The 57671-nt window shown below is 71.2% G+C and carries 47 protein-coding genes, 1 tRNA gene and 2 pseudogenes (1 of these 50 running past the window's edge); 29 read left to right on the plus strand and 21 right to left on the minus strand.

Annotated features, from left to right (window positions below; all coding sequences use genetic code 11):
* Window positions 1-726, plus strand: a 726-nt coding sequence (locus AB0H52_RS21175) for an AAA family ATPase (RefSeq protein ID WP_357949433.1), incomplete at its 5' end; no start/stop codon positions are given.
* A gap of 78 nt (window positions 727-804) precedes the next feature.
* Here AB0H52_RS21175 and AB0H52_RS21180 read toward each other — a convergent pair.
* From AB0H52_RS21180 to AB0H52_RS21200, 5 genes are all read right to left on the minus strand, one after another.
* On the minus strand, window positions 805-1749 hold the full coding sequence (locus tag AB0H52_RS21180) for a hypothetical protein (protein WP_151492952.1): 945 nt from the start codon (window positions 1747-1749) through the stop codon (window positions 805-807).
* 199 nt (window positions 1750-1948) lie between these two features.
* Window positions 1949-3013 (minus strand): polyprenyl synthetase family protein, encoded by a 1065-nt coding sequence (locus AB0H52_RS21185; RefSeq protein ID WP_151492953.1) that lies wholly within the window; start codon window positions 3011-3013, stop codon window positions 1949-1951.
* Between the two features lie 13 nt (window positions 3014-3026).
* Window positions 3027-3908, minus strand: a complete 882-nt coding sequence (locus tag AB0H52_RS21190; RefSeq protein WP_151492954.1) for a class I SAM-dependent methyltransferase — start codon at window positions 3906-3908, stop codon at window positions 3027-3029.
* 38 nt (window positions 3909-3946) lie between these two features.
* On the minus strand, window positions 3947-4984 hold the full coding sequence (locus AB0H52_RS21195) for an alcohol dehydrogenase catalytic domain-containing protein (RefSeq protein ID WP_151492955.1): 1038 nt from the start codon (window positions 4982-4984) through the stop codon (window positions 3947-3949).
* A complete protein-coding gene (locus AB0H52_RS21200; RefSeq protein WP_357949437.1) occupies window positions 4984-6198 on the minus strand; it encodes an acetylornithine transaminase in 1215 nt (404 codons plus the stop codon). Before AB0H52_RS21200 ends, AB0H52_RS21195 begins: the two co-directional genes overlap by 1 nt.
* Window positions 6199-6205: 7 nt before the next feature.
* Between AB0H52_RS21200 and AB0H52_RS21205 the strand changes: the two genes are divergently transcribed.
* Genes AB0H52_RS21205 through AB0H52_RS21250 form a run of 10 tightly spaced genes read left to right on the plus strand, consistent with a single transcriptional unit; the run spans window position 6206 to window position 17471 of the window.
* Window positions 6206-7417, plus strand: coding sequence for a prenyltransferase (locus AB0H52_RS21205; protein WP_357949440.1), 1212 nt, complete (start codon window positions 6206-6208; stop codon window positions 7415-7417).
* Window positions 7407-8354: a hypothetical protein gene (locus AB0H52_RS21210; protein ID WP_151492061.1), complete on the plus strand. Its 948-nt coding sequence runs from the start codon at window positions 7407-7409 to the stop codon at window positions 8352-8354. The genes AB0H52_RS21205 and AB0H52_RS21210 overlap by 11 nt, the downstream gene beginning before the upstream one ends.
* Window positions 8355-8410: 56 nt before the next feature.
* Complete coding sequence (locus tag AB0H52_RS21215; RefSeq protein ID WP_225854718.1) at window positions 8411-9766, plus strand: cytochrome P450; 1356 nt, start codon at window positions 8411-8413, stop codon at window positions 9764-9766.
* Window positions 9763-9969: a ferredoxin gene (locus AB0H52_RS21220; protein ID WP_151492059.1), complete on the plus strand. Its 207-nt coding sequence runs from the start codon at window positions 9763-9765 to the stop codon at window positions 9967-9969. The genes AB0H52_RS21215 and AB0H52_RS21220 overlap by 4 nt, the downstream gene beginning before the upstream one ends.
* A 19-nt stretch (window positions 9970-9988) precedes the next feature.
* A complete protein-coding gene (locus AB0H52_RS21225) occupies window positions 9989-11779 on the plus strand; it encodes a 1-deoxy-D-xylulose-5-phosphate synthase (protein WP_151492058.1) in 1791 nt (596 codons plus the stop codon).
* A 15-nt stretch (window positions 11780-11794) separates the two neighbouring features.
* On the plus strand, window positions 11795-12766 hold the full coding sequence (locus tag AB0H52_RS21230) for a 4-hydroxy-3-methylbut-2-enyl diphosphate reductase (protein ID WP_357949445.1): 972 nt from the start codon (window positions 11795-11797) through the stop codon (window positions 12764-12766).
* A gap of 1 nt (window position 12767) precedes the next feature.
* Window positions 12768-13901, plus strand: a complete 1134-nt coding sequence (gene ispG / locus AB0H52_RS21235; RefSeq protein ID WP_151492056.1) for a flavodoxin-dependent (E)-4-hydroxy-3-methylbut-2-enyl-diphosphate synthase — start codon at window positions 12768-12770, stop codon at window positions 13899-13901.
* Window positions 13902-13919: 18 nt separating this feature from the next.
* A complete protein-coding gene (locus AB0H52_RS21240) occupies window positions 13920-15029 on the plus strand; it encodes an AMP-binding protein (RefSeq protein ID WP_151492055.1) in 1110 nt (369 codons plus the stop codon).
* 1 nt (window position 15030) lies between these two features.
* Window positions 15031-16452 carry a phenylacetate--CoA ligase family protein gene (locus tag AB0H52_RS21245; RefSeq protein WP_151492054.1) on the plus strand — a complete coding sequence of 474 codons (1422 nt, stop codon included), beginning with the start codon at window positions 15031-15033 and terminating at the stop codon, window positions 16450-16452.
* Window positions 16449-17471: a TauD/TfdA family dioxygenase gene (locus AB0H52_RS21250; RefSeq protein WP_151492053.1), complete on the plus strand. Its 1023-nt coding sequence runs from the start codon at window positions 16449-16451 to the stop codon at window positions 17469-17471. The genes AB0H52_RS21245 and AB0H52_RS21250 overlap by 4 nt, the downstream gene beginning before the upstream one ends.
* On the opposite strand, the gene AB0H52_RS21255 is transcribed toward AB0H52_RS21250, so the two are convergent.
* Entirely contained in the window at window positions 17441-18130 is a 690-nt protein-coding gene (locus tag AB0H52_RS21255; protein WP_357949452.1) for a response regulator transcription factor, read from the minus strand. The two genes, AB0H52_RS21250 and AB0H52_RS21255, sit on opposite strands and share 31 nt — an antisense overlap.
* Window positions 18131-18533: 403 nt before the next feature.
* Here AB0H52_RS21255 and AB0H52_RS21260 point away from each other — a divergent pair, with 403 nt between their 5' ends.
* Window positions 18534-19475, plus strand: coding sequence for a ScbA/BarX family gamma-butyrolactone biosynthesis protein (locus AB0H52_RS21260; protein ID WP_151493101.1), 942 nt, complete (start codon window positions 18534-18536; stop codon window positions 19473-19475).
* On the opposite strand, the gene AB0H52_RS21265 is transcribed toward AB0H52_RS21260, so the two are convergent.
* On the minus strand, window positions 19456-20109 hold the full coding sequence (locus AB0H52_RS21265; protein WP_192580515.1) for a ScbR family autoregulator-binding transcription factor: 654 nt from the start codon (window positions 20107-20109) through the stop codon (window positions 19456-19458). The two genes, AB0H52_RS21260 and AB0H52_RS21265, sit on opposite strands and share 20 nt — an antisense overlap.
* Before the next feature lie 47 nt (window positions 20110-20156).
* On the opposite strand from AB0H52_RS21265, the gene AB0H52_RS21270 reads away from it, so the two are divergent.
* The 3 genes and pseudogenes from AB0H52_RS21270 to AB0H52_RS21280 all read left to right on the plus strand — a co-directional run bounded on the left by AB0H52_RS21270 (window position 20157) and on the right by AB0H52_RS21280 (window position 21697).
* Window positions 20157-21104, plus strand: a complete 948-nt coding sequence (locus AB0H52_RS21270; protein WP_151493099.1) for an NAD-dependent epimerase/dehydratase family protein — start codon at window positions 20157-20159, stop codon at window positions 21102-21104.
* Window positions 21105-21194: 90 nt separating this feature from the next.
* A pseudogene (locus AB0H52_RS21275) lies at window positions 21195-21416 on the plus strand (transposase); the annotation flags it as partial.
* Window positions 21338-21697 carry a hypothetical protein gene (locus tag AB0H52_RS21280; protein WP_357949457.1) on the plus strand — a complete coding sequence of 120 codons (360 nt, stop codon included), beginning with the start codon at window positions 21338-21340 and terminating at the stop codon, window positions 21695-21697. The pseudogene AB0H52_RS21275 and the gene AB0H52_RS21280, both read left to right, overlap by 79 nt.
* An 82-nt stretch (window positions 21698-21779) precedes the next feature.
* On the opposite strand, the gene AB0H52_RS21285 is transcribed toward AB0H52_RS21280, so the two are convergent.
* Window positions 21780-22532, minus strand: coding sequence for a hypothetical protein (locus AB0H52_RS21285; RefSeq protein WP_357949460.1), 753 nt, complete (start codon window positions 22530-22532; stop codon window positions 21780-21782).
* Between the two features lie 159 nt (window positions 22533-22691).
* Here AB0H52_RS21285 and AB0H52_RS21290 point away from each other — a divergent pair, with 159 nt between their 5' ends.
* Together AB0H52_RS21290 and AB0H52_RS21295 are read left to right on the plus strand one after the other, a co-directional pair.
* On the plus strand, window positions 22692-23252 hold the full coding sequence (locus AB0H52_RS21290) for an NADAR family protein (protein ID WP_357949463.1): 561 nt from the start codon (window positions 22692-22694) through the stop codon (window positions 23250-23252).
* Window positions 23249-24781 (plus strand): recombinase family protein, encoded by a 1533-nt coding sequence (locus AB0H52_RS21295; RefSeq protein ID WP_357949466.1) that lies wholly within the window; start codon window positions 23249-23251, stop codon window positions 24779-24781. Before AB0H52_RS21290 ends, AB0H52_RS21295 begins: the two co-directional genes overlap by 4 nt.
* Window positions 24782-24807: 26 nt before the next feature.
* On the opposite strand, the gene AB0H52_RS21300 is transcribed toward AB0H52_RS21295, so the two are convergent.
* A tRNA-Leu gene (locus AB0H52_RS21300) sits at window positions 24808-24891 on the minus strand.
* 234 nt (window positions 24892-25125) lie between these two features.
* Here AB0H52_RS21300 and AB0H52_RS21305 point away from each other — a divergent pair.
* From AB0H52_RS21305 to AB0H52_RS21325, 5 genes and pseudogenes are all read left to right on the plus strand, one after another.
* Window positions 25126-25572 (plus strand): annotated as a pseudogene (locus AB0H52_RS21305) (tetratricopeptide repeat protein); the annotation flags it as partial.
* Window positions 25573-27348: 1776 nt separating this feature from the next.
* On the plus strand, window positions 27349-29952 hold the full coding sequence (locus AB0H52_RS21310; protein WP_357949503.1) for a fibronectin type III domain-containing protein: 2604 nt from the start codon (window positions 27349-27351) through the stop codon (window positions 29950-29952).
* Window positions 29953-29979: 27 nt separating this feature from the next.
* Window positions 29980-30975: a MoxR family ATPase gene (locus tag AB0H52_RS21315; RefSeq protein ID WP_278122025.1), complete on the plus strand. Its 996-nt coding sequence runs from the start codon at window positions 29980-29982 to the stop codon at window positions 30973-30975.
* 14 nt (window positions 30976-30989) lie between these two features.
* Window positions 30990-32150 carry a DUF58 domain-containing protein gene (locus AB0H52_RS21320; RefSeq protein WP_357949469.1) on the plus strand — a complete coding sequence of 387 codons (1161 nt, stop codon included), beginning with the start codon at window positions 30990-30992 and terminating at the stop codon, window positions 32148-32150.
* Entirely contained in the window at window positions 32126-34540 is a 2415-nt protein-coding gene (locus AB0H52_RS21325; protein WP_357949472.1) for a transglutaminaseTgpA domain-containing protein, read from the plus strand. Before AB0H52_RS21320 ends, AB0H52_RS21325 begins: the two co-directional genes overlap by 25 nt.
* Before the next feature lie 50 nt (window positions 34541-34590).
* Here the strand turns inward: AB0H52_RS21325 and AB0H52_RS21330 are convergent, their stop codons facing one another.
* The gene (locus AB0H52_RS21330; protein ID WP_357949475.1) at window positions 34591-35328 is read right to left on the minus strand and encodes a hypothetical protein; all 738 of its coding nucleotides are present in this window, start codon (window positions 35326-35328) and stop codon (window positions 34591-34593) included.
* 151 nt (window positions 35329-35479) lie between these two features.
* On the opposite strand from AB0H52_RS21330, the gene AB0H52_RS21335 reads away from it, so the two are divergent.
* Window positions 35480-36220: a class I SAM-dependent methyltransferase gene (locus tag AB0H52_RS21335; protein ID WP_192580510.1), complete on the plus strand. Its 741-nt coding sequence runs from the start codon at window positions 35480-35482 to the stop codon at window positions 36218-36220.
* A 267-nt stretch (window positions 36221-36487) separates the two neighbouring features.
* The gene (locus AB0H52_RS21340) at window positions 36488-36931 is read left to right on the plus strand and encodes a hypothetical protein (protein ID WP_225854843.1); all 444 of its coding nucleotides are present in this window, start codon (window positions 36488-36490) and stop codon (window positions 36929-36931) included.
* A gap of 13 nt (window positions 36932-36944) precedes the next feature.
* On the opposite strand, the gene AB0H52_RS21345 is transcribed toward AB0H52_RS21340, so the two are convergent.
* Together AB0H52_RS21345 and AB0H52_RS21350 are read right to left on the minus strand one after the other, a co-directional pair.
* A complete protein-coding gene (locus tag AB0H52_RS21345) occupies window positions 36945-37736 on the minus strand; it encodes an SDR family oxidoreductase (protein WP_278122020.1) in 792 nt (263 codons plus the stop codon).
* Window positions 37733-38716: an LLM class F420-dependent oxidoreductase gene (locus AB0H52_RS21350; protein ID WP_151493055.1), complete on the minus strand. Its 984-nt coding sequence runs from the start codon at window positions 38714-38716 to the stop codon at window positions 37733-37735. The genes AB0H52_RS21345 and AB0H52_RS21350 overlap by 4 nt, the downstream gene beginning before the upstream one ends.
* Before the next feature lie 155 nt (window positions 38717-38871).
* Here AB0H52_RS21350 and AB0H52_RS21355 point away from each other — a divergent pair, with 155 nt between their 5' ends.
* Window positions 38872-40092 carry a low temperature requirement protein A gene (locus tag AB0H52_RS21355; RefSeq protein ID WP_278122019.1) on the plus strand — a complete coding sequence of 407 codons (1221 nt, stop codon included), beginning with the start codon at window positions 38872-38874 and terminating at the stop codon, window positions 40090-40092.
* Between the two features lie 39 nt (window positions 40093-40131).
* Window positions 40132-40995, plus strand: a complete 864-nt coding sequence (locus AB0H52_RS21360; RefSeq protein WP_357949480.1) for a DUF1028 domain-containing protein — start codon at window positions 40132-40134, stop codon at window positions 40993-40995.
* Between the two features lie 23 nt (window positions 40996-41018).
* Here AB0H52_RS21360 and AB0H52_RS21365 read toward each other — a convergent pair whose 3' ends face one another.
* Window positions 41019-41777, minus strand: coding sequence for a maleylpyruvate isomerase N-terminal domain-containing protein (locus AB0H52_RS21365; protein WP_357949483.1), 759 nt, complete (start codon window positions 41775-41777; stop codon window positions 41019-41021).
* Between the two features lie 8 nt (window positions 41778-41785).
* Complete coding sequence (locus AB0H52_RS21370; RefSeq protein WP_192580384.1) at window positions 41786-42673, minus strand: phosphatase PAP2 family protein; 888 nt, start codon at window positions 42671-42673, stop codon at window positions 41786-41788.
* Between the two features lie 181 nt (window positions 42674-42854).
* Between AB0H52_RS21370 and AB0H52_RS21375 the strand changes: the two genes are divergently transcribed.
* The gene (locus AB0H52_RS21375) at window positions 42855-43478 is read left to right on the plus strand and encodes a DUF3159 domain-containing protein (protein ID WP_151491555.1); all 624 of its coding nucleotides are present in this window, start codon (window positions 42855-42857) and stop codon (window positions 43476-43478) included.
* A 409-nt stretch (window positions 43479-43887) separates the two neighbouring features.
* Here AB0H52_RS21375 and AB0H52_RS21380 read toward each other — a convergent pair whose 3' ends face one another.
* Window positions 43888-46794, minus strand: a complete 2907-nt coding sequence (locus AB0H52_RS21380; protein ID WP_357949486.1) for a glycoside hydrolase family 48 protein — start codon at window positions 46792-46794, stop codon at window positions 43888-43890.
* Between the two features lie 841 nt (window positions 46795-47635).
* On the opposite strand from AB0H52_RS21380, the gene AB0H52_RS21385 reads away from it, so the two are divergent.
* Window positions 47636-48979 carry a GH1 family beta-glucosidase gene (locus AB0H52_RS21385; RefSeq protein WP_151491546.1) on the plus strand — a complete coding sequence of 448 codons (1344 nt, stop codon included), beginning with the start codon at window positions 47636-47638 and terminating at the stop codon, window positions 48977-48979.
* An 85-nt stretch (window positions 48980-49064) separates the two neighbouring features.
* Here the strand turns inward: AB0H52_RS21385 and AB0H52_RS21390 are convergent, their stop codons facing one another.
* From AB0H52_RS21390 to AB0H52_RS21400, 3 genes are all read right to left on the minus strand, one after another.
* Entirely contained in the window at window positions 49065-49478 is a 414-nt protein-coding gene (locus AB0H52_RS21390; RefSeq protein WP_203178590.1) for a roadblock/LC7 domain-containing protein, read from the minus strand.
* Window positions 49479-49483: 5 nt separating this feature from the next.
* Window positions 49484-51904 (minus strand): ATP-binding protein, encoded by a 2421-nt coding sequence (locus AB0H52_RS21395; protein WP_151491547.1) that lies wholly within the window; start codon window positions 51902-51904, stop codon window positions 49484-49486.
* Window positions 51905-52120: 216 nt separating this feature from the next.
* Window positions 52121-53533 (minus strand): FGGY family carbohydrate kinase, encoded by a 1413-nt coding sequence (locus tag AB0H52_RS21400; protein WP_357949489.1) that lies wholly within the window; start codon window positions 53531-53533, stop codon window positions 52121-52123.
* Window positions 53534-53740: 207 nt separating this feature from the next.
* On the opposite strand from AB0H52_RS21400, the gene AB0H52_RS21405 reads away from it, so the two are divergent.
* Window positions 53741-55663 (plus strand): anthranilate synthase family protein, encoded by a 1923-nt coding sequence (locus tag AB0H52_RS21405; RefSeq protein WP_151491549.1) that lies wholly within the window; start codon window positions 53741-53743, stop codon window positions 55661-55663.
* A gap of 87 nt (window positions 55664-55750) precedes the next feature.
* On the opposite strand, the gene wrbA is transcribed toward AB0H52_RS21405, so the two are convergent.
* The 3 genes from wrbA to AB0H52_RS21420 form a co-directional block, all read right to left on the minus strand.
* Complete coding sequence (gene wrbA / locus AB0H52_RS21410; RefSeq protein ID WP_151491550.1) at window positions 55751-56368, minus strand: NAD(P)H:quinone oxidoreductase; 618 nt, start codon at window positions 56366-56368, stop codon at window positions 55751-55753.
* A 267-nt stretch (window positions 56369-56635) separates the two neighbouring features.
* Window positions 56636-57004: a DUF3037 domain-containing protein gene (locus AB0H52_RS21415; protein ID WP_151491551.1), complete on the minus strand. Its 369-nt coding sequence runs from the start codon at window positions 57002-57004 to the stop codon at window positions 56636-56638.
* Window positions 57001-57671, minus strand: the 3' portion of a protein-coding gene (locus AB0H52_RS21420) for a HipA family kinase (protein ID WP_151491552.1). The gene runs 88 nt beyond the window's last position; 671 of the gene's 759 nt are visible here — the last part of the coding sequence; the start codon falls outside the window, past its right edge; the stop codon is at window positions 57001-57003. Before AB0H52_RS21420 ends, AB0H52_RS21415 begins: the two co-directional genes overlap by 4 nt.

The following is a 57671-nucleotide window of genomic DNA, read 5'->3' on the forward strand; positions in this document are numbered from 1 at the left end:
GGCGGGCAGCTGACCGAGAAGGTGCGGCGTCGGCCGTTCTCGGTGGTCCTCTTCGACGAGATCGAGAAGGCCCACCCGGACGTCTTCAACACGCTCCTGCAGATTCTCGAGGACGGTCGTCTCACCGACGGCCAGGGTCGGATCGTGGACTTCAAGAACACGGTCATCATCCTGACCACCAACCTGGGCACCCGCGACGTCGCCAAGGCGGTGTCGCTGGGCTTCCAGCAGTCGGAGGACTCCGAGTCCAACTACGACCGGATGAAGCAGAAGGTCAACGACGAGCTCAAGCAGCACTTCCGGCCCGAGTTCCTCAACCGGATCGACGACACCATCGTCTTCCACCAGCTGCGCCAGACCGAGATCCTCTCGATCGTGGACATCATGATCCAGCGGATCGAAGGCCAGCTGCGCAACAAGGACATGGGCCTGGAGCTCACCGACAACGCCAAGAAGTACCTGTCCAAGAAGGGCTTCGACCCGGTGCTGGGCGCGCGTCCGCTTCGTCGCACGATCCAGCGCGACATCGAGGACAACCTCTCCGAGCGGATCCTGTTCAACGAGCTGACCCCCGGTCAGATCGTCGTGGTGGACTGCGAGGGCGACCCGAACGACATCGACAACTCGCATCTCACCTTCCACGGTGCGGAGCGGAGCGTCACCGTCCCAGATGAGGTACCGGACCAGGTAACGGCCGACCTCGTTGCCGACACCGGTAACAACTGAACGATCTGACCGACGACGGCGGGGTGAGCCCTGCAGGGCTCGCCCCGCCGCCATCGATGGGTTGCCGTCCGACCTGGGTCAGCGCGGTCGGGACTCCTGGTCGGCGAGCACAGCCAGCTTATCGGCACGTACGGACTCGGCCATCTTCGTCTCGTCGAGCCAGATTAGGTAGGCGACGGGAGGACCGGAACTCCCCCACACGGCGCCGATGATGGTGGCCGTAGACCCTCCATGTGGATCCCGGAGCAGGCGGACCCGCGTCCCCGGGGCGTGACCGTCTTCGGCGATGATCAGCAGCGCGTCGAGGATCTGGCGGACACCGGTGAGCGGCAGGCCCTCCACATACGGCTCCCCCGCGTATCCCTCCCTGGGTGTCATCATGGTGCGGAACAGCGCGGCGAGTCGGATCGACTCCTGCCGGATCTGCCAGTCCGCGCTGCGTTCGGCGGCGGCCAGCGCCTCTTCGATCATCGACCACAGCTCTGCCGGCTCGCGATCGAGCAGCCGCCGCGCCTCCCGGTCCAGTTCGGCGCACGCCATGTCGAGGGCGGTCTCCTCCCCCATCTCGGCGATCCAGACGAGGTCACCGATGGCCGGCAGCAGCCCCGGTGACTCGGCCGCGACGACGACGTACAGCATGGCCAGGAGTTCCTGGCGCCCTTCACCGTGGTAGAGCGGACCGACACCGGTGCCGTCTCGTCCCCGCGTCGGCGGGAAGCGGTCGACGAGGTGCTCAGCACGGCCGTCCGGCAGGGTCGCGGCTCGCCGGTTGTCCCGCACCCGCTCGTCGAACGAACGGTGTTCGCGACGTTTGATCATCAGCTCGCGATGCGAGTCGGAGCCGACCGGGTAGATGGTCCGTCCGTAGCTGGACAGTGTCTCGCCCGGTTGCAGCCCGACTGCCTCGAGTTGCCGGGCCGCCACCGAGTACGGGACACCGGCACGGGCCGCCTGAGCCCGAATTGCCCGCTTCCGGGCACGACCTGATCGCGGAGTCCGACGGGGGTTCTGCTCATCAGTCATGACGCCTCCGGTGCAGCCCCACGCCCTCCACCGAACAGGCGGCGTGGCCGGCACGCCGAAGCTCATCACGTCTGCGCGGAGTCGGAGACTCTTGGCCCTCTGTGTGGTCAGGCGTGGGCTGTCACACCGGGCGCGGGCAGGCGCACTGCCCGCGCCCATGATATCGCGATCCGACCATGGATCAGAGGTACGTGGCCGACTATCCGCCCGCAATCGCCGACACACCTTGTCGTCGCAGGATCATCCGGAACAGCGCGTCCATCCGCTGTCGTCCTGCTTCCGGTGCGTCCGACTCGGCGAGCTTGTCAATTGCCAGCGTCAGGTGCCGCGCGGACAACTCCTCCGCCTGCCGGCGGCCACCGGCACGCTCAATGAGGTCCGCCTGGGCCTGCAGGTGTTCGGCCGTGGGCTGCCTGACCTGCTCGCCCACGAGCCTGGCCAGGTCGGTGGCCGCCGCGTTGCCCGCACGCAGCGCGAGGATGACCGGAATGGTCTTCTTGGACCTGACGAGATCACTGCGGGCGGGCTTTCCGGTCGCGGCCGGGTCGCCCCAGATGTCCTCGACGTCATTGGCCATCTGCCACGAGAGCCCGAGGTGACGGCCGGCCTGGCGCAGTGCGTCCACTGTCGCCGGCCGCGCCCCGCCGAGCACCGCACCGATCGCCGCCGCGGCCTCCAGCAGCGCCGTGGTCTTGGCGCACGCCCGCAGATAGTGATCAGCATCCACGTCGGCAGCCGACACGTGCTCCAACGAAAGATCGGAGGCCTGCCCATCGATCATCTGGTGCAGCCCCGCCAGCAGGAGATCGGCGGACTCCCTGCCCCGGGAGCTGCTGGTCGATCGCAGGATCTCGAAGGCGGTGGCGATGAGCGCGTCGCCGGCGAGGGTGGCCATACCTGCCCCGAAGACGACCCAGGCCGCTGGCCGTCCTCGCCGGAGCGCGTCGGCATCCATGATGTCGTCATGCAGCAGCGAGAAGTTGTGGATCATCTCCACCGCGATCGCACCCGGGATCCCGGTGTTCGGCTCGGCGCCGACCGCACTCGTCGACAGCAGGGTCAGGGTGGCCCGCAACAGCTTCCCGGACCCGTCACTGATCGGTGTGCCATCCGCAGTGGACCACCCGAAGTGGTAGCTCGCCAACTGGCCAAGATCCGGATGCAACCCGTCGACGGCCTCCCGTAACCCGGCGTCGACCAGATCTCGGGCACCGTCGAGGCGAGGATCCGTACCGATCCGGTGATTCTGCTGAGTCAGGCTCATGCCCACTCCCGTGTCAGCTGTCGCTGGGTCCGAGGACCCGCTCGGCCGCGATGACCAGGTAGTTGAGCGAGTTGTTCCGGTAGCCGGAGAGGAAGGGAACCTCCACACCGGTCTTCAACGCGCTGTACTCGCGCAGCTCCCAGTAGGGAATCGCCTCGGTGGTGAGGTCCAGGACACGGGACGGCACCAGACCGTTGTCGGCCAACGCCTTCAGATAGGTGCTGCGCTTGTGGATGTGGCACACGTAGTGCTCGTCGATGGCGGCGACGTCGTCCGAGTGCTCGGCCACGGCGTCGTTCTGGCACCAGGTCACCAGCACGTAGCGGCCGCCGGGGCGCAGCAGCCGGGAGAACTCCGCGAACGTCTCGTTGAGGTCCACGTACATCGTGGTCTCGTTGCTGACGATGGCGTCGAACGTACCGTTCGCGAAGGGCGTCTTCGCCATGTTGGCGTAGTGGAAGCTGACCTTGTCGGCGCACCTGCGCTGCTCGGCCAACCGCTCGGCGAACTCGATGTGGTGGGTGCAGAAGTTCACCCCGGCGACCTGGCAGCCGTACCGCTCGTGCACCATGAAGCTGGTCCCCCCACGGCCGGACCCAGCGTCCATCACCCGCGCATCGGGTGCCAGCCCGTCGAGGGCGTCCAGGACCAGACCGACCTGCTCGTTCTCCATCCGGTGCATCTCTCGCAGGATGAGCCGCTCACGGGCCTCTGGCGGGGCCTGCAACAGGTTGCGGTTGAAGTCACCGACCGCGTAGTGGTGGTGGTACAGGCCGTCCATCGCCCCCAGGAGGAGGTTGATGGGGTCGCTCTGCTTCTCCTCCCAGTGATCGTTCAGGTCCTGCTCGTAGTGATTGCGTACGACCTCGTTCTTCGCACCGACGTCGATGGACATGTCAGTCTCCTCGTTCCTGAACGGTTCGTCCGCGTGGTTCAGATGCGGATGAGGGTCTTGAGCGCGCGGCGATCGTCCATCGCCGCGTAACCGTCGGGCACATCGACGAGCCCGACGGTGAGATCGAAGATCGGGGCCGGGTCCAGTGCGCCGGACAGGACGTCGGGCAGCAGCTGCGGGATGTAGGTACGGGCCGGGGTGATCCCCCCGGCCAACGCGAGGTTGCGGTCGAACATCGCCCGCAGGTCCACGCTCTCCTGGCTGCCGTGCGGCACGCCGACGAAGCCGATACGACCACCCGGGGCGGTGACCGCCATCGCGGCGGCCATGGCATCGGCGGTACCAACCGCCTCGATGACGCTCGTGAACCCGTGGCCGTCGGTCAGCTCCCGGGCATGCTCGCTGACAGACGCAGCCTCGGCGAGGATCACGAAGTCCGCCCCGAATCGACGGGCCACCCGGGCCCGCGCACGGTGGTGACCGAAGACGGTGATCCTGGCCGCCCCCAGCCGGCGGGCGGCCAGCACCGCGCACAGGCCGACCGCACCGTCACCGACGACGGCCACGTCCGAGCCGACGTGCACGCCGGCGCTCACCGCCCCGTGGTGTCCGGTGCACATGACGTCCGACAGGGACAGGACCGCGGGCATCTGGTCCTCGTCCATCGCCCGAGGCAGCGCGACCAGCGTCGCGTCCGCGTACGGCACGGTGACCGCCTCGCCCTGACCCCCGTCCGCCCCGGGATCGCCCCAGAACCCCTTACGGGGGCAGGACGTCGGCAGACCCTCCCGGCAGTGGGCGCACGTTCCGTCGGACCAGACGAACGGGGCGAGGACCCGGTCGCCGCGGCGCAGGGTCCGCACCTCGGCCCCGACGTCCTCGACCACCCCGGCGAACTCGTGGCCGATGCGCTGGCCCGGCAGTCGCGGAACCTGCCCGCGGTACGCCCAGAGGTCGCTTCCGCAGACGCAGGCATGGGTGACCCGGACCAGGGCGTCGGTGGTGGAACGTATCGCCGCGTCGGGTACCTGCTCGACCCGGATGTCCCTCGGCCCGTGGATCGTCACCGCGCGCATCAGCCCACCTCGGCGGGGGCGGCGGCGCTGAGAATGCCCGGGAGCGCGGACACGAACGATCGGGCCTCGTCAGCGGTGAGGATCAGCGGTGGGGACAACCGCACAGCGTCCGGCTGCACGGCGTTGACGAGGAAACCGGCCTTCAGCGCCGCGCCCTCCGCCCGCACGGCGTGTGGCCCGTCGAGCAGGATCGCCAGCCAGAGGCCACGACCACGGACACCACGCAGCAGCGGATGGTCGATGCCGGTGATGCCGTCCCGCATCACGGCGCCGACGCTCTTGGCGTTGGACAGGAGATCGTCCTGCTCGATGACATCGAGCACGGCCAGCGCTGCGGCGCAGGCCACCGGGTTGGCGCCGAACGTGGAGCCATGGTCGCCCTTGGCGAAGACCGAGCCGAACCTGCCGAGCCCCACACAGGCGGCGATGGGCAGCCCACCGCCGAGACCCTTGGCGAGGGTGACCACGTCGGGACGGACGCCGACGGCGAGGTGGTGGAACCACTCCCCGGTCCGGCCGATCCCGCTCTGCACCTCGTCGAAGACCAGCACGGCCCCCGTCTCGTCGCAGCGGGTACGGGCGGCCCGCAGGTAGTCGACGGTGCCCTCGACGACACCCGCCTCACCCTGGATCGGTTCGAGGAAGAGTGCCGCGCAGTCGGGGGTGACGGCCTCGGTGAGCGCCTCGCTGTCGCCGTACGGCACGAACCGGACGTCGATGCCGAACGGGGCGAACGCCTCGCGGATCGCCGGCTTGCCGGCCAGGGCGAGCGAGCCCATCGACCGACCGTGGAAGCTCTGCCACGCGGACACCACGTAGGAGCGCCCCTTGCCCGCGTGTCGGCGGACCAGCTTCAGGGCCGCCTCGTTGGCCTCGGTGCCCGAGTTCGCGAAGAAGACCCGCCCGGTTCCGCCGAGTAGGTGCAGCAGACGCTCCGCGAGCAGCACCTCTGGCTCGTGCAGGTAGAGGTTGGAGATGTGGGCAAGCCGCCCGACCTGCCGGCTCACCGCCTCGACCAGCGCGGGGTGGGCGTGCCCGAGCGCCGAGACGGCGATGCCGGCGATGAGGTCCAGGTAGTCGCGGCCGTCCACGTCCCACACCCGGCTCCCACTTCCGTGTGAGATCGCCACGGGTGGGGTTCCATAGTTCGGCATCAAGGCGTCATCGAATCGACGCCGGAGTTCCGCCCCCATGGGTAATGCGTCAGAAGCCATCAGAGAAATGTCCTCTTCCCGATCAGACGACGCCCGTACGAGAAACCGCGCGAAAATTGTTGCCGTCAATGGGCATCTGCGGCAACTCGACCAGGCCGCCGACCCGGCACTGGCCGAGCTGGTCCGCGGCGGCCCACTCCGTACGCCCGCCGCGACCGCGCCGGAGATGCTCGTCCGGCTCCGGGGCGCGACGGCTTCGGGACACCCGGTGCCGCCGAAGCTCTGGCACAGCTGGGAGATCATCGGGTCGGACCTGCCGGAGGACCCGGCCGTGGTTCCGGTGTCCGGCAGTGTCGGCTGTTCACCCGCGGCCACCGCGGCCTGGTTGCGTACGCGCCCCGAGCCATCCCACCCGTCCCTGCGCTATCTCAACGCGGTGCAGTCCCGCTCGGGCGGACTCTTTCCCGTCGGCGCGCCGATGCCGCACTTCGAACGCTCATGGATCATCAACCTGTTTCACGTGCACGGCGTGGCATGCCAGATCCCCGAGTCCGTGCTGAGTTCGCTGGAGTCGGCGCTGGGGGACGACGGCATCGCAGCCGGGGACGGTCTCCCGGTGGACGCGGACGACACGGCGTCGGTGCTGTGGGCGTTGGACGTGCACGGCCGGGTCCACGACCTGGACCCTCTGCTGGGCTACTACGACGGCACCCGGTTCTTCACCTACCCGGAGGAACGCACTCCGTCGCCGACCGCGAACGCGCATGCCCTGGAGGCGCTGGGGCAGCGCATCTCACGTAGGGCCGGGGACGCGGGCCGGTACGAAGCTCCGGCGCGGGCCGCTCGGGACTGGTTGATCGGCGCGCAGTCGAGCGATGGGAGCTGGACCGACAAGTGGCACGGCTCCCCCTTCTACGCCACGGCGACCAGCGTCAACGCCCTGGCCACCTACGGAGGCCCGCAGGCCCGGCCGACCATCGAACGAGCCGTCGAGTGGATCCTCGACACGCGGCAGGGCGACCGGTGGGGGCACGGTCGCGGGACCGAGGAGGAGACCGCGTACGCGGCCTGGATCCTGGGCCTGAGCGACTCCGTGGAGAACCGCGCGGACATCCGGTCGGGCCTGGCTGCGGCGCGCGACACGCTGATCGGCGCTGAGGTGACCGAGCGCACGCCCGCGCTCTGGATCGGCAAGGACGTCTACACCCCGGTACGGATCGTCCGGGCGACCTGCCTCGCGGTCCTGCACAGTCTGAACAGGAACGACCATGGAAACTGAGACCCTGCTGCTACCGTGCCCGTTTCCCGAACGGTCGCATCCCGGCGCGGCCCTTGCCGCCGACCACGTCCGGCGGGTCGCTGCCGAGATCGAACTGACGGGCCCGTCCAGTGCGAAGGTGCTGCACGGGATCGCCCTGGGCGAGGCCGCGGCCCTCACCTATCCGGACACGGACCAGGAGCGTTTGCAGGTCGCCACGCTCTGGATCGCCTTTCTGGTCCTGTTCGACGACGCGTGGAGCGATCTCGTGGAGATCGACGGGGATTGGCGCCGACGAGTGCTTGCTGAGCACGCCCTCATCCACGAGGTGTTGGATGGGCGGCCGGGCGGGACCGCGGACGGACCCCTGGTACGGCTGCTCAGGCGGATCCTCGACGAGATCGAGCACCTCGACCCGGGCTTCGACACGTCCCGCCTGCGGGCGGAGATCCGCAACTATCTCGCCGCGACGCTGTGGGAGGTGGATCTCCGCAGCCGGGGCCGGATCCCCGACCTGTCGTCCTACCTGTTCATGCGCCGGGTGTTCAGCACCATGACGGTGCAGGTGGAACTGGACTACTTCGTCGACCGGCTCCACCTGCCTGAGTCCGTTCGGCAGCACCCGTGCCTGCGGCTGGTGGACGCCGCCGTCGCCGACTACGGGTGCATAGCCAACGACCTCTATTCCCTCGACGCGGAGCGCCGGGCCGGAGTCACCTCGAACATCGTGATCATCCTGGAGCACGAGTACGGCTGGACCGAGGAGCGGGCCACGGCGCACGCCGGGCGCCTGGCCGAGCAGGCACTGCTCACCTTCCAGGAGGTCAGCGAGGACCCCGGGCGCTTCGGGCTGCCAGACAGCGAGGCCGTACGGCGCTACCTCCACCACTACGAGTCGTTCATGTCGGCCGCAGTCCGTTGGCCAGCGCGTTCGGCGCGTTACCGCAGCCAGAGCTGATCGGGCCACCTCGTCGGTGGTCATCGCGAAAGGCAGGTATTTCCGTGTCCGCCACCATGCACAAGTCGGGACAATCGCCTCGGCCACCCCGCCTCCCGGCAGGACTGCCCCTCATCGGTCACGGCCTCCAGTTGCTCCGGCGGCGGCTGGAGTTTCTCCAGGAGGCTCGCCGTTACGGACCGGTGGTACGCGTCGGGCTCGGCCCCTCCACCGCCTATCTGGTCAACGACCACACCCTGCTGCATCAGATGTTGGTGAAGGACGCCGCGCTGTTCCCCCGTGGCATCCACTTCCGCAAGGCACGCGCGGTGGCCGGCGACGGGATCATCACCGCCGAGGGCCCCGCGCACCGCCGACAGCGCCGCCTGGTGCTGCCGGCCTTCAGCCGGAAGCGGGTGCACGGGTACAGCGACGTGATGCGCCAGATCGCCAAGGAGCGGATCTCGTCATGGCCGGAGGACGAGCCGATCGAACTCAAGCCGGAGTTCGTTTCGTTGGCCACGACGATCGGCACCCGAACCCTCTTCTCGACCGATCTGGGCGCCGCCGCCGTATCGGTCATCGAACGAGCACTGCCCGTGCTGACCCGCGGCGTCAGTCTGCGCGCCATGGATCCCACCGGGCTGGTGGAACACCTGCCGCTGCCGGCGAACCGTCGCTTCGAGGTCACCATGCGGGAGCTTCACCAGGTGATCGACGGGATCATCGCCTCCTACCGGGGGGCGGAGCAGCAGGGCGACGACCTGCTCTCGTTGCTGATGGTGGCGACGGACGAGGGGTCGGGTCAGGGAATGACCGACCTTCAACTGCGCGACGAGGTGATCAGCATCCTGCTCTCCTCGGCCGAGACGACAGCGCTGACCATGAGCTGGGCGTGTCACGAGCTGGGCCAGCATCCCGAGGTGTTCCGCGCGCTGCGGGAGGAGGTCGACCGGGTCCTGCCCGACGGCGAAGCCCCCCGGCACGAGCAACTGGCCGATCTTGAACTGACCCGCCGGGTGGTGAAGGAGACGCTGCGGCTGTATCCCCCGACGTACTTCCTTTCCCGCAGCGCCACGGCGGATGTCCGCCTGGGCGACCACCTCATCCCCCGCGGCAGCACGGTGTTGTACTCCTTCTACTCGCAACACCGCGACCCGACGCTGTTCCGTGACCCGAACAACTTCGATCCGGACCGGTGGCTGCCGGAGCGCGCCGCGGACGTCACCGTTGAGGCGTACATGCCCTTCGGCGAGGGTGCGCACCGTTGCGTGGGTGAGGGATTCGCCTGGGCCGAGGCCATGACCTCACTCGCCATCATCGTGGCCCAGCGCGACCTGCGGCCGGTGAATGGCGCCGCCGTGCGGCCGACCGGAACGGTCACGCTGATGCCCCGCGGCCTGTCGATGGTGCTGCCGAGGCGGACGACATGAGCGTGGACCGCAGGGTGATGGTGGACCGCGTCGCCTGCATCGGCGCTGGACAGTGCGTGATGCACGCGCCGGACGTCTTCGACCAGGACCTGGACGGCGTAGTCATGATCAGGACCACCGAGGCCGACGGCGAGGTGTGGGAGGACGTCCTCGAGGCGGCGACCCGGTGCCCGGTGAAGGCCATCACACTGCCGGGCGCATGAGCCAGAGAGGGGGAGATCCGTGCTGACGGATATCCACACGCCACAGGACCTCAAGGAGTTGACCCCTGCGGCGCTCGCCGTGTTGAGCGCGGAGATCCGCGACTTTCTGGTGACGGCGGTTTCCCGAACCGGTGGTCACCTCGGTCCGAACCTCGGTGTCGTCGAACTGACGATCGCGCTGCACAGGGTTTTCGACTCTCCGCACGACTCCCTTCTCTGGGACACCGGACACCAGGCGTACGTGCACAAGCTGCTCACGGGCCGGCAGGACTTCTCCCGGCTGCGGCAGCGCGGTGGCTTGTCCGGGTACCCGAGTCGCGAGGAGTCCGACCACGATCTCATCGAGAACTCGCACGCCTCGACGGCGCTCTCCTACGCCGACGGCATCGCCCGTGCACGGCAGATACTCGGCGTACGGGACCGCAGTGTCGTCGCGGTGGTGGGCGACGGTGCCCTCACGGGCGGGATGGCCTGGGAGGCGCTCAACAACATCGCGGGTGCCACCGACCGCCCGGTCGTCATCGTGGTCAACGACAACGGCCGTTCGTACGCGCCGACCATCGGCGGCCTCGCACGGCATCTGTCCGGTCTGCGCAGCCGCTCCCAGCTCGAAGGGACGTCACCACTCGACGAGCCGGTCATCTTCGCGCAGCTGGGCATGCACTACATCGGGCCGATCGACGGTCACGACATCGCCGCCCTGGAGGAGGCGCTGACCACGGCGAGGTCCCTCGGTGCGCCTGTGGTCGTGCACTGCGTGACCCGCAAGGGCTACGGGTACCCGCTGGCCGAGAACGACGACCGGGACTGCTTCCATGGCATCGGAGTGATCGACTCATTGACCGGACGACAGCTGAGTGCCCTCTCGGCGCCGAGTTGGACCTCGGTCCTCGGCGACGAACTGGTCCAGATCGGCGCCGAGCGTCCCGACGTGGTCGCGGTGACCGCAGCCATGCTGCAACCGGTCGGCCTGCAACCCTTCGCGGAGAAGTTCGCGGACCGCGTCATCGACGTGGGCATCGCCGAACAGCACGCGGCCACCTGCGCCGCCGGGCTGGCCCTGACCGGGTTACACCCGGTCGTCGCCATGTACGCGACGTTCCTCAACCGTGCGTTCGACCAGTTGCTGATGGACGTCGCCCTGCACCGAGCAGGCGTGACGTTCGTCCTGGACCGCGCCGGGATCACCGGCGACGACGGGCCCAGTCACAACGGCATGTGGGACCTGTCGGTACTGCACGTCGTGCCGGGCCTGCGGATCGCCGCACCGCGCGACGGAACCCGGCTACGGGCGCTGCTGCGCGAGGCGGTGGCGGTCGCGGACGCACCCACGGTCGTCCGCTTCCCCAAGGGCGCCGTGGCGCAGGACATCGCCGCCATCGAGCACATCGACGGGCTCGACATCATCGGTCGATTCGGGTCCGGTCAGGACCTGCTGCTGATCGCGGTCGGGGCGATGGCCGAGCCCTGCGTCGATGCCGCCAGGCAGCTGGCCGACCAGGAGATCGGGGTGACCGTCGTCGACCCACGGTGGGTGCGACCGATCAACCCCGCGCTGCTGGACCTCGCCCGGACGCACCGGTTGGTCGCCACCGTCGAGGACAGCCTGAAGGTGGCCGGGGTTGGTGCCGCATTCGCGCAGGCGGCGACCGACCAGGGCATCGAGGCGCCGTGTCTGACCTTCGGCATCCCCACGACCTTCCTGACGGTGGCGTCACGGTCACACCTGCTCGACGAGATCGGGTTGACCTCGGAAGGGCTGGTCACGAGGCTTCGGCGACTCGTCGCCGACCGGCTGTTGGTTCAGTAGAGGGGCGATGCGGAGATGGACGTCAGACAAAAAAGAGTCCTACTGGCCAACCCCCGAGGCTACTGCGCCGGGGTGGAGCGTGCGGTGCAGACCGTGGAGCAGGCGCTCGAGCTGTACGGCCCACCGATCTACGTGCGCAAGGAGATCGTCCACAACCGACACGTCGTCCAGGCACTGATGGCGCAGGGGGTCGTCTTCGTCGAGGAGAACGAGGAGGTACCGAGCGGAGCGACCGTGATCTTCTCCGCGCACGGGGTGGCGCCGGACGTACACGATTCCGCCTCCGCGCGGTCGTTGCGGGTGATCGACGCCACCTGCCCCCTGGTGACCAAGGTGCACAACGAGGCGCGCCGGTTCGCGTCCGAGGACTACGACATCCTGCTCATCGGCCATCAGGGCCATGAGGAGGTGCTGGGCACCGCGGGCGAGGCCCCCACCCACATCCAGGTCGTCGACACCCCTGACGATGTCGACGCGGTGACGGTACGTGACCCGGGCCGGGTGGTCTGGCTCTCGCAGACCACATTGTCGGTCGACGAGACCCAGCAGACGGTGGAGCGGCTTCGCGAACGTTTCCCGTCGCTGAAGTCGCCACCGAGCGATGACATCTGCTACGCCACGCAGAACCGGCAGGAGGCCGTCAAGGCCATGGCCGCCGAGTGCGATGTGATCATCGTGGTCGGCTCGCTCAACTCGTCCAACTCCCAACGACTGCGTGAGGTCGCGTTGGAGGCGGGGGCGGGCGCCGCGCACCTGGTCGACTTCGCGCACGAGATCTCGCCGGAGTGGTTGCGGGACGCCTGGACAGTCGGCCTCACCGCTGGCGCGTCCGTCCCGAACGAGCTGGTGCAGGACGCACTCGAGTGGTTGCGCGCCCGGGGCTTCGGCGCTGTCGAGAATGTCACGACCGCGGTGGAGAACACGGTCTTCGCGTTACCGCAGGAACTGCGTGCGGCGCTACGCCCAGGCGTCGAGCGGGGGGCCTGAAGTGACCGCTGTCAGTCTCGGTATGCCCGCCGTGCCGCCCCCGCCGCTCGCTCCCCGTCGGGCCAGTCGCCAGATCATGGTCGGCTCGGTGCCGGTCGGCGGCGGTGCTCCGGTGTCGGTGCAGTCGATGACCACCACCCTCACCTCCGACGTCAACGCCACCCTCCAGCAGATCGCCGAGCTGACCGCGTCCGGCTGCCAGATCGTGCGGGTGGCCGTGCCGTCCCAGGACGACGTCGAGGCGCTGCCCGCGATCGCCAAGAAGTCGCAGATCCCGGTGATCGCCGACATCCACTTCCAGCCCAAGTACGTCTTCGCCGCGATCGACGCCGGCTGCGCGGCCGTCCGGGTCAACCCGGGCAACATCCGCCAGTTCGACGACAAGGTCAAGGAGATCGCTCGCGCTGCCGGTGCGGCGAGGGTGCCCATCCGGATCGGCGTCAACGCCGGTTCGCTGGACAAGCGGCTGCTCGCCAAGTACGGCAAGGCCACCGCCGAGGCGCTCGTCGAGTCGGCGCTGTGGGAGTGCTCGCTGTTCGAGGAGCACGGCTTCCGCGACATCAAGATCTCGGTCAAGCACAACGACCCGGTCGTGATGATCCGGGCGTACCGGCAGCTCGCCGAGCAGTGCGACTACCCGCTGCACCTCGGCGTCACCGAGGCCGGCCCGGCGTTCCAGGGCACCATCAAGTCGGCGGTCGCCTTCGGCGCCCTGCTCGCCGAGGGCATCGGCGACACCATCCGGGTGTCGCTGTCCGCCCCGCCGGTCGAGGAGATCAAGGTCGGCAACCAGATCCTGGAGTCCCTCGGGCTGCGTGAGCGCGGCCTGGAGATCGTCTCCTGCCCGTCCTGCGGGCGGGCGCAGGTGGACGTCTACAAGCTCGCCGAGGAGGTCACCGCCGGCCTGGAAGGGCTGCCGGTGCCGCTGCGGGTGGCCGTCATGGGCTGCGTCGTCAACGGCCCGGGCGAGGCCCGCGAGGCCGACCTCGGCGTCGCCTCCGGCAACGGCAAGGGCCAGATCTTCGTCAAGGGGCAGGTCGTCAAGACCGTGCCCGAGTCGCAGATCGTCGAGACGCTGATCGAGGAGGCGCTGCGCATCGCCGACGAGATGGGCGTCGCAATACCAATCGACTGACCACCCGAGGAGAGAACCATGGCATCGTCAATCAACACCCTTTCGCCCCTGGACCAGCCCTGGTCCGACCCGATCGACGCCGAGGAACTCATCGAAGCGGCCATGGACTGGCACTTCGACCCGAGCACCGGCTCGACCTTCTGGCTGGAGCGGGCCAAGAGCTTCGAGTTCGACCCTCGGAAGGACGTCCGGTCCATCGCGGATCTGACGCTCTTCCCGAACATCGTGGACGAGCTGCGTGACGTACCGATCCGGGACCTCATCCCGCGCGGCTACGGGAACAACTACCAGCAGCCGCTCATCGCCGAGAGTGGCGGGACGACCGGGCCGCCGAAACGCTTGATGTGGATGGCCGAGACCCTGGAGCAGGCTACGGCCTGGCATGCCGCCGGCCTCGCCCAGCACGGCGCGTTTCGGCGCGGCGGAGACTGGCTCTGCATGGGGCCCACCGATCCGCACATGGCGGGCCATCTGATCCGCGCCACCGCGGCCAAGTTCGACGCGATGTGCTTCCTGCTCGACCTTGACCCCCGCTGGGTGAAGCGGTTGATCGAGCGCGGCGCGAACGACGAGGTCGCGCTCTACGTCGAACACGTCGTCGACCAGGCCGAATGGATCCTGCGCAGTCAGGACATCTCGGTGTTCTACAGCACCCCGCCACTGCTCGACGCGCTCTGCCGACGCGGCGACATGGTGGACCTGATCAACGAGCGGGTCGACGTGATCGGCTGGGGCGGCACGAAGATGGACACCGAGGTACGCAACCGCTATCAGCGTGAGGTCTTCCCCGGCGTCAAGTTCATCGGCGGCTACGCCAGCACGATGATCGTCGGCGGCATCGTCGAACGCGCCAATGGCATCGAAGGGGACTCACCGGTCTTCGACCCGCCCTCGCCGGTGACGATGTTCTCGGTGATCGACCCGGCCACCGGCACGAGCGTCCCGTACGGGCAGCGCGGCCAGGTACTCCAGCACCACATCAGCCGTGGTCTGCTCCTGCCCAACAACCTGGAGCGTGACTCGGCGATCCGGATGCCGCATCCCCGCAACAGCGGCGGTGACTCGATCGCCGATGTGCAACCGGTCACCCAGTTCTCCGGCAAGCCGGTTGTCGAGGGCGTGTACTGACATGGCGGAGAGCATCGGCTGGCTGCTGCGCGACATGCGAAAGGCCCGCAGCGGTGGTGCGGGCGCCGTCGCGCGGCGCCAGCGCGACCGACTCGCGAGAGTGGTGTCGCACGCGCGTGCCCACTCTCCCTATTACCGCGAGCTCTACCGAGGGCTGCCGGAAGCGGTCTACGACACCAAGCTCCTGCCGGTCACCGACAAGCGGAAGCTGATGGCTGACTTCGACAACTGGTGCACAGACCGGCGGGTCACCCTCGAACGAGCCCGCTCGTTCATCGACGACCCGACCCAGGTCGGCCGGCCCTTCCTCGACCGGTATCGGGTGGGCACAAGCTCGGGTAGCAGCGGCATCCGCGGCATCTTCCTCTTCGACGACCGAAGCACCGCCGTCACCAGCGCGATGGCTCTTCGCGGGTTCGGGCGGTGGCTCCGTTGGCGGGACGCCTCCCGGATCGTCGGAAGCGGGGCCCGGGTCGCCTCGATCCTCGCTACCGGCGGGCACTTCGGATCCTCGACGGTGCTGCCGCGGCGAGGCGACGGCAGCCGGATCGGCGAGCGGCGGCTCCGGGTCTTCTCGGTGTTCTCACCGCTGCCGCAGCTGGTCGCCGAACTGAACGACTTCCGTCCGGCTGTCCTGATCGGCTACGCGGGACAACTCGCCCTGCTCGCCGGCGAGCAGGAGGCCGGCCGGCTGCGGATCCGACCGACCCTGGTGGTGCTGGGCGCGGAGGGCCTGTCGCAGCCGGGGTACGAGCGGATCGCCTCGGTGTTCCGGGCGCGCATCGGTAACGGCTACGGCGCCTGTGAGTTCATGTCGACAGCCGCCAGCTGCCCGCAGAACTGGCTGCACGTCAACAGCGACTGGGTGATCGTCGAGCCGGTCGACCGCGACCATCGCCCGGTTGCGCCCGGAGAGGCGTCGCACACCGTGCTGATCACGAACCTGGCCAACGAGATCCAGCCAATCCTGCGCTACGACCTTGGTGACTCCCTGTTCGTACGTCCGGATCCCTGCCCCTGCGGTGATCCGTTCCCGGCGATCCGGGCTCGCGGTCGGGCCAGTGAAGCGCTGGTGTTCGACGACGGGCGTGGCAACCAGGTGCCGGTCGCCCCGGTCGCGCTGGCCGGTGTCATCGACCGCGCTCCGGGGTTGGAGTTGGCGCAGGTGCACCAGACCTCGCCGAGCCAGCTCAGCGTGCGGCTACGGGCGACACACCACGCCGACCTCGAGGAGCTCTGGCGGGTCGTGTACGCCGAGATCCAGACGTTCCTGCATGCCCATCAACTCGACGGCATCAGTGTGACGCGCAGCGACGAGGCACCCGAACAGTCCACTGGCGGAAAGTATCGCCTGATCATCCCATTCGCCGGGGCGCCGGACAGGTCGGAGTTGGCGAGGGCGCAGGAGAGCGAGTTCAGATGACCCACACATCGTTGGCCGACCAGACCGTGGAAGACCGGGTCGGCCTCGGCACGTACGTCCTGTCCGCAGCGGAGGCCGAAGAGGTCGCGCTGGTCGTGGACCAGTTCCGGCGCCGGGTGTCCGAGGTCGACCGGCCGGAGACGGTGACCGTCGCGCACCTGCTCCACGGGCGTCTACCCGAAGGGCTGCTGCGGGCGGTCGAGAACTTCCGTCGCTACGGCAGCTCGCATGGGGTGCTGACCATCCGGAACCTTCCCCTGCCGGCGGATCTGCCCCCCACCCCCCGCAGCGCCAATTCGGTGGCAGTGGACTGCACGCCGTCCGCCGCCCTGTTGCTGCTGCTGATGTCCCGGATGGGGGACCCGATCTCGTATGTCGAGGAAAAGCACGGTTCGCTGATCCACGACATCTGTCCCATACCCGGTGAGGAGGACCAACAGCAGAACACCGGAGCGGTCTACTTCAAGCTGCACACCGAGAACGCCTTCCACGCCAGCCGGCCGGACTTCCTCGGCCTGCTCTGCCTGCGACCCGACCACGAACGTCGCGCGTCCTCCATCACCAGCTCGATCACCGAGGCCGTCCGGCTGCTCAGCCCGGCCGACGAGGCCGTGCTCCGAGAACCACGATTCCGTACCCGTCTGGCTCCGTCGTTCTGTCGCGGCCAGGTCCACCGGCCGTACCTCGAGCCGGCGGCCGTTCTCACCGGCAGTGCGAGCTTTCCCCTGCTCACCGTCGACTTCGACGACACCGCACCGGGCGACCCGCAGAGCGCTGCGGCACTGGACGCCCTGCACGAGGCGCTGCAGGCTGTCCGACGCGAAGCCATCCTGGTCCAAGGCGACCTGGCCATCATCGACAATTCGACAACTGTCCACGGACGGGGTGAGTTCACACCCCGTTACGACGGTGCGGACCGTTGGCTGCAACGGCTCTTCGTGGTGCGGTCCCTGCGTAGCTCCCTCGATCTTCTGGATCGCGCCGACGGCTACCGGTGCAGGGCCCTGGCCGTGCCGTGACCCCCACCTGCGGAGGGGTTGGCCTCCGGGTGCGTGCGCCGGGGCGAGTAGAAGCGGGAGCGGTACGCCACCACCACCGCCTCGCCGCGGCTGCGCACCCTCAACTTGCGCAGGATCCTGGATACGTACGCTCGTACGGTCGCGGTGGTGACCGACATCGCCTCGGCGATCTCCCCAGTGGACTCACCACCGGCGAGCCGCTGGAGCGTCTCCCGTTCCCTCGGCAGCAGGGCTCGGATCACGTCGGAGCGGCTGGGACCGTCATAGCCGTTGTCGAAGCAGTCGGCCAGGTAGCCGATCATCTGCCGGGCCAGGGGGGCCGAGACGAAGGCGTTTCCGGCCTCGGCGGCCCCCAGTGCCTGGGGCAGGTCATTGGGCAGGCGGTCCCGCAGCACGTAACCGCTGGCGCCTCCACTCATGCCGTGCCATACGCTCGACCCGCTGCCGCCGATGGCGACCACCACCAGCGCGGCCTCCGTCCGGTCGATCAGCTCACCCACCGTCTGCGGGCCCTCGGCCAACAGGGTGCTGGACAGCACGAGGACGTCCGGGCGGCGCTGCCGGACCGAATCGGTCGCCTGCCCCAGGCTTTCGCCCTCGCCAACGACGTCGTGGTCGGTCAGATTGTCCACCACCTTGCGGATCAACCTACGCCCCATCGCATCGGAATCCGCGATGATCACATGCATAGAGAACCTCGCCTGGCTCGGGCTCCCCCGTGTGGGAGCGATCCGTCGGATCTTGATCGGACTTGCGCTCTGTACCGCGAGGACGGGCAGCGTGCCTTCGCTTGAAATGACCGGCGCCTCGGTCGCGGCTACGCGGCGATTGGTGGCGGACCTACGGCGGCGATGAACGATGGAAGCTGGGTCCAATAAAAAACCGACCTCCCGGTTTTGTCAACACCGCCCGTGAAGGAACGTCACGGAGAGTCATCGACGGCTCGGTCGACAATTGGGCCAACCGAGACGTGATCGACATTTGCGGCATTCTCCAGCCCAATAAATCCATCGGCGGTATAATGCCTTTGAGCAACATCAATAAGTTACCGGGGGGATTTCCATGAGTCAGCAAGTTGATGTCCCACGCCCTCTTTCGCGAGAACTCGGCCTGCCGGCGCCACCTATCCTCTCGTACGAATCCACGGTCCCGCGCTGGCTGGTCCACCGAGCAGCGGTTTCCGAGGTGCTACTGACGAGTTGGCATCGTGCCGACGATGGAACGTTCGCCTGCGGGGTCCAGTGGCCCCGAGGCCACAGCCTCTACGCCGGCACGAGCGCCGAATTCGACGCCCTGGTGATTGTCGAGACCGTTCGACAGGCGGGCATTCTGGTCGGCCACGAAGGATACGGAGTCCCGCGCCACAACCCCTTTATAATGCGGCGTCTGCGTTGGCAGCTCATCGAACCCCTCGTCCACAGCGGGGATCACCCGTTCAACTGTGTGGTCACCGTGCGGGGCATGGACGCGCAGATACGTCCGAACGGCGCGGCCGCCATCAGGTTCGAGTTCGAAATTCACCGTGACGCACGCCCGATCGCCTCGGCGACCGGCTGGACCCGCTGCGTCAGTCCCGCCACCTACCGGCGGTTGAGGTGGGGTGGGGGCGGCCCCAGGCTGGCACTACCGCAGATCTCCCGGCCCGTGGAACCCACGTCGGTCGGTCGCGGCGATCCGCGTGATGTCGTCGTTGCCGGAAGTCCCCGCGACGGCCTGGAACTGAGAGTCCCGATCGACCACCCCGTCTTCTTCGACCATCCCCTCGACCACGCGCCGGGGATCATGGTCTACGAGGCAATGCGCCAAGCCGCCTGCGTCACGTCGGGACGCCAATTCTCCATGGTGGGCGCGGACGTCGACTTCACACACTTCATTGAACTGGACCAACCGTGTCATATTTCGGTTTCGCTGAAACCGAGGTCCGGCAACACGAACGCGGACGTCCGTTTCTCGCAGAATGAACGAACCACCGCCCACGGTGTCGTCATGCTGGCTGAGCAATAGACGCCGAATGCGTCTCCTCAGCCATCTTGAGCAGATCCGGCAGTCTGGGAGCGGGCACCAGGCCGGGAAGAAGAATGCGCCACATCTGCGCGACCGTGTCGTTCAGCCTGGGCCGCTCCTCAAGCACCTGCGCCAACACCTGGAGACCCGTGAATGAACCTACGATGAAATGGGCGATATCGGTGGTATCGACCGTCGGGTCGATGTCACGCTCTTCGACGGCGCGGTCCAGAAACTCCCCGGTCATGGCAATCCAGTCCAGGTAAGGAGTTCTTCCGTCATGCTCGAGGGAGCCCCGCTCCAGGGTGAGCCGAATGCCGCCGCGAATCACCGGATCCCTGGTCATCTGGGTGGCGAGGGCGTGCGAGAGCTTGATCATCGCGGTCAGCGCGCGAGTGCCGGGCGCCGCCGCCCACTCGGCAATTTTCATCCAGGTAACGTGCTGCAACTCGACGACGGCCTGCGCCAACTCTGCCTTGGATCCAAAGTGGAAGTACAGAGCGCCTTTGGTCACTGCCGCCTTGGCGATGATGTCGCCGAGGCTCGTCGACTGGTAGCCGAACTGGTCGAACACGTCCGCGGCTGCCCGGAGGATCGCCGCTCGTGTCTGCTCGGCCCGTGCCTGCCTCACCATAGGCGACATCCTAGGGATTCACGTGGTGCGGCGGCCATGGTCAGCCGGTGACCGGCTTCCGGACCGTCGCAGACCCGAAAGTTCGACGGGTGCTGCTAACCGGTTCCACCGGATTCATCGGGTCGGCGATTCTGGCAGCGCTCCATCGGCGCCGAACGCCTGACATCCGCGTCCTCCTGCGTCCTCGGCACACCAACCCGCCCACCGCAGCCGTCACCGTGGTCTCGGCCGATCTGGCCGACCCCCGCACGATCGCCGGCATCTGTGACGATGTCGACCTAGTCATCCACGCCGCCTCATACATTGGGCCGGACCCGAGGCGGTGCGCCCTGGTGAACGAGGAAGGCACCGCGAACCTCGTCAGGACCGCCGTGCAGGCGGGCATTGGTCGCCTGCTGTACGTCAGCACAGCGGCGGTCTACGGCACCGGACCACATCGTGGAGCCGTCGAGGGCGCGTTGACGCCGTCGCCGTCGTCGCCGACCAGCACAAGTCGCCTCGCCGCCGAACAATCGGTCAGGTCGGCCGGCGGCGTGGTGCTCCGGCCGCACCTCGTCTACGGGGCCGGAGACCGCTGGGTCCTGCCCTCGCTGGTAGCCCTCCTGAAAGCCCCTGGTCTGATTGATGGTGGAACGGCCAAGATGTCCATGATCTCGGTGCGTGATCTGGCCCGCGTGGCCCTGGCGCTGGCGCTGGACCGGCCGAAATTCCCGCACGGCGCGATGTACCACGCGAATCACCCACGCCCGGTCAGCCTCCGTGAGGTCATCGAGGCACTCGCGACCTGCCTGGGCGTCAGCGCACCCGGGACCAACCTGTCTCGTGCAGCGGCCTCCGCCGCCCTCCCACACCTACCTGCTCGCGTCCTCGATCTCGCAGCCACCGACCACTGGTACGACTCGACGAGGATCTGGCGGGACGCTGGCTGCCAGGCCGGCCGCCCCCCGCACCAGGACCTGCATGACGCGACGAACTGCTGCTTACCGCGTTGCTGACAGGCCGGCAATCGCGGAGACCCGGGGCTCTCTCGCTAACGGCACGGCGAGTTCGGCATCAACCGCCTCCAACGCCACCGCGCCGCCGCCACTCCCAACGCCATCGAGAGCGTCAACGCTCGGATCCGCCGCGCCGTGCGCGCCCGCGGCCACTTCCCCAACGAGGGCGCCGCCCTCAAATGCGTCTACCTCGCCGTGATGAGCCTCGACCCGACCGGGCAGGGCCCGCGACGGTGGACGATGCGCTGGAAATCCGCTCTGAACGCCTTCGAGATGGCCTTCGAAGGACGCCTGACCGCGGGCCGAAAGTAGCCCTCAACAACCTGGGTTACACCGTTCGTTTGACAGACCCGCTGCAGCCGCGCTGCTACGTCGCCGGCGAACCAGGAGTAGAGGTCGCTGTCCGGGTCGAGGCCGGCGCGGATCGCGTCGCGCCAGTCCTGCCGATCGAGGACCGCGAGGTACTGCCGCACCAGCTCGTCTCGGTGCTCTGCAGTGCATCCGGATCGTTCCGGGCCTTCTCCGTCAGGTGGTCCGCGATGACCGCCGCGTCGACGTACCTACTCACGGTCGGCGCCTGCCGGACGAGGTGAGCCACGTGGGCGGCGAGCACGGCCGATGCCGGCGGATAGTGCTCCAAAGTCATGCCCATGCCACCGCAGTCCGCCATGATCCTCAACAGCCGGCCCGTGTGATCGACCAGGTCATCGTCGACCTCGCTGCCGATGATGCCTCATGGAGATGGGCTGTCGTGGCGACCTTGCCCGCGAAGTAGCCGTTGAGGAAGTCGCCGTCGCAGGCATGACGTCGCAGCCACTGACGGGAGGCGGCGGCACCGTGGCGGCAGAGCGCCTCGATGACGTACACCCTTCCCCAACCGGTAACGCGTTGGGCCAACCACAACAGGGCTTGTCCGCCCTCGCGGCGACGTTGTAGCGCCTCGGCGGCCAGCGGCCCAAACCGGTCCGACAGCAGGCCGATCGTCTGGATCAGCGGAACGTCGTTATCTGCCCAATCGGTGGCGAGCAGCGCCAGCCCGACTGTCGCGGAACATCGATCAGTGCTGTGCCGCACCAGCCACCGGCCGGTTTTCCGAACCCGCTGCCGATCCGCGCGCAGGGCTGCCGCTGCGATGTGCTCGTTCCGATGGATCGGGACATCGACGTCACAGAACGCGTCAACGAGTTCGTTCGGTGGCGCATCGGCCGTGCCGAAGTGCGCGTCGAGAATGACGGCAACGTCAGCACCGTCGAGTCGCCGATCTCGCCGGGTTTTCGATCGACGCCGCCGCGGGTGACGCTCGTCGTCCGGATACGGCTCGCCGTCACGCGGAGGAGGAGATCCCGGATCTGGCCGATGCAGGCGCAGGGCGTGGTCGAACAGACTGATCTGGGGTCCGAGCGATCCAGGCTCGGTTGTCACGCTCACGGGCGGACCGAGGACTCGATTCTCTCGATCATGGCCGGGATCATGCCAGCACGAGACAGCCACGGCAAACAGCCTAGGCGGTGACGGTGCTGGGCAGCCGGTCGCCGCCGCTGGAATATCGGCTGCGGTCCGGCGCGTCGATCCGCCAAACTAGCGGCCGTGGATCCGCGTACCGTTACCGACCTGGTCGACCTCGTTACTTCCGGCCGGCGGGTGAAGTTCCTGCACTTCTGGGGACACCAGCCGCAGCCGGACGGCAGCGTCGGCGCCGGTTGCCTGAGCCAGTGGTGGCCCGCCCGATTTGCGATCGACGGACGCGAGTTCGCCACCGCCGAGCACTACATGATGTGGGCCAAAGCCATCCTGTTCGGCGACACGAGCATCGCCGAGCAGGTCCTGACCGCGTCGTATCCGCACCGGGCCAAGACGCTGGGATGGCAGGTGCAGGGCTTCGACCAGCCCGTCTGGGAGGCCAACCGATACGGCATCGTGGTCGAGGGCAGCGTCGCGAAGTTCGGCCAGCATGCCGATCTGCGGGCCTACCTGCTCGGCACCGGCGACCGGATCCTCGTCGAAGCCAGCCCTCTCGACGGGATCTGGGGCATCGGACTCACCGCCGACGACCCCTTCGCCGCCGACCCAAGCCGGTGGAAAGGGCTCAACCTGCTTGGCTTCGCCCTCATGCACACTCGTCAACGACTACGCCAGGACAGTCAATGATCGACATGGCACCCGCACCACCTGTCGGTGAGAAGGATCTCCTCGCCGCGTGGGTCGAGGGCAAGAAGCCACGCGTGCGCCAGCGTGGGAGCCGGGTGCCGGCTGGGCTCAGGTTCGCGTTCTACGGACGGGTCTCGACCAAGGACTATCAGGACCCGGTGTCCTCGCGGCGCTGGCAGCTCGACGTCGCAAGTGAACTCGTCGCCGGCCGGGGCCGGATCGTCGCGCAGTTCTTTGACGTCGGCCACACCCGCGAACTGTCCTGGATCGACCGGCCTCAAGCCGCAGCGCTGCTCGCCGCGGTGACCGACCCTGACCGGGGCTTCGACGCGATCGTCGTCGGTGAGTATGCGCGGGCGTTCTCCGGCAGCCAGGCGATACACGTGGCCGCGGTGTTGCAGCGGCACGGCGTACACCTGTGGCTGCCCGAGACCGACGGGCCGCTCGACTTTCAGAACACCACCCATCAAGCGCTGCTGATGCTGCTCGGAGCGCAGGCCAAACGCGAAGTCCAGCGTGCTCGCTTCCGTACCACCATGGCGATGCAGGCACAGACCCGCGAGCAGGGCCGCTACCTCGGCGGCCGACCACCCTACGGATACCAGCTCGTCGACGCCGGAGCACACCCCAACCGCGCCCACGCACGATGGGGACGACGACTACACCGCCTCGAGCCCGACCCGCGCACCGGCCCGCACGTCGCGTGGATGTTCGCCCAGCGCCTCGCCGGACACAGCATCGCCGGTATCACCCGATCGCTCAACGACAAGGGCGTGCCGTGCCCGTCCGCCGCCGACCCTGACCGCAACCCGCACCGCCCCGGCGACGGCTGGCGACTCCGGACCGTCGCGGCGATCCTCGCCAACCCCCGTTACACCGGCCGGCAGGTCTGGAACCGCCACCGCACCGACCACGAACAGACCCAGCACGAACTACCCGGCCTGCTGCAGGCCCGCAGGCTCAACGCCGGGACCCAGTGGGCGATCTCCGCCAAACCCACCCACCCGGCCCTGGTCAGCGTGACCGACTTCGTCGCCGCCCAAGCCGTCACCGCGCTCGCCCAGCCCGGTGACGGCGCCAGGCGCGCCTACCTGCTGGTGGGTCTCCTGCACTGCGGGCAGTGCGGACGGAGCATGGAATCCCAGTGGAGCCACGGCAACCCGTGCTACCGGTGCCGGCACGGCCACACCAGCGCCCAGAACCCTGCCACACGCCCGGCCGCGAATTTGCACCTGCGCGAAGACGTCATCGTCGCCCACGCCCTCACAAAGATAGGCCAGATCGGCAGCGCCGATCCCAAGATCCGACTGGAACTCGCGCACCTTCAGCGATCCACCGAACCGCAGGACCTCGCCCGATTCCTCCGCGACCACTCGATCACGATCATCTGCCATCAGAGCAGCATCGCCCTGGAACTCGACGAGACGATGTTGGAGACCAACCGCACCGATAGAACGACGGTCAGCGCGCTGGCGCGGGTCCCACGCCAGCGCGCTCCGACAGCCCGCAACAAGCAAATCAATCGCTGACCTTGAATGCTTCGCAGGGGTTTGCGTGTCCGAGGGGGGACTTGAACCCCCACGCCCTATACGGGCACTAGCACCTCAAGCTAGCGCGTCTGCCATTCCGCCACCCGGACTTGCACGTTCAGCCTACCTCGCCGACCCAGATGATCTTCGCATCCGAAGGCCGGCCCAGCGGGCCGCACGGGGAGTTACTGTACACGCCGCCCGTGGATCATGCACATCGCCGTGCACCCTCCCCGCCGAGGCGCTCCCACCGCCGCTCAGACCGGCTTTCCGAGGGTCACCGACGAGCCGTCGCAGGCGTGTCCGGGTAGCGGTCGGCCGCCCTCTGCCGGCAGCATTGCCCCGTGGCCCATCCCTCTCCCTTGGCAGCCGCCCAGCACCAGGCCCTCGCCCTGCGTGCCGCGGGTGACCTCAGCGCCGCCTGGCAGCTGTTGGCGGAGGCCGTCGAATCGGCTCGCCCGCAGTTCGGCGAGGACCACCCCGAGATGCTGCACACCGCGCACCTGCTGGCACGGCTGCACCGCGAGGCGGACGACCCGTTGGCTGCCCGCCGGGTGCTGGAGGAGGCGTTCGCGGCGGGCGAGCGGCGTTGGGAGCACTCCGACCCGGTGCTGCTCGCGCTCGCCTTCGAGCTGGCCGAGGTCGCCGAGGAGTTGGGCAACCGGCACGAGGCCCGACGCAACTACACCCGCGTCGCCACCGCCGGGCCGGCCGCGCTCGGCGAGCACCATCCCGCGGTGCGTGCCGCCCGCGCCTACCTCGGCGAGGCCGCCCCCGGCCCGTCGCCGGCAGCGAGCCCGGCACCGACCGATGCCGCCAGCCAGTCGGCGCTGTCCGGTCCGACGCTGTCGCTGGCGACCTTGGCCGCGATGCGGCCGGCGGCGGATGACACCCCGGCCGCCGCGTCGCCGTGGGCTCCCTCGGGGCCGCCGGCCGCGTCCCCGGCAAACCCTCCTGGAGTACGCGCACCCGCCGTGCCCGCCCCGCGTACCAGCCTCGCCGGACCGCCGAGACCAACACCCGCCCGGCCGACACAGCCAGCGGATCGACCGGTCCAGCGACCGCAGTCCGGTCCGGCCGTGCCGCCGCGCCAACGTGTGGGCGACCAGGCACCCCGTCCAGTGGTCGACGTGCCGCCCGGGCCGTCGGCCCCGGTGCCCGCCGCCACGCCCCCGGAGCCGGCGCCCCGATGGGACAACCCGACGATCCAGGTACAGCAGATCGAGCCGCTGCTCGCCGAGGATGCCGCCCGAGCCACGACCAGACCGGTCGGGGCGAGCGGGTCAGGTGCCGAGGTACGCGACGACACCGGGCCGGCGCGACCGGCGAGCGGACCACCCACCCAGCCGGTCGGCGCAACGCCGACGCCCCCGCACCCGGTCTCGGGGCCGCCGGCCCGCCCCTACCCGGTCTCCGCGCCGCCAGCCCATCCGCACCCAGTCTCCGGACCGCCCGCGAATCCGTACCCCGTGTCCGGGCCCTCAGCGCACGGGGAGCCCGTGTCCGCGCCGCCCGGGCACACCTACCCGGTGTCCGCGCCGCCCGGTTACGGGCCCGTGTCCGGGCCGCCGTACCGCCATCCGGTCTCCGCGCCGCCGGTGAGCGCGCCGCCCGTACCCCCGTGGGGGTTGACGGCGCCGCCGTGGGGTGGCGGCGCGGCCCCGCAGGCACAGCCGTCGGCGAACGCCGGGGCAACGGAACCGCTCCCGCCCGACGTCGACCGTGCGGCCGCGTCACGACTGGACCCGACCGACGCCGCGACGGTGGTGCTGCCGGCCGTCCCGCTGGCGAGCGGCGCGGGCAACGACCAGGTGCCGCATCCGCCACTGGCCGCCGCGGGCCCTCGACCGGCCGACCATCACCCTCACCCCGTTCCGGAGCCGTATCCGGATCAGCCGTACCAGTTGGGGCCGGAGCCGTACCGACTGGCGTACGCCGAGGAGGGCGGCGGGTCGGCGGGCCGCAACCGGGCGACGCTGATCGGCGCGGTCGTGGCCGCCGGGGTGGCCGTGGTGGCTCTGGCCGGCCTGGGCGCGGTGGTGTTGACCCGCGACGACGCTCCGCCGATCGGGGCCGCGCCCGTGGCGTCGGTGACGCCGACGGTGGCCGGGCCGCCTCCGGGGGACCTGAAGTTACGTGACAACTCGGTCACGATCACGTTGAGCTGGACGGACCCGGCCGGCGGGACGGTGCCGTTCATGGTGGCCGGTGGTCGGGCCGGTTCGGCGTTGGGTGTGATGGCCACGGTGGAGCCGGGCCGGACGAGCTACACGGTCAACGGGCTGAGCACGCGGGTGGACTACTGCTTCACGGTGCTGGCGGTGTACTCCACCGACAGCTTCGCCACCTCGGGGCAGGTCTGCACGGCGCGGGAGCGGGCCACCCCGCCGAGCTGAGGGGCTGTCCACAACGCACACGCTGGGTATCCACAGGGGTGACGGTGCGGGTTCCCCCGTTCCCGGCCGGGCCATATGATGGCACCCGGCTCAGGGGAGGGGTTGCCGCGAGGCGCGCCACCTGCCACGACTCAGGGGAGGCAGCCGGCTGTGGCCAGCATCGACGACGCCATACGGACCGACGCCCCCCGCTCCCGGTCCCGGTTGCGCGGCGGGCTGGTGACCGTCGGCACGGTGACCGCGCTGCTGGCCGCCATGGGGCTGACCGTCCTGGGGTTGGGGGCGGCGGACAACGCGGTGGCCAACTATGACGCGAGTTCCTGGCTGTGGAGCGCGGCGCGCAGTGAGCTGGCCCGGGTCAACGGGGTCACCGCCCGGGTCGACACCCGCACCGAGATCCCCGGCGCGGCCCGGCACCCGATGCAGGTCACCCAGACCGATCGGCTGCTGATCCTGCGTGACCTGCAGACCGGGCAGGTCAGTTCACTGGACCTGGCCACCCTGCAGCTCACCGCGACCACCCCGACCACCCCCGGCCTCGGCGTGAGCGTCGCCCTGCACGAGGACGCGGCGTTCGTCGTCGACGCCGTGCAGGGCATCGTCCGGCAGCTCGACCCGCGCTCACTGACGCCGGTCGGCGAACCGGTGCGCTACCCGCCGGGCATCACCGGCGGCGCGTTCGACGGTGAGGGGCGACTGTGGATCGCGGTGCCCAGCGAGGGCACCGTGTCCGTGGTGACCGCCGCCAAGCTGCCGTCCGCACCGGCCTCGGGCACGCCCGCCGGTGGCGGGCTCAGCCCGGAGCGGGTCGAGACGTACGACGTCGCGGAGCCCAGCCACGAGCTGGTCGTCTCCACGCTGGACGACGGTGTGGCGGTGCTCGACCGTACGGCGGGGAAGCTGGTGCGGGTGCAGCGCGGCGTGGTGCGTCCGACGCCGTTGACGCTGTCCGGGCCGGCGGAACTGGCCCCGCGCACCAGCGGGCCGCGTGTCCCGGTCACCGTGACCGCGGATCGGCGGGTGCTGGTGGTGGGTGACGGTGGTGAGGAGCGGGCGTTCACGGTGCCGGGCAGCGGCGACCGGCTCAGCCCGGCGGTGGCCTGGGCGGACCGGTTCTACTGCGCCGACGAGGCGACCGGCACGATCTACTCCTTCGACGCCGGTGGCCAACTGGTCGACACCATCCGTAGCCGCGCGAACGGGCCACTGGAGCTGGAGGTCCGCGAGAACCACCTGTTCATCAACTCCCCCGACGCGGCGACGGCCCGGGTGGTGGACGACAAGCACCAGGTGCGCGAGGTCGACAAGTACGCCAATGACGTTCTCGGCGGTGACCCGCCGCCGACTCCCCCGCCGCCGCCCCCGCCGAAGAAGCCCCGGGTGGGTAAGCCGAGCGCACCGCGCAGCGTCACCGCCGCCGCCGGCAACGCCCAGGCCCGGGTGAGCTGGCGGCCGGCCGCCGCGAACGGCGCCGAGATCATGAAGTACGTGGTGGAGGGCGCCGGTCAGCGCCTGGAGGTGGGCGCCAACCAGCGTGCGGTGGAGGTCAAGGGCCTCACCAACGGCGAGACGTACCGGTTCGCGGTGCACGCCGTGAACGCCAAGGGCGACGGTCCGTCGCGCAGCAGCAACCCGGTGACCCCGACCGCCGCCGTTCCCGATCCGCCGGCCAGCGTGACCGCGAAGGAGCGGCCGGACGGCACGGTGCTGGTGAAGTGGCCGGCGGCGAACGGGCAGGGCAACAAGATCGCGAAGTACGCCGTGACGGCCAGCTCGGCGGGTACGAACGCGCCGGCCGGCGAGTCGACGAAGACCGAACTGGTGGTGCCCGCCGGGGAGCTGGAGTTCGGCACCCAGTACGCGTTCACGGTGGTGGCGGTCAACGACAAGGGCGCCGGTTCGGCGGCCTCACCGGTCAGTAACACGGTGGTGCCGTTCGCGGCGCCGGGCAAGCCGCTCGATCTGCGCGCCGGCACGGTCGCCGACCAGCCGGGCGCGGTCACCGTGCAGTGGGCGCCGGCGGAGGCGAACGGCCGGCCGGTGACGAAGTATCTGGTGGACGTCGGTGGGCGGGTCAGTGAGGCGACCGACACCCGTGCCACCGTCACCGGTCTGGGCAACGGCCAGAACGTCGCGGTGAAGGTGAAGGCGGTCAACGAGGCCGGTCCCGGTCCGGAGGCCACGACGACGGCGCGTACGGTCGCCGAGCCGCGGGTCACGGTGACCGGCTCGTCGGCGACCGCCACGGCGGCGACGGTGACGTTCACGGTGGACGCGGGCGGCGGCAAGGCCACCTGCTCGGTGAGCACGCCGGGTGAGCCGGCGAAGACCGGGGCGTGCTCCAGCATCACGGTGCCGGGGTTGACGCCGGGCACGAAGTACACGTTCACGGTGACGGCGAGCAACGCCGCCGGCAAGGGCAACGCGACGAGGGCGCAGGACACGCAGCCGCTGTACGGCATCGCCACCTGCAACAACGGGCCGGACGGCGACCAGCGCACCTACTGCAACAAGGACGTCGACGGCCGCAACGGCAACGAGATCTTCTCCGTCACCCGGCAGGACAACGACAAGCAGGTGGGCTGGGCCAAGCCGGGCCGCCGGCTCCAGGCGTACTGCAAGAAGTCGGGTGAGGACGTCGACTCCTGGATCTACAACAGTCAGAAGCACAGCACCTGGTGGGTGCAGGTCGAGTACAGCGGGAAGAACTACATCCCGTGGGCCTGGCTCAACCTGGAGGGCGGCGACAACATCAACGTCCTGCCCACCTGCTGATCCACCAGGCAAGGAGCACCGCCGACCGTGAACACCAACGAGCCGCTCACCCAGCCGGAGGTCCAGGGCTTCGCCGCCCTGGCCGCCCGGCTGGCCGAGAACGTCAACGCGGTGGTGCTCGGCAAGCCGCAGGTGGTGCGGCTGGCGTTGACGGCGCTCTTCGCGCAGGGTCACGTGCTGCTGGAGGACGTACCGGGGGTCGGTAAGACGACCCTGGCGCGGGCCATCGCCGCCACGGTGAAGGGCCAGTGGCGGCGGATCCAGTTCACGCCCGACCTGCTCCCTTCGGACGTGTCCGGTGTGACCATCTTCAACCAGGCGAGCCGGGACTTCGAGTTCCATCCGGGGCCGGTCTTCGCCAACATCGTCATCGCCGACGAGATCAACCGGGCGTCACCGAAGACCCAGTCGGCGCTGCTGGAGGTGATGGAGGAGCGCACGGTCACCGTGGACGGTGTCCGGCATCCGGTGCCGTCGCCGTTCCTGGTGGTGGCCACGCAGAACCCGGTGGAGATGGACGGCACCTACCGGCTGCCCGAGGCGCAACTGGACCGGTTCCTGGTGAAGCTCTCCGTCGGCTACCCGGACGAGGCCGTCGAGGTGGAGGTGCTGCGCGGCGCGACCGTGCGGTCTCCGGAGGCGCTCGCCCCGGTGACCGACACCGCCACCGTCGGGGAGATGGTCCGGATGGCCCGTCGGGTGCACATCGCCGAGCCGCTCTACGCGTACGCGGTCCGGTTGGCCGCCGCCACCCGCACCCACCCGCAGGTGCGGGTCGGCGTCAGCCCCCGAGGTGTGATCGCGTTGACCCGGGCGGCGTGCGCGTACGCGCTGATCGACGGGCGGGGCTGGATCATGCCGGAGGATCTGAAGGCGCTCGTCGAGTCGGTGTTCGCGCACCGGCTGCTGCTCACCCCGGACGCCCAGGTGCGTGGGGTGACCGCTGCGGAGGTGCTGCGCCAGGCCGTCGCGTCGGTGCCGGTGCCGCTGCCGTCGGGGCAGCCGGCTCCGGTACAGGGCTGACCGGCAGCAGCGGCATGGGGATCACCGCCCGAGGGGTCGGGCTGCTCGTCGCCGCCGTCGTCCTGCTGGGGGCGGGCTTCCGGTTCGCGTACCCCGAGCTGACGCTGCTCGGCGCGGCGGCCGGCGCGGCGGTTGGCTACGCGGCGCTGGTCGCGGCCTGGCGACCCCGCCTGACGGTGACCCGGCGGGCCGACCCGGACCGGGTGGCGCGGGGCGAGCCGGCGAGCATGACGGTGACCGTCCGCAACACCGGCCGGCTGCGGTCGGCGAACCTGCTGGCCGAGGACCGGTGCGGGGACCGCACGGTGCCGGTGCCGCTGCTACGGGTGCGGCCCGGCCGGGACACCGAGGTTCGCTACGAGGTGCCGACCGACCGGCGCGGGGTGGTGCCGGTGGGGCCGCTGCGGGTGACACGGCGCGATCCGTTGGGGCTGGTGGCGTTGGCCCGCCCGTACGGCCCGACGGCACCGGTGTGGGTGCACCCGCGGATCCATCCGCTGACGGCGGTGCCGACCGGCGCGGGACGCAGCCTCGACGGCCGGGTGGACGGGGTGCCGCACGGGTCGATCACCTTCGACTCGTTGCGGGAGTACGTGGTGGGCGACGAGTTGCGCCGCGTGCACTGGCGTACCAGCGCGCGCGTGGGTGAGCTGATGGTGCGGGAGAATGTGGACACCAGCCTGCCGCGTCTCGTCGTCCTGCTGGACAACCGCGCGACCGCGCACCCGCAGCGGGTGGACGGTGTGGCGGAGTCGTTCGAGTCGGGTTGCGAGGCGGCCGCGTCGATCGTCACCGCCGCGCACCGCGCCGACCTGCCGGTGGTGTTGCTGCTGGTCGTCCCGGAACTCGCCGAGCGGGGCGACGGTGACGCCGCGCTCGGGCCGTTGGACCGGCTCGCCGCCGCCGAACTCGCCGACGACGACGACGCGTTGCGCGCGACCACCACCCGGCTGCGGCAGGACCAGCTCGGCGACACGCTTGTCGTCCTGACCGGGCCGGGTGGCCGGGCCGAGTTGGGGCACGTCGGCGCGCTGCGCGGCGCGTACCCGTCGGTGGTGGTCGGGGTGTTCGGCGCGGCCGAGCCGACACCGCCGGGCGCGGCGGGCCTGGTGGTGGTCGACGCGGCCGACGGGGAGCAGTTCGCCGCCGAGTGGGACGGGGTGCGCCGGTGGTGACACGGGTGCTGCGGGCGGCCGTGGTCCCGCTGGCGCTGATCGGGCTGACCGCGCTCGCCGGGGTGGTGCTCGGTCGGGTGTACGCCGGTGACCTGCTGACCCGGCTGGTCGTCGGCGCCGCGGTCGGCTCGGTGCTGGTCAGCGTGGCCGCCCGGCGGCTGCCGTCCTGGCTGGTGGCGCCAGTGTCGGTGGCCGCGATGGCCGGTTGGACGCTGCTGTCGCTGCGGCTGGCGGCCGCCCGCGCCGACCTGCCGGGCAGCCTGCTGGAGGTCACCGCGGACGCCGCGCGCAACGGCATCCCCCGGCTGCTCACCGCGATGATTCCGGTGGAGCCGACTCCGGACACGGTGCTGGTGCCGGTGGTCGCGGCCTGGCTGGCCGGGTTGGCCGGCGCGGAGGTGGCGCTGCGGACCGGTCGGGTGTTGCTGGGCTACCTGCCGGCGGCGGGCCTGTACGCCGCCGCCCTCTACGTGGTCGGACCGAACGCCGCGCCGGCGGTCGGGGTGACGGTGGCGTTCGTCGCTGTCGCGGCGGTCGGCCTGGCGGTGCCGGCGGGTCCGGCGGCGGCCGGCGGCGATCCGAGCGCCGACCTGGCCCCCCGGGTACGCGCGGCGGTGCGGCTGCGACTCGCCGTCGCCTCGGCGCTCGGTGTGGCCCTGGTGGTCGGGCTGGTCGCACTGCTCGGCCCGGTGGTCGCCGGGCAGGTCGACGGCCGGCCGGTGGACCCACGCCGGTACGTGGAGCCGCCGCAGGTGCAGTCGCTCGACGAGAACCCCTTGATCAGGATCTCCGGTTGGGCGTTGCACCCGGAGCAGAAACTCCTCGACGTGAGCACGGTGCCGGCGGAGGACGCAGCGGCGGCGGCCGACGGTGACCGCGCGCGAATCCGGTTGGCGGTGCTCAGCGACTACGACGGGGTGACCTGGCGGGTCGGCGCGACGTACCGCAACGCGGGCCGGATCCTGCCGGCCAGCATGCCGGCGCGGGACAACACGGTGCAGACCGTCCGGCAGGAGATCACCGTGGCGGAGCTGAGTGGTCGACTGCTGCCCGCCGTGGCGACGCCCCGCGAGGTCAGCGGCGCGCGGGTGGCGTACGACCCGGCGACCGGGACGCTGATCCGGCCGGAGGGGCTGACGCCGGGGCTGCGCTACACGGTGGAGTCGGCTCGCGAGCGCCCGGGCAACAACCTGCTGACCACGGCGAACGTGCCCGCCGGCGACGAGGTGGCCCGGGTGCTGCGGGTCGCCGACGGGGTGCCCGACACGCTGCGCCGGCTGGCCGCGCAACTCGCCGAGGAGAACGGCGCCCCGTTCGCGCGGGCGTCCGCGATCGAGCAGTTCCTGGGCGAGCACTACCGGGTCGCTGCCGACGCGCCGAGCGGGCACGCGTACCCGAACCTGGGTTTCTTCCTTTTCGGACCGCGTGACGGCGGCGGGCAGGAGGGCACGTCGGAGCAGTTCGCGGCGGCGTTCGCGGTGCTCGGCCGGCTCAGCGGGCTACCGACGCGGGTGGTGGTCGGCTTCCGGTCCACCGGCCAGGGGCCGGTGCGGGCCGGTGACGCGTTCGCCTGGCCGGAGGTGCTCTTCGACGGCCTGGGTTGGGTGCCGTTCGACCCGATGCCCCGCCCGAACGAGGAGCCGAGGCCGGTCGAGGAGGATTTCCGGCCGGCACCGGAGGATCCACCGCCGTCGGAGGCGCCGGCGCCCACCGTGGAGCCGACCGCCTCGCCGGAGCCGGTGGCCGCCTCCGACGGGCCACCCGTAAGCGGTGGGTTGTCCACGCCGGTGCTGGTCGCCGGGGGCGGCGGTGGCCTGCTGCTGCTGGTGGGGGCGTTGCTGCTCACCCTGTTGGCGATGCGCCGCTCGCTCACCCGGACCCGCCTGGCGCAGGGTGATCCGGGCCAGCGCATCGCCGGGGCCTGGCGGGAGGTCACCGACGCGCTGCGGCTGGCCGGTCGGCCGGTCGGCGACGACCTGGCCGCCACCGAGGTCGCCGGCCAAGCCCGCCGGGCCCTGGCCGACGCGCGGCGCGCCTCGGGCAGCGCCGTCACGGACGATGACGCCGCCGTGCCCGGCGCCCCGGCCGCGAACGTCGGCGGTGCGCCGGGCGCGGCCGGCACACCGAGCAGCGGCGTCGGCGGTGTGCCGGCCGCGGCACCGGAAGCGACAGTCGACGACCTGGCGGCCCTGCTCAACCAGGTGGGCTTCGCCCCCGGCGCCGCAACAGCCGACCAGGCGGCCCGCGCCGCCGCGGCAGCGACGCAGTACGTGGCGACACTGCGCGCGGCCCGCCCCTGGTGGCGCCGCGTGCTCTGGTCCATCCACCCGTCCCCCCTCCGCCAATCCCGCACCCCCCACTCCTCCCGCACCCCCCACTCCCCTCGGTGATCAAGAGGTTTGCGTCAGATCTGGCCCCGTTCCTGACGCAAACCTCTTGATCACCGAGAGCGGGTGGTCGCTCGCCGTACGCGCTTTTGGTAATCGGTGGCTACTGCCAGGACCAGGGGGCCCCAGGCTAGGAGTGGGGCGTAGTACCGCAGGACCTCCCAGTCGGGCGGCGGATGTGCCGGCTCGTCCTCCCCGATTCCCACCCAGGTGGAGTGCACCAGATGGAACCTCTGGTTCAGGAGGAAGTACGCGCAGATGGCGACCAGCAGCCAGCCCCCGGTCAGTACGACGAGCACGATCGGGCGCGCCGGGATCGGACGACCCCCGAGCAGCGGGACCGACCGAGGCACCCGTTGTCCCCAGCGATGCACGAGCCCGAGCGTTGACAGGGCCAACCCCATCGACAGGGCGGACAGGAAGATCATGTACCACCGGGTGACGGCATCGTCGGTGAACACGAGGGACAGTCGCCAGGCCGCGGCCCAGCTGGCCGTGGTCGCGGTGCGGCCGGGAAAGCGGACCGCGCACACGATCACCACCGCGAGGATGGCGCCGACTCCGACCGCTCCCCATCCCGCCCAGAACGGCAGCGTCTCGACGCGGTCCGCCCCGCAGCCACCCGCCGGGTCGACCAGATCAGTGCGGTCACAGGCGGTGTAGCCCCACCGGCCACCCGCGATCCAGTACAGGCGCAGCGCCACCGCACCGACGACGAAGACGGCGCACGCCATCGCCCAGCCTCTGCGTGGAGCGGCGGCGGATCGGCGCGTGCGAGCGGCGACAGTCATGACGCCATGGTGGGTGGCGATGAACGGACTCCTCCTCCCCTGTGCAGGGGAGTGTGCTCCCGTTGACGGGGGATGGGTCCGTTCCGGCTCGTGTGAACTACTCAGGGCCAACGAGACCAGGACGGCGGCAGGCAACCGGGTGGGAGCGCCGATGGACCAGCACTACGACGGCTTTCTCGCCGACCACTACACGTGGATGTTCGGTGCGCCCCACGCCGCCCTGGTCGAGGAGCAGCTCGGTGTTCTCCGTCGCGCCGGCGTCGCCGAGCCGACCGGCACCGGCGTCGCGGTCGACCTCGGCTGCGGCTCGGGTTTCCAGTCGATCGCCCTGGCCCGGATGGGTCATCCGACCATCCTGGCGGTCGACAGCAGCGCCAAGCTCCTGGCCGAACTGGAGCTCTACGCCGGTGACCATCCGGCCATCCGCGTCGTCCAGGACGACCTGTGCGAGGTCGCGGCGAATCTTCCCGCCGGCACCGCCGAGCTGGCCGTATGCATGGGAGACACGCTCACCCATCTGCCGGACCGCACGGCCGTCACCCAACTCCTGGCCGATCTGTACGCCGCCCTGACCCCGGGCGGTCGCCTCGTGCTCAGCTTCCGTGACCTCAGCACGAGCCGTACCGGAACGAGTCGGATCATCCCGGTGCACTCCGACGCCGACACGATCCTGACCTGCATCCTGGAGTACGGGCCGGACGTCGTCACCGTCCACGACCTGCTCCACCAACGGACGGCCCAGCGCGACTGGACACTGTCCACCAGCGCGTACCGCAAGCTGCGCATCGCGCCGGACTGGGTGGCCGACCGCCTCGCCGAGGTCGGCTTCCGCCACGTCCGCCACGCGCCCGCGCCCCGGCGGATGACCCTGGTGACCGCCGCTCGGCAGTAGTCCTGATCTGCGCGGCGGACGGGCACCCGAGCACCACCGTAATCCGCTGGCCCGCGCGCCGGACAACGATGACCATCAGAGCGTGGATCAGCATTCGAGCGACATCATCGACTACTACACGCAGCGCTACCGCGAGGATCAGCGGCTCACCGGCCGGCCGCAGGCACGCCTGGAGTGGATCCGCACGATGCAGCTCCTGGGGGATCTCCTGCCCGGCCCGGGCGCTCGCGTCCTGGACGTCGGTGGGGGCACCGGCGAGTACGCCTGGTGCGACGCGCCGATCGGCTGCGGGCGCTGCGGGAGGCCGTCCGGGTCACCCGTCCCGGTGGTCGCGTCGTGGCCGCGGCCATCTCCCGTTTCGCCGGCGCGCTGGACTTCGCGGCCACCGGACGACTGGACGCCAGGACACTCGCGGAGGCACGGACCCTGCTGACCGACGGCACCAACGATCCGCGGATCGGTTTCACCCACGCCTACTTCCATCGCGCCGAGGAGGTGGCCGACGAGTGCGCGGAGGCGGGGCTGACCGGGGTGGTCGTCCACGACGTCGAAGGCCCGGCGTGGACGGCGGCGGACGCGGCGGCGGGCGGGCCGACGCAGGACGCCGTCTTCGCCGCCGCGGTGGACCTCGCCCAGGTGTACAGCAGCGAACCGGCGCTGGTCGGGTCGAGCGCGCACCTGCTCGCCGCCGGGCGCGTCCCGCAGCGGTAGCGGCAGGTCGGTGTCAGGCGGTCAGGCGGCGGACCAGCTTGCGCATGCCGGCCTGCCACCCGTCCGGGTCCTCGGCCCGGCGGCGCGCGTAGTCGGCGACCTCCGGGTGCGGCAGGATCAGGAAACGCTCCTCGGCCAGCCCGGCGACGGCCGCCTCGGCGACCTCGTCGGGGGTGAGCACCGCGCCGGAGGCGGCGATCACCCGGGCGCCGAGGTGACCCTCGACGATCCCGTCGGCGAGCATCGGAGTGTCCACACCCTGCGGGCAGAGCGCGCTCACCCGGATGCCCCGGTCCCGGTAGGTGATGGCCAGCCACTCGGCGAAACCCACCGAGGCGTGTTTCGTCGCGGTGTACGCGGCGTCGCCCACCGCCGTGAGCACGCCCGCCGCCGAGCAGGTGTGCAGCAGATGGCCGCCGCCACGGGCGAGCATCCCGGGCAGCACCGCACGGGCCGAGTAGACGTGGGCGAGCACGTTGACCCGCCACGCCCGGTCCCAACCGGCGTCGTCGACCTCCACTCCCCCGCCGGTGGTCACGCCCGCGTTGGCGCAGAACAGGTCGATGCGGCCGTACCGCTTCTCGGTGTCGGCGACCAACGCGCGGACCTGGTCCTCGTCGGTGACGTCGAGGGCGGCGGCGTGCGCGACCGGGCCGATGCCCTCGGCCACCGCGCGGGCCGCGTCGGCGTCCAGGTCGGCGACCACCACGGCGGCGGCACCCTCGGCGGCGAACCGGCGCGACAGCGCGGCCCCGATGCCACCGGCGCCGCCGGTGACCACCACGATCCGGTCGGTGAGATTCATGCGGACGCTCCCACCGGTTCGACGCCCAACTGGGCGATGAGGGTGAGCAGCGCGGTCGCGCCGCCGGCGGCGACCTCGGGGGTGGGCAGCAGCGCGAAGACCGGCACGTCCACACCGGCGTCGGCGTAGCGGCGCACCTGGGCACGACACCGCTCCGGCGTGCCGTGCACCACCAGCGCGTCGACCACCTCGTCCGGCACCGCCGCGTTGGCGCCGCGCCGGTCACCGGCCGCCCACGCCTCCCACATCGGCGCCAGCACCGTGTCGCGGCCGAGCCAGCGGTGAAACTCGGCGTACGCCCCGACGGTGAGGTAGCTGGTGATCAGCCTCCGGCCCAGCGCTCGGGCGTACGCGGCGTCCTCGGTGGGGCAGACGAAGATGCGGGCGGCGACCTCGAATCCGGGGCGGCGCTCACCCAGCTCGGCGAGGGCGCGCGGCACGTCGTCGGCGCTGAGCCAGTTGAGGATGACCCCGTCGGCCTCCGCGCCGGCCAGCCGGAGCATCCCCGGCCGCAGCGCGGCGAGCAGGATCGGCGGCGGCACGGCCGGCGGCCGCTCCAGCGTGAAACGCCGCACGGTGAACGTCTCGTAGACCTCGTCGACCGTCTCGCCGCGCAGCGCGGCCCGCAGGAAGCGAAGGACATCACGGGTACGACGGAACGGCTCGTCGAACCGCACCGCGTTCCAGTCCCGTACGAGCACCGGCGAGGACGCGCCGATGCCGAGCGAGAATCGGCCCGGTGCGGCCTCGGCCAGCGCCGCCGCGCTCATCGCCAGCAGACCGGGGCCCCGGGTGAAGACCGGGGTGATCGCGGTGCCCAACCGCAGCCGGGGTTGCCAGGCCGCGGCCAGCGCCAGCGGGGTGAACGCGTCGGTCCCGGCCACCTCGGACGACCAGACGTCGGTGAACCCGGCCCGGTCGAGCGCCGCGTAGACCGCGTCATGGTCGGCCAGCGCGATCCCGCCCAGCGGCACCGTCATACCCCATCGATTCGTCACCGATCGATCGTGCCCGTTGACGGGGTCCGCGAGCAAGATCCCCGTACTGGGCAGAATCGCCGGCTTCCGGCCGCCGGCACCGCCACCGGGTGCTACGACTGCCAGGTGGACCGGACCACCGGCGCAGGCCGCTGAGCATGGGTTCCAGGGGGGCGGGACACCTGGAGCCGGTCCCGGCGGCGGCAACGCCGGGCCGGGCCACCTTCCTGGAGCTGTTCTTCGATCTCGTCTACGTCTTCGCGCTCACCCGGATCTCCGCGCGCGCGTTCGAGGACCTGACCGAGAGCCCGGCGCGGGAGCATGGCTGGGCGGCGGTCACCGGCAGCGGTAAGACGCTGCTGTTGCTGCTCGCGCTCTGGTCGGTCTGGCAGGGCACCGCGTGGACGACCAGCCGGTACGACCCGTACAAGCTGGCGCTGCAGACCGTCGTGCTGACCGCCCTGGTGGGTTCGATGGTGATGGGGGTGGCGATCCTCCGCGCGTTCACCGAGACCGGGTTGATGTTCGCGGTGGCGTACGTGGTCGCGCAGGTGTCCCGACCGCTGATCCTGTCGATGGCGCTGGGACCGCACCCGTACCGCCGCCTGAAGGTGCGCATGACGGTGGTGTTCGCCTCCACCGGGGTGTTGTGGATCGGCGGGGCGCTGCTGCCGACCAACACTCAGGTGCAGCTCTGGACGGCGGCGCTGGTCATCGAGTACACGGCCGCCCGGTGCGGCTGGCCGGTGCCGGGGCTGGGCCGGTCGACCATCTCCAAGTGGGAGATCGCCGGGGAGCACCTGGCGGAGAGGTACCAGCAGTTCTTCCTCGTCGCGCTGGGCGAGACGATCCTGGTGGCCGGCTTCGCCTACAGCAAGGGGCCGTACGAGTCGGGGCACGTGTGGGCGTTCGGGCTGGCGCTGGCCACGTCGATCGTGCTGTGGCGGATCTATGTCCAGCGCGCCGGGCAGATCCTGGCCGAGGCGGTGATGAAGGCCCGTCACCCGGCCACCATCGGACGCTCGGCGGCCGACACCCACCTGGTGATGGTGGTGGGTCTGGCCGCCACCGCGATCGGCTACGAACTGATCATCGAGGAACCGTTGATCCGGATTCCCGGTGCGTGGCTGGCCATGGTGCTCGGCGGGCCGGCGCTGTTCCTCGCCGGTCGGGCCCGCTTCGAGTACGAGGTGTTCGGGCGGGTCTCCCCGTCCCGGTGGATCGCCGTGCTGGTGCTGGCGGCGGCGGCCGTACCGCTGCTGCACCTGCCCGGTCTGGCCGCCACCGCCGTCGGGGTCCTGGTGCTCGGTGGCGTCGCGGTCGCCGACGCCCGCCGGGCGCACGGCGCCCCACCGGAGGCCGCCGCGCCACCGTTCTGACCCATCGGCGTACGCGGACAGCCCGGCTAGTCTCGGCGGGTGACCTTCTCCCTCGTCGCCCGTTCGGCCGACGGCCGCCTGCACGGCGTCGCCGTGGCCAGCAAGTTCCTCGCCGCCGGGGCGCTGGTGCCGGCGGCGGAGGCCGAGATCGGCGCGCTGGCCACCCAGGCGCACGTCAACCTCGCCTACCGCCCCCAGGGGCTGACCCTGCTGCGCACCGGGGTGGCCGCCGTCGACGTGGTGGCCGGCCTGATCGCCGCCGACCCCGAGCGGGAGCACCGCCAGCTGGGTGTGGTGGGAGCCGACGGTCCGGGCGCGAGTTGGACCGGTCCGGCCTGCCATCCGTGGGCCGGCGGGCGGACCGGCGACGGCTGGGCCGCCCAGGGCAACGTGCTCACCGGCCCGGAGGTCGTCGACGCCCTCGCGGACGCGTGGCTGGCCGGGGCGGCGCTACCGTTCGCCGAGCGGCTGCTCGCCGCGCTGCGCGCGGGCGACGAGGCCGGCGGGGACCGGCGCGGGCGGCAGAGCGCCGGACTACTGGTGGTCGAGCGCGGCGGCGGGTACGCCGGCGGCAGCGACGTGCTGGTCGACCTGCGGGTCGACGACCATCCCGAACCGGTCACCGAACTCGGTCGACTGCTGGCCGTGCACACCATGCTGTTCAGCCGTCCCGACCCAGCCACCCTGCTCGACCTGAGCGGCGCGGTCGCCGACGAGGTGGCGACGTTGCTCACCGCGCTCGGTCACCCGGTCACCGGGGGCGGGCCGGAGGCGGCGCTGATCTCCTGGGCGGGCCTGGAGAACCTGGAGGAACGGCTGGTCCCGGGCCGGATCGACCCGGTGGTGTTGACGCACCTGCGCCGCGTCGCCCCGCACGTCCCCGCCCCCCGCTCCGCGAGCTGACCCCCGCCGTGCTCGGGGGTGGGTCACCGGCCGAAGGCGAGCCAGCGGAAGCCCGCGACGTCGATCTCGGCGCGCTCCGCGGGGGTCAGCGCCGCCCGACCGGTGGTCTTGCGGATCAGGGTCAGTCGATCCCAGCGCAACCCGGCCGGCGCCGGTCGCCCACCGGTGAGCAGATCAGCGATCACCACCGCCGCCTGCGGGGTGAGCCACGGTGGCCGGTCCAACGCGGCCGCCAGGTCCAGGCCGTGTACACCGACCTCGACCACCCGGGTACGCAGGAACTCGGTGAGGCGCATCGCGTCGCCGTGCCGGGTCCGGACCACCCGCTCGGGCGCGGCGGCGGCGACCGCCGCGTCGGCGGCCCGCCACGCGTGCTCGAACTCGCCCCGCACCGCCGACCCGCCCACCGGCCGGACAACCCGCCCACCACCCGCGATCCGCCCAGCCCCAGACCGCCCAGCCCCAGACCGCCCAGCCCCAGACCGCCCAACCTCAGACCTGGCGGCCTCGGACCGCGCGGCCTCGATCCGGGCGGCGTCGACCTCGGGGGTGAACTTGGCGGCGCCGAAGTAGCCCGCGACGTCCACCTCGGCGTGCGGTGGGGCGGGCGCGGCGAGCATGTCGGCCAGCCGTCCGGCGCCGATGCGGACGTGGGCGATCAACTCCCGGACGGTCCACGGCGGGCAGTCGGTCGGCCGGTCGAGGTCGACGTCGTCCAGCTCGGACAGGATCTCGGAGAGCCGTACGCACTCCGCGCGGAACGCCGCCCGGACCGGGTCCACCGGGCGGCTCAGCCCTTCACCCGGGGCACCAGCCGGTGCACGATGGTCAGCACCAGCGCCATCACCACCGCCATCGTGCCGGCGATACCGGCGGCGCTGCCCGCGTACCCGATGAAGAGCGGTCGGCGGGTCAACTCCTCCGGCCCGGTGCCCCGCAGCTCGACCAACCAGGACAGCGCCACGCCGCAGGCGATCAGGGCGAGCACGCCGGCCACCCCGAGCACCAGCGCGGCGACCCGGTGCGCGTCGCCGGGTGCGACCTCGGCCTGCTCCCGCTGGGTGATCAGCAGGAGCAGCCCGGCCAGCGCCGCCCACACCCCCACCAGGAGGTACGCGGCCACCGCGTCGCTGGGTCGGTGCCAGCCGGCGGAGAGGGTGGCCACCCCGGCGACGGCGGCGTACCCGGCGCCGAGGAAGGCACCGACCGCGCGCACCTTGCGTGGCAGCACGAGCACCAGCGCGACCGCCACCGACGCGGCCACCGCGGTGTGCCCGCTGGGCAGACTGTTGCCGACGGCGGCGCGCTCCGGGTCGAGGCCGTAGTCCGGCCGGTTCAGCCCGTACTTGAGCAGCTGGCTGGAGACGTTCGCACCGGCGATCAGGAGCGTCGCGGTGATGGCCAGGGCGATCCGCCCCCGGATGAGCGCGATGAAGCCGATCACCGCGGTGGCGGCCAGCAGGGACACCACCGACATAGCGTTGAGGATCCGGTCGACGGGACCGTCGATGCGGTCCTGCCCGATCCGGTTGCCGGTCAGGGCGACCGTGTCCACCCACTGGCCGATCCCGGTGTGCACGGCCACCCGCCAGACGGCGAGGAAGGCAGCCGCCTGGACGAGGGCCAGTACGACCATCCAGACCGCAGTCCAACCCCGTGCCGTCGCGCGCATCCGCACACCGTAGCGGCCTGCACCGGTCCGTCGGCCGGTGGCCCGCCGCCCGTCGATGGTTAGGTTGAGCGGAGGCGAGGAGGTGGCGGTGGGCGACACACCGGAGTGCGACCCGGGCCAGGTCGAGCCCGGCGCACAGCAGCGGGCCGGTGACGATCCGGGCCGCGGGCCGGCGCGGGCCGAGTCGCTGGCGGATCTGCTGGGCGGACGCAGTGGCGCCGTCGACGCCACGCTGCCGCCGGTGGCGTTCGCGGCGGGTTGGCTGCTCGGCGGCGAGTCGGTGTGGGCCGGGGTGGGCGCGGCGCTGGCCGTCGGCGCGGTGGTGGCCGTCGTCCGGCTGCGTCGGGGTGACCGGCCGCGCTCGGTGCTGATCGGTCTCCTGGCCGTCTGCGTCGCGGCGTTGATCGCGGTGCGCACCGGCCGGGCCGAGAACTTCTTTCTCATCCAACTGTTGTCGAACGCCGCCAGCGCGCTGCTGTGGACGGTGAGCATCATGGTGCGATGGCCGCTGCTCGGGGTACTGGTCGGCGCAGTGCTGGGCCAGCGGAGCCGGTGGCGGCGTGACCCGGCGCTGCTGCGCGGGTACGGCCGGGCCAGCTGGGTGTGGACGGCGACGTACGTGCTGCGGCTGGCGGTGTTCGTGCCGCTGTACCTGGGTGGGCAGGTCCTCGGGCTGGTGGTGGCTCGGGTGGCGCTGACGTGGCCGCTGGTCGCGGCGGCGCTCGCGGTGAGCTGGATGGTGCTGCGCCGGTCGTTGCCGCCCGGGCATCCGGGGCTGCGGCACCCGGTCACCGGGGAGCCCGCCGCGTGATCGTTGGCGGCTGAGCGACCCGACACGCCGAGCGCCGCGCTGCTGAACTGCCACCGATCACCGTGCCACCGATCGCGGCACCCCCGCCGCACCCCGCCGCACCGCACCGCGCGTTCCGGGGGCATAAAAGTGGAGAGGCCGCCACGGGGGGAGCGGCCTCTCCGGTGACGTACGTTACTCCGTCACGGTCGTTGGTGTGATCCCGCGAGGGACGGAATTTCTGGGCTTTTTCGCGGCTTCCTCAAGTCCGGGCGGTGGGGTGGGCCGGCCGATCCGCTGCGTTGTCCGGATGGCCGGCCCACCCCGGCCTGACCGTGGGTGTCAGGCCGTCCGCCGGCCGGGTCCCGTGGTCCCCCGGACCCGGCCGAACCCCGGGGTGGGCGGGTGCGCCACCCACCCCGGGTCGTCGTCAGCCGTTCGGGAACAGGCTGCCGTAGTCGGCGTACGCCATGGCGACGTCCGCCTGTGCCCAGAACCGGTGGTAGTTGAAGCTGGGCTCCGCGCCACCGTCCAGGTACGCCTGCACCTTGGGCCAGTCCGGGTCGTTCTTGTAGAAGGACCGGATGTCGAGGAAGCTCTTGCCGGCGGCGATGGCGTCGCCGTTCGGCATCTTCCCGGTCCAGCCCGGCGGCACGTAGAGGCCCTGACCGGTGGACGCGTTGTAGACGTCGTCGAAGCGCCGGTAGTCGCCACGCTTCTCGGTGGTGGAGACACCCTTGGCGTCACTCGCGGCGGAGAGCGCGTCGAGCAGCCCCTTCGCCGTGTCCTTCGCCGCCACGTTGCCCGACTTGGCCGCGTACGCGATCAGGGTCCGGGCGTAGGCGGCGGTGACGCCGACGTCCTGGCCCTTGGTGGTGACCGCGACGTGCAGGCCGGTGTTGGGCTGCGGGCTGCTCGGGTTCCAGGTGGTGGGCTGGCCGGTCCACGCCATGTCCGACGGGATCGACCAGTTGGTGCCGAGGGTGGTGTTGGCGATCGCCCACGGCACCCACTTGTCCAGCAGTGCTTTGGCCTTCGCGTTGCCGGTCTGCAGGTACAGCTCGGCGATCCGCTGCATCGACCAGGCCTGCATGCCGAACCACTGGTTCGACGGCGGGTCGTTGTAGACCGGGTCGACGTCGTAGAACATGCCGTAGAAGGTGCTGGTGCCGGCCGGCGGCTGGGCGTAGCTGCCGTCCCAGCTGTTGGTCGCGCCGCCGGCGATGCCACCCTCGGCGGACTGCAGCCAGGTGTAGAACTCCAGCTGCCGATCGAAGCTCTTGGTCCAGTCGGCGACCGCGGTGGCCGACTGCGGCTTGAGCTCCGGGGTGTTGGTCAGCGCCCAGGCCGCGAACGGGTTCTGGTAGCCGAAGTGGTTGTGGCTGGACCCGATGCGCCAGGACCAGTTCTGGCTGGTGTCGTACGCGCCGCCCCAGGCGTAGTACCAGGACAGCAGGTAGTGCGCCGAGTCCTTGCCGCTGCCGGCGGGGCAGGTGCTGGCCCCGACGCAGTTGCCGATCTTCTTGAAGTACTTGTCGAACATCGCGTACCGCAGGTAGTCGCCCATCTTGGCGGCCTTGGTGATGGTGGCGGCGACGTCGGCCTGCTTGTTCTGCGCCTTGGCCCAGGTCAGCGCCCAGTACGCGGCCTGCACGGCACGGGCGTCGGCGTCCGGGGCGTTGGTGTACTTCCACTGCTTGGCGGGGGTGCCGGTGTCCTTGACGAACAGGTCGAGGTAGCCGTACTGACCGCCGTGCTTGAAGGTGTCACAGGAGGGCTGCGGGACGGTCTCCCACACCGACTCCTGGGTGCCGCGCTGGAAGGTGTTGATGTACGCCGGCTTGGTGGTGCCGTCACCGCAGTGGCCGAAGCCGTAGGTGTTGTCGACGTCCATCAGCCAGTGCATGCCGTAGATGTCGCCGGTGCCGTAGGTGGACTGCAGCTCCGAGCGGAGCGGGTCCTGGCCGACGGGCACGTTGGGCTGCAGGGCCGAGGGGTACTGGCTGGGCAGGCTGTACTCCGCGGCGTACTGCGGGGTGCCGGCGGACCCCGCCGTGGGCTGGTCTGAATGATTCGGAATTATATATTTTTCCATCACCGTCCAGGCGTTGTTGAACGGCGCCCAGTTCTGGGTGACCCGTCCGTAGTTCGCCTCCAGCCAGAGCCAGAAGCTGAACGCCTCCGAGGTGGTCTCGTGGCCGTGGTCGGGCGCCTCGACGATCAGCGTCTCGACCGAGTGGTAGGGCACGCCCTCGGGGCTGAAGTAACCCGAGTTCTTGATCTTGCCGTACTGGTCGAGGAACTTCTTGATGTAGGCGTTGTCGCCGCCGGGGGTGTCGTTGTCGACCTCGGTGGCGGTGACCGCCAGCGGGGCGAGACCGGTGGCGGAGGCGGTGATGGTGGCGGCGCCGCCGACGGTGTCGGAGTCCTCCGCCGCGGCGACCGTGACGGTGGCCCCGGTGTTCCAGTTGGACGGGGTCAGCGTGACGGTGGCCGGCGAGACCGTGACGTCGCTGTCACCGGTGCGGGTGAGGGTGACCGGCACGTTGGCCGTCGGCGCGGCGCTGAGCTTGAGGTTGAAGGTGCTGGTGCCACCCTCGCTGACGCTCACCGCGGACGGCGTGGCGACCAGCGTCGGGCCGGTGGCCTCGCCGACGGTGAACGCCTTCTCGGCGACCCCGATGCCGTTGGCGTTGTCGTACGCCTTGGCCTGGACGGTGTAGCTGCCGGCCGGCAGGTCCTCCTGGGTGTAGGCGTACGGAGCGGACGTGTCGGTGTTGATCAGCAGGCCGTTGCGGTAGAACTCGACCTTGCTGATCGTTCCGTCCGGATCGCTGGCGGTGGCGGTCAGCGGCACGTCGGCCGGCGCGGTGAACGGCCCGGTCGGCAGACTGAGGGAGACCGACGGCGGCTGGTTGGCCGGGGTGCCGTTGCAGGGGGTGCCGTTGAGGGTGAACGCGGTGGGCTTCGGGTTGCTGCCCGAGTGGGAGCCGTTGAAGCCGATGGTGGTGGAGGCCCCCGTGCCGAGGTTGCCGTTGTACGACTCGTTGGTCGCGGTGACCTCGCTGCCGGTCTGGCTGAATCGGGCCGACCAGCCCTGGGTGACCCGCTGGCTGCTGTTCGGGAAGGTCCACTTGAGCGTCCAGCTGCTGATCGCGTCACCGAGGTTCTTGATGGTGACGTTGGCGGTGAACCCGGTGTTCCAGTCGTTGGTCGCGTAGACCACGTCGCAGGCGGGTGCGGCCTGCGCGGCGCCGGCCGGCAGGGTCACCCCGCCGACGGCGAGCGCGGCGGCGGCGATGACCGCCACGCGGCGGCGTCGTGCCAGTTGTCTCATGTGCGCGGTGTCTCCTCGGGCCAGGCCGGGATGGTCCCCGGCGGGGCGCCTGCCCGCGAGGGTGGTGGTCCGCGGGGGATTCGAGGCGCCGGGAAGGTGGTGTCCCCCGTGCCCGGCCGGGGTTGGGCGGTGCGGCCCGCACGGGAGTGGTCCCGCCGGCTGCGGTCGGGTGCCGTGACCGGAAGTCGTGCTGCCGGTTGCCCTCGGCGGACCCGCGCTCACGCGATGTGGCTCCTGTCGCGTCGAATCGACAGTGTGCCATGGAAGCGCTCCCACAACAAGCGCACGAAGGATCGAATCAGCTCCGTGTTTCGATCTCGTTTTGGGTCTTTCACAAAGGCGTGACGGGCGTTAGAGTCGCAACATCGGTCGATGGGAGCGCTTCCATCGACAAGGTTCCAACTAGAAGATCGCCGGGACCGTCTCTGACGGACCCGGGGAACCAGCCCGAAGGCCGACGGCGGGCCAGCCCGGACGCCGCCGTCAGCCATCGTCCCGCCACACGGAGGGAGGTGGAACCAGAGCCACTCGCGTGGCCCGGCTCCCGCGCGACACGCACGGCAGGACCCAAATTCCGCCCGTGTGTGTGCAGTTACGGTGGGGACGGGGGTTGCCCTCCCCCGTCCCCACACTAAACCCCCGTACACGATGGGAAAAGAGGCCGACGGGACAGGCGCGGCGCGCCGCCCGGTCGGCCTTGTTCGCTGTCCGGAGCCCTCATCCGCCTCAATCCGACATCGCCGGCCGCCAGGACGGCCGGCTGACCGGGAGGGCCGCTCCTGCCCTATTCTGGGAGCGCTCCCGAATCTCGGCGGTGGCCCCGTATCCACGAGGAGAATCCATGTCGATACCCACCGGGCCCGCCGGCCCGCTGCGCTTCCCCGACGACTTCGGATGGGGCGCGGCCACCTCCGCGTACCAGATCGAGGGCGCCGCCAAGGAGGACGGTCGCGGCGAGTCGATCTGGGACACGTTCAGCCGCGTCCCCGGGCGCACCCGCAACGGCGACACCGGCGACGTCGCCGCCGACCACTACCACCGGTACGCCGAAGACCTCGATCTGATGCGCGACCTCGGCCTGCGCAGTTACCGCTTCTCCATCTCCTGGCCACGCATCCAGCCCGACGGCGCCGGCGCGCCCAACCAGCGCGGCCTCGACTTCTACCGGCGCCTCCTGGACGGTCTGCACGAGCGCGGCATCGCCCCGATGGCCACCCTGTTCCACTGGGATCTGCCGCAGGCGTTGCAGGACGCCGACGGGTGGGAGTCGCGCGACACCGCGCTGCGCTTCGCCGACTACGCCGACGCGGTCTTCACCGCCCTCGGCGACCGGGTGCCGGTCTGGCTCACCATCAACGAGCCCAAGACCGTGGTGCAGAACGGCTACCTCATCGGCCACCACGCCCCCGGCCGGCAGGACCCGGACGCCGCCTACCTGGTCGCCCACCACCTCCAGCTCGCCCACGGGCTCGCCGTGCGCGCGCTGCGCGCCGCCGACGGCACCGCCCGGATCGGCCCCGCGCTCAACCTGCACCCCTGCTACCCCGCCGACGGCTCGCCGGAGGCGGCCGCCGCCGCCCGACTCTACGACGGCTACGAGAACCGCCTCTACCTCGACTCCCTGCTCAAGGGCAGCTACCCGGAGGACGTGCTGGCCGATCTGGGGCCGCAGAGCCGGATGGTCCAGGGCATCCGCGACGGCGACCTGGCGGTGATCTCCTCGCCGGTCGACCTGCTGGCCGTGCAGTACTACACGCCCATCTACGTCACCGCCGACGGCGGCACCCGGCACCGCTGGCCGACCTCCGAGGCCGAGTGGCAGCAGATCTACCCCGACGGGATGTACGACATCCTGACCCGGGTCACCCGCGACTACGGCCCGATCCCGCTCACCGTCACCGAGAACGGCCTGCCCACCCCCGACACCCTGGCCGCCGACGACACCGTCGACGACAGCGGCCGCATCAGCTTCCTGCGCGACCACCTGGCCGCCGCGCACCGCGCCATGACCGCCGGGGTGCCGCTGGAGAGCTTCCACGTCTGGTCGATGCTGGACAACTTCGAGTGGGCCGAGGGCTACGACCAGCGCTGGGGCCTGGTCTACGTGGACTACTCCAACCAGCGGCGGGTGCTCAAGCGCAGCGCACACTGGTACCGCTCCGTCATCGCCGACGGCGGCTTCTGAAGCGGGCAATCCCGGACGGACGGCCGGGCCCGGACGGCTCGGCTCCGGCACAGAGCCGTGACCGTCCGGGACACGGTCGACCTCGTCAGCGCGGCAACGCCTGCTGCAACTCCGCCCGCAGCGCCGGGGTGAGCATCTCCCCTGCCTGCTTGGCCAACCGGGCCATCTCGTAGCCCACCACACCGATGTCCGCGTCACCGGCGGCGAGGGTGGCCAGGATCGATCCGTCGCGCACCTGCATCACCAGGAAGTAGCCCCGGCCCATCTCGACCACCGTCTGCTTGACGACGTCTCCGTCGAACATCTGGGCCGCGCCCGCGGTGATGCTCATCAGCCCGGAGGTCACCGCGGCGAGCTTGTCGGCGTGATCGCGCGGCAGATGGTCGGAGATCGCCACCAGCAGCCCATCGGAGGAGACCACCACCGCGTGCGCCACACCCGGCACCCGCTCCGCGAAGGCGCTCACCAGCCAGCTCAGGTCCCGCGCCTCCTGGCTCAACGTCGTCACTGTCGTCGTCCCCCTTCGTCGTGCCCCCTGGACGGTGGCACGGGTATCTCAGTGGTGTCCTCGGCCTCGGCGCGCCGTACCCCGCTGTAGAGCCGGGAAAGCATGCCGCCGACCGCCTCCGGGTCCAGATCGTCACGCGCCGGGACCGAATCGGGTCGGGCCGGGCGGGTGACCGCGGAGAGCTGTGCCATCGGGACCCGTACCGGCAGGCCCCGTTCGTTGGTGCCGCCGGTCAGCGGGGTGGCCGGCGGTACGACCGGCCCGGGCCCGGCCGGCGCGGCCGGGCCCTCACGGGACCACCAGCCGCCCCCCGGAGCCGACGCTCCGGCCGGGGTCAGCACGTCCTCGGCTCGTACCGGCACCGGGCGGGTCTGACGTGGCACGGCGTTGACCGGCGGACGACCGGCCACCGGCAGATCCAGCGGCGGCGCACCCGCTGCGTGGGCCATCCGTGCGTCCGCCGGTTGCCGCTGCACCCCCACACCCCGGCTGGCACCCGCGGCCAACATCCGGGCCGGCGCCGGCGGATCGAGCTCCACGCCGCCCGCCGGCGCCAGCAACGCGGCCGGCAACGCGAGCCGGGCGACCAGGCCGTCCTGCCCACCCTCGAGCCGCACCCGCACCCTCAGGCGGGCGGCCAGGTGGCTCACCACGAACAGGCCCATCCGCTCGACCGCCGCGACATCCGCGGCCGGCGGGGTGGCCAGCACCTCGTTCGCCTCGGCCAGCGCCGCCGGGCTCATGCCCAGACCACGGTCGACGATCTCGACCAGCGCGGCGGGGGCGTCGAGCCGGACGTTCACCGCCACCATCGTGTCCGGGCGGGAGAACACCGTGGCGTTCTCCAACAGCTCGGCGAGCATGTGCACCAACTCACCGACGGCATGCCCGACCACGTACGCGTCGCCCACCGACTCGATCCGGACCCGCTGGTACTGCTCGATCTCGGCGGCGGCGGCGAGCAGCACCGCGCCCAGGCCGACCGGCCGGTTCCACCGGCGGGTGGAGTCGGTACCGGCCAGCACCAGCAGGCTCTCGTCGTTACGGCGCATACGGGCGGCCAGGTGGTCCAGTTTGAACAGGTTCTCCAGCTGGTCCGGGTCGCTCTCCTCGCGCTCCAAATCGTCCAGCAGCTCCAACTGCCGCTCCACCAGCACCTGACTGCGCCGGGCCAGGTTGACGAACATCGCGTTGACGTTGCGCCGCATCATGGCCTGCTCCACGGCGACCGTGACCGCGCTCCGGTGCACCGCGACGAACGCCTCGGCCAGCTCGCCGATCTCGTCGAGCGAACGGACCACCGCCGGGGCGACCTCGATGGGCTGCACCCCACCGGTGACGGTCCGCAGCCGGTCCAGCGCGTCCGGCAGCTCGACCTGCGCGATCCGCAGCGCCTGGCTGCGCAGCAGCCGCATCGACCGGGCCACCGACCGCCCGACGAGCAGCGAGATCAGCAGGGCGACCAGCAGCACCGCGACGACCCCGCCGACCACCAGCAGGGTGGTCCGCAGCTGCCCGGAGCTGGCGTCGTCGGCCTGCCGCACGGCGTCGTCGAGCACCCCCGCCTCGAGCTGCCGCAGCAGTTCCTGACGTTGCTGGCTGGCCGCCCACCACTGTTCCGAGGGCAGCACCGCGGGCGCGGCGTTCCCGGCCGGCAGGCTGCGCTCCTCCAACTGGGTGGCGACCAGGAACATCGGATTCACCGAGGTCTCGTCGTACCGGCGGATCTGGTCGGAGGTGGCGGCCACCCGGAACGCGCCGAGGGCGGTCAACTGCTGGGCGCGCAGGTCGGTGAGGAGCACCCGGTCCTCGGTGCCGTACCTGCCGGCGCGGGCGGCGGCGTACAGCTGGGCCCGCACCCGGGAGGACAACTCCTTGACCCGTGCCAGCTGCACGTAGCGCAGCACCGCGTCGTTCAACCCCGCCTGGTCCTGCCCCGGCGTCGGCTCGGCGAGCAGGTCGAGCAGCGCGCCCACGGCGCGGTGGTAGTTGCTCAGGATGGTGTCGTTGCTGAGCACCGCCGGCGGGATCACCACCCGGACGTCGATCACCTGGTCGTACGCCTCCTGCACCTCGGAGAACGCCACCCGCCAGGACGCGTCGGCGTCGACCAGCGGCGCGGCCGCCCGACTCAGGTCGGCCATCGCGCGGTCGGCGGCCGCCTGCAACGGCTTCAACCTGCTGGCCGCGGCCTCCCGGTCGGCGCCCCGGCGCAGCTCACTCAGCTCCCCCGCCGTACGGTCCCGCTCCTGCTGGAGCTGGTGCACCGCCGCGGTGATCTGCCGGCCGATGCCGACCTGCCGGGCGAAGTCGTTCAACGCCGTCGTCCGCCCCACCAGCGCGCTGGTCTGCACGCCGGCGAGGACCAGGAACGCCACCGACGGCACCAGCAGCACGGTCGCCAGCTTGGTGCTCATCCGCCAGTCCCGCAGACGGAACGGGGACCGGCGTCGATGTGGAACGACCCGGACGTCGAAGCGACGCCGACGATGGTTCGACACCGTGCCGCTCGCCGGCTCGGGACCTGCCGCCACCCTGCCTCCTCCGTCCTACCGCGTCCACCGCGGTCCGGGGAGCGCAGTCCATCCAACCAGGCTCGGGAGCGCTGTCAACGGCCCGAACGAGGCGAAAGTTCAGGAAGGATACTGCGGGTGGGATCGTCCTGTCGTCGTCGGTAATACCAGCTCATCCGTCCGGCCGATGTCGGCGAGCGCAACCGCGTCTCCGAATCGGCCCAACGCCACCAACGCGGCCCCGGTGGCACCGATCTCCGGGTTGCGTTGGTGCGACACCGGCCGCGGCGCGAGCGCCGCCGCGAACGCCTGCCGCCACCACACCGAGGCGGCCACCGCGCCACCGCCCAGCACCACTCCGACCGGTTTGTCGATGGTGGACTCCAGCACCGCCAGGTCGTCGGCGACCAGCCCGCACAGCCCCTGCATCAGTCCGGCCAGGATATCCACGGCGGTGGTGCTGAAGCTGAGCCCGCGCAGCTCGCCGGAGCCCGCCGGGGCCAGCCCGGGAGGCCGGTCGCCGCCGAAGCGGGGATCGGCCGGCCGACCGCCACCCGCCGGCACCAGCGCCAGCGCCGCGTCCAGCTCCGCGCCCCGGGGCAGCCGCAGCTCCCGGTTGGCCCAGGCGAACAGGTTGCCGCCGCTGGAGTACGCCGCCCCGGTCACCACGTGGTCGTGGTCGACCCGGTAGCGCCAGAGCTGTTCGGGCAGCCGGGGCAGTGGCTCACCGGCGGGGATCCGCTGCATCAGTCGTACGGCCGCGGAGGTGCCCACGGTGACCGCGGCCCGGCTCGGGTCGACGCAGCCCGACCCGACGTTCGAGGCGGCGCCGTCGCCGACCGCCGGTGACCACCGCGCCCGCGCCAGCTGCGGCCAGCGGCGGGCGTGGTCGGGCCGCAGGCGGCCGTGCCAGTCCAGCTCGCCCAGGGGCGGCAGGTCCTGCGGTCGCGCCCCGGCCAGTGCCAGGGCCTCCTCGTCCCAGCGCAGGCTGCACAGGTCCAGCAGGCCGGTGCCGGAAGCCTGGGAGACCGACATGGGCACCGCCTCCAGCAGCTCGCCCAGCACGTACTCGGGCAGACCGACGAACCGGGCGATCGGGGTGCCGCACTGCTCGCGCAGCCAGGGCAGCCGCACCGACCAGTAGGAGCGGTGCCACCAGCAGCCGGTGCGCTGGTGGAAGTCGTCCGGGTCGGCCGGGCCGGGTGCCCCGGCGACCGGCGTCGGCCGGGTGTCCAACCAGGTGACGACCGGGCCCAGCGGGGCGCCGTCGCGGTCCAGCGGGAGCACCGAGTGCCACTGGGCGGAGACGGCCACCAGGTCCACGTCGCGCAGGTGACCCCCGTCGGCCAACTCGTCGAGGCACTCGACCAGGCAGGCGAGGTAGCCGGGACCGGACAGCGTGCCGGTGCCGTCGTCGCCGATCGCGAGGCTGACCTTCCGCCGGGCCAGGGCACCGGGCAGCGGCTGGGTGTCCCCGTCCAGCACCAGCCCGCGCACCGAGGAGGTGCCCAGGTCGAGCGCGAGAATGTTCATCGCCGGTCAAGTTACCCGGTGCCAACGCGGCCGCGGGCGCGTAGGGTGGATCACATGCTCGCGCATCCGACCTGCTGGTGGCCCGCCGACCCGGCGGCCACCCTCCGCGCGTAGCTCCATCCACGCGGCCGCCATCGAGGCGGCCGCCGGATCTCCGGCCCCGGATGGCCGCCCCGACCGGCGGCGCCCGGCCCGACGGAGACTCCGATGACCCACCTGACCGACCTGCTCGCCGCCGTGACCCGCGGTGTCGATCCGGGCCCCTTCGCGCTGCTGCGCCGAGAGGGCGCGGACGACCTGGAGCTGTTCACCGGCCCCGTCGACACCGTCGACCTCCTGGCGGACATACCGCTGCCGGAGGGCGCGCCCGGGGCGCGGACGCTGGCCCTGGTGCCGTTCCGGCAGATCACCGAACGCGGCTTCGCCTGCGTCGACGACGGTGCCCCGCTGGAGTGCCTCCGGGTCCACCAGCACGGGCGGATTCCGCTGACCGACGCCCTGGCCGCGCTGCCCGACGAGCCGGTCCGCACCGTCGACGCCGCGTTCGACGTCACCGACGAGGAGTACGCGCAGACCGTGGGCCGGGTGCTGGCCGAGGAGATCGGCCACGGCGAGGGCGCCAACTTCGTCATCCACCGCACGCTGCACGCCACCGTGCAGGGTCCGCCGCTGGTGGCGGCGCTGGCCGCGCTGCGCCGACTGCTGGTCGCCGAACGCGGCGCGTACTGGACGTTCGTGGTGCACACCGGCACCCGGACCCTGGTCGGCGCCAGCCCGGAGCGGCACGTCAGCGTCGACGACGGCCTCGTGATGATGAACCCGATCAGCGGCACGTTCCGACCCGCCGGCGGCACGCCGGACCGGGCGGCGCTGCTGCGCTTCCTCGCCGACCCCAAGGAGGTCGAGGAGCTGTACATGGTCCTCGACGAGGAGCTGAAGATGATGGCCACCGTGGCCGAGCACGGCGGTCAGGTGATCGGCCCGTACCTGAAGGAGATGTCGCACCTCGCGCACACCGAGTACCTGCTCGCCGGGCGCGGCACCCGCGACGTGCGGGAGGTGCTGCGCGAGACGATGTTCGCGCCGACCGTGACCGGAAGCCCGATGGAGAACGCCTGCCGGGTGATCGCCCGGCACGAGCGTCGCGGCCGGGGCTACTACGCGGGTGTGCTGGCCCTGCTCGGCCACGACGAGGCCGGCCGGCAGACGCTGGACGCGCCGATCCTGATCCGTACCGCCGAGATCTCCCCCACCGGCCGGCTGCGGGTGCCGGTCGGTGCCACCCTGGTGCGGCATTCGACGGCGGCCGGCGAGGTGGCCGAGACGCACGCCAAGGCCGCCGGGGTGCTGGCCGCGCTCGGTCTCGGCCCGGCGGCGCCCGCCGGCGACCGCGGGCCGGTCCCGCGGCTGGCCGACGACCCGGCGGTACGCGACGCGCTGGCCGCGCGTAACACGCCGCTGGCGCGGTTCTGGCTCGACCAACGGGCACCGGACGCGCCGGGCCTGCCCGGGCTGGTCGGCCGCCGGGCGCTCATCGTGGACGCCGAGGACACCTTCACCGGCATGCTGGCCCACCAACTGGGCGCGCTGGGGCTCGCGGTCACCCTGCGGCCGTGGCACGCCGGTGGCCCGGTCGACGACTACGACCTGGTGGTGGCCGGCCCCGGGCCGGGCGACCCGGGTAGCCCGGACGAGCCGAAGATGGTGGCGCTACGCGAGCTGCTGAGCGGGCTGCTCACGGACGGCCGGCCGACCCTCGCGGTCTGCCTCGGCCATCAGGTGCTGGCCGGGCTGTTGGGGCTGCCGCTGCATCGCCGGGACGCGCCCTACCAGGGGTTGCAGCGGGAGGTGTCGCTGTTCGGGCGGACCCGCCGGGTGGGTTTCTACTCGACGTTCACCGCCCAGGCGGAGGCGGATCGGATGGACACCGCGTACGGGCCGGTGGAGCTGGCCCGGGACGTACGCGACGGCGCCGTGCACGCTCTGCGCGGGCGGGGTTTCGCCGGGGTGCAGTTCCATCCGGAGTCGGTGCTCAGCCCGGACGGTGTGGTCGTCCTGACCGAACTGCTGGGCGACCTGCTGCCGGCAGCGCGGGCGGACGAGGTGCCCACCGCGGGCGGGCGCGCATAGTCGGCCCGGCCGGCGGGTAGGGCTGGAACGACCGGCGACGCGGACGGGCCGAGAGCCCCCGCCCGCGTCGCCGGTCGTCCGCTGCGGTCAGCCGGCCAGGCCCGCCTTCAGCGCGGCCCCGATCTGCACGGCGCGTCGCGCGGTGAGCGCGCAGGCGCCGAGCGCCACCGCGTCCGGGGCGATCTCGCCGTTGTTGCTCGTGTGCGAGGCGCCGTACGGGTTACCGGCGATGAACTGGCTGGTGTCGACGTACGCGGGGGTGACCACGACGCCACCCCAGTGGTAGAAGACGTTGAAGAGCGACGTCAGCGTGGTCTCCTGCCCACCGTGCGAGGTCGCCGTCGACGTGAAGGCGGAGTACACCTTGTTGACCAACGCACCCTGCGCCCAGAGCGGACCGGTGGTGTCGATGAACTGCTTCAGCTGGGCGGCGATCATGCCGTAGCGGGTCGGCGCGCCGAAGATGGCCACATCGGCCCAGGCCAGGTCGTCGATCATCGCCTCGGGCACGTCCTGGGTCTCCAGGTGGTGGGCCTGCCAGCCGGAGTTGGAGCGGATCGCCTCGTCCGGTGCCAGCTCCCGCACCTTGCGCAGACGCACCTCGGCGCCCGCGTCCCCAGCGGCCTCGCAGACGGCCTGCGCCATCTGGTATGTGATGCCGGTGGCGCTGTAGTAGATCACCGCTACCTTGGTCTGGGCAGCCATCAGATGTTCCCTTCTCGTCTGGGTCAGCTCCCGCGACTACCCGTGGCTCGCACGGTCAAACGCCACCCTTGACGGGCTCAAGTTTTCCGCAAGTTCCCGATCGTCTGGACCCGGCGACCGTCGCGGACGGCGATCCTGATGTCACCGGTGCCGACGGAAGCCATCCGCCGCCCCGCACCGACAGCCTGAACGGGGGATCGCGCTCCGCCGGCAACGACGCTGGCGCAGCGCGATCAGGGGAACGCCCCCGCGCTCACCCGCCGCGAGTCAGCGGACCAGGGCCACCATCAGCCGTTCCAGCTCCGCCGCCGGGTCGGCGGTGAGCCCGGTGTGCACCGGCCCGGTCTGGATCATCGTGCTGCGGGGGGCGGCCAGCCAGTGGAAGCGCTCGCCGAGCCGCATCCGGGTCGCCGGCCCGTCGCCGGAGCAGGTCCGGTCCCAGGAGTCCAGCACCGCGGCCACCGCCGGCAGGTCGACGTCGGGTGCCAGCGCTCCGACCCGGTCGGCGTCCAGGTGGGTACGCGCGGCCAGGAAGTCACGCTGCTGGCAGTAGAGCAGCACCCCGACGTTGATCTGCTCGCCGCGCTCGATGCGGGGCACCAGCCGGATCAGCGCGTACTCGAAGGGATGCCTCACGCCACGCCCCCTGCCGGCAGCCAGTCCGCCGTCCGGGCGACCCGGCGGGACAGGTGCGCCACGTACGCGGCCCGCGCCTCGTCGGCCGAGTCGAAGTCGGCGGCGGTCAGCCACTGCGCCGGCACCAGCGCCAGCACCTCGGTGAGCAGTTCCGGGGTGATCCGGGGGGCCAGCTCGGCGTCGGCCTCGGCGAGCCGGTCGGCGTACGGGGCGAGGACGTGGTCGTCGGCCCGGTAGGCCCGGTGCACGGCTGCTTCGGCGCGCGGCCAGTTGTGGTGGAAGTACAGCGAGGCGCCGTGGTCGATGAGCCACAGCTCCCGGTGCCACACCAGCAGGTTCGGGTTGCGCCAGCTCCGGTCGACGTTCTCCACGTACGCGTCGAACCACAGCACCCGCGACGCCAGCATCGGGTCCACGGGGTGCGCGACGGGGTCGAAGCCCAGCGCCCCGGGCAGGAAGTCCATCCCCAGGTTGGCGCCGCCGCTGTTGCGAAGCAGCTCCTGCACCTCCTGATCGGGCTCGGCCCGCCCGATCACCGGATCGATGTCGAGCACGACCAGCGGCGGCACGCGCAGCTCCAGCCGGCGGGCCAGTTCGCCGCAGATCACCTCGGCGACGAGTGCCTTGGGGCCCTGCCCGGCGCCACGGAACTTCGCCACGTACGTGC

Source organism: Micromonospora sp. NPDC050695, from assembly GCF_040654415.1.
In the GTDB taxonomy this organism is placed as follows: Bacteria; Actinomycetota; Actinomycetes; order Mycobacteriales; family Micromonosporaceae; genus Micromonospora.

What these genes read in the sequence shown, in the direction of transcription:
- AB0H52_RS21195 (WP_151492955.1), bottom strand. Translation starts at nt 4,984, where the DNA reads ATGCGCGCGGTGACGATCCACGGGCCGAGGGACATCCGGGTCGAGCAG.
- wrbA (WP_151491550.1), bottom strand. Translation starts at nt 56,368, where the DNA reads ATGGCTGCCCAGACCAAGGTAGCGGTGATCTACTACAGCGCCACCGGC.
- AB0H52_RS21395 (WP_151491547.1), bottom strand. Translation starts at nt 51,904, where the DNA reads ATGAGCACCAAGCTGGCGACCGTGCTGCTGGTGCCGTCGGTGGCGTTC.
- AB0H52_RS21350 (WP_151493055.1), bottom strand. Translation starts at nt 38,716, where the DNA reads ATGACGGTGCCGCTGGGCGGGATCGCGCTGGCCGACCATGACGCGGTC.
- AB0H52_RS21245 (WP_151492054.1), top strand. Translation starts at nt 15,031, where the DNA reads ATGGCGGAGAGCATCGGCTGGCTGCTGCGCGACATGCGAAAGGCCCGC.
- AB0H52_RS21180 (WP_151492952.1), bottom strand. Translation starts at nt 1,749, where the DNA reads ATGACTGATGAGCAGAACCCCCGTCGGACTCCGCGATCAGGTCGTGCC.
- AB0H52_RS21385 (WP_151491546.1), top strand. Translation starts at nt 47,636, where the DNA reads ATGTCGATACCCACCGGGCCCGCCGGCCCGCTGCGCTTCCCCGACGAC.
- AB0H52_RS21205 (WP_357949440.1), top strand. Translation starts at nt 6,206, where the DNA reads ATGTCCTCTTCCCGATCAGACGACGCCCGTACGAGAAACCGCGCGAAA.
- AB0H52_RS21230 (WP_357949445.1), top strand. Translation starts at nt 11,795, where the DNA reads ATGGACGTCAGACAAAAAAGAGTCCTACTGGCCAACCCCCGAGGCTAC.
- AB0H52_RS21345 (WP_278122020.1), bottom strand. Translation starts at nt 37,736, where the DNA reads ATGAATCTCACCGACCGGATCGTGGTGGTCACCGGCGGCGCCGGTGGC.
- AB0H52_RS21250 (WP_151492053.1), top strand. Translation starts at nt 16,449, where the DNA reads ATGACCCACACATCGTTGGCCGACCAGACCGTGGAAGACCGGGTCGGC.
- AB0H52_RS21295 (WP_357949466.1), top strand. Translation starts at nt 23,249, where the DNA reads ATGATCGACATGGCACCCGCACCACCTGTCGGTGAGAAGGATCTCCTC.
- AB0H52_RS21190 (WP_151492954.1), bottom strand. Translation starts at nt 3,908, where the DNA reads ATGTCCATCGACGTCGGTGCGAAGAACGAGGTCGTACGCAATCACTAC.
- AB0H52_RS21400 (WP_357949489.1), bottom strand. Translation starts at nt 53,533, where the DNA reads ATGAACATTCTCGCGCTCGACCTGGGCACCTCCTCGGTGCGCGGGCTG.
- AB0H52_RS21320 (WP_357949469.1), top strand. Translation starts at nt 30,990, where the DNA reads ATGGGGATCACCGCCCGAGGGGTCGGGCTGCTCGTCGCCGCCGTCGTC.
- AB0H52_RS21330 (WP_357949475.1), bottom strand. Translation starts at nt 35,328, where the DNA reads ATGACTGTCGCCGCTCGCACGCGCCGATCCGCCGCCGCTCCACGCAGA.
- AB0H52_RS21355 (WP_278122019.1), top strand. Translation starts at nt 38,872, where the DNA reads ATGGGTTCCAGGGGGGCGGGACACCTGGAGCCGGTCCCGGCGGCGGCA.
- AB0H52_RS21210 (WP_151492061.1), top strand. Translation starts at nt 7,407, where the DNA reads ATGGAAACTGAGACCCTGCTGCTACCGTGCCCGTTTCCCGAACGGTCG.
- AB0H52_RS21185 (WP_151492953.1), bottom strand. Translation starts at nt 3,013, where the DNA reads ATGAGCCTGACTCAGCAGAATCACCGGATCGGTACGGATCCTCGCCTC.
- AB0H52_RS21255 (WP_357949452.1), bottom strand. Translation starts at nt 18,130, where the DNA reads ATGGGGCGTAGGTTGATCCGCAAGGTGGTGGACAATCTGACCGACCAC.
- AB0H52_RS21335 (WP_192580510.1), top strand. Translation starts at nt 35,480, where the DNA reads ATGGACCAGCACTACGACGGCTTTCTCGCCGACCACTACACGTGGATG.
- AB0H52_RS21215 (WP_225854718.1), top strand. Translation starts at nt 8,411, where the DNA reads ATGCACAAGTCGGGACAATCGCCTCGGCCACCCCGCCTCCCGGCAGGA.
- AB0H52_RS21220 (WP_151492059.1), top strand. Translation starts at nt 9,763, where the DNA reads ATGAGCGTGGACCGCAGGGTGATGGTGGACCGCGTCGCCTGCATCGGC.
- AB0H52_RS21260 (WP_151493101.1), top strand. Translation starts at nt 18,534, where the DNA reads ATGAGTCAGCAAGTTGATGTCCCACGCCCTCTTTCGCGAGAACTCGGC.
- AB0H52_RS21200 (WP_357949437.1), bottom strand. Translation starts at nt 6,198, where the DNA reads ATGGCTTCTGACGCATTACCCATGGGGGCGGAACTCCGGCGTCGATTC.
- AB0H52_RS21240 (WP_151492055.1), top strand. Translation starts at nt 13,920, where the DNA reads ATGGCATCGTCAATCAACACCCTTTCGCCCCTGGACCAGCCCTGGTCC.
- AB0H52_RS21380 (WP_357949486.1), bottom strand. Translation starts at nt 46,794, where the DNA reads ATGAGACAACTGGCACGACGCCGCCGCGTGGCGGTCATCGCCGCCGCC.
- AB0H52_RS21405 (WP_151491549.1), top strand. Translation starts at nt 53,741, where the DNA reads ATGACCCACCTGACCGACCTGCTCGCCGCCGTGACCCGCGGTGTCGAT.
- AB0H52_RS21265 (WP_192580515.1), bottom strand. Translation starts at nt 20,109, where the DNA reads ATGGTGAGGCAGGCACGGGCCGAGCAGACACGAGCGGCGATCCTCCGG.